Genomic DNA, 57,671 nt, shown 5'->3' with positions numbered 1-57,671 from the left:
CTCTCCCAATCCGCTTAAAAGCCAATTGATATTGACTTCAGGGTAACGAATCACTATTTTGTGTAAAAAATCTAGCCCAGGTTTGTTTCTACCAGCAATAATATGCGACATATTGGGGCGTTGAACACCAATTTCATCGGCAAATTTGGACGGTTGTAGCTCTTTTAAATCTATAATAATTTTAATACGCTCAGAAAGCTCATTCTCTTTGTTTTCTTCTACAGATGATTCAATTTTCAATTCTTCTTGTTCCATGTTTTAACTTGTTTTTATACTATTTACAAATGTAAACTATTTTAACCTTTTTTCAAAATATAACTTTTCCACTATTTACAAATGTAAACTAGTGTTTTACTAAATAATAAAGTATTTACAATCAATAATTTAACAAAATATTTAGTTTTAGTACGCAAATGTAAATTTTGTATTAATTTTAATACTAATTTAATTAGTAAAACATAATACTTTCAAAGGCTCAAAATAATGCAATTCTTACACCTCCAATTTTGAGTCGTTTTTATGAGTTTTTTTGTATTTTTACAAATATAAACCTTTCTAAAGATTTGAACTTTTTAAACATCTGCTTATTTTTGAAAAATTAAAAAATATAAACATTTTCTACTCTTATATGAAAAACATCGCTGTTATTGGTTCTGGTACTATGGGTAATGGAATTGCCCACGTTTTTGCTCAATATGGTTACGAAGTATCTCTGATTGATATTTCTCAGGCTGCTCTTGATAAAGGTTTACAAACTATCTCTGGAAACTTAGACCGACAAGTGAAGAAAGGAACACTTACTGAAGCACAGAAAGCTGAAACTCTTGCTCGCCTCCACCCTTTTACTTCTCTTGCTGATGGCGTGAAAAATGCTGATTTGGTGGTAGAGGCTGCTACAGAGAACATAGATTTAAAACTCAAGATATTTGCTGATATGGATGCAAATACTCGTCCTGATACGATTTTAGCGACCAATACATCTTCTATCTCTATCACTAAAATTGCCTCTGTTACCAAACGTCCTGAAAAAGTAATTGGTATGCACTTTATGAATCCTGTGCCTGTGATGAAACTGGTAGAGATGATTCGTGGATATTTAACATCTGACGAAACGACACAGGCAATTACAGAATTAACTAAGAAAATAGATAAAGTACCCGTAGAAGTAAACGATTACCCTGGCTTTGTGGCAAACAGAATTTTAATGCCTATGATTAATGAAGCTATTTATACGCTTTACGAAGGTGTGGCTGGGGTATCTGAAATTGATGAAGTCATGAAACTAGGAATGGCTCATCCGATGGGACCACTCCAACTGGCAGACTTCATTGGGTTGGATGTATGCCTTGCAATTTTGAACGTTTTATATATTGGTTTTGGAAATCCTAAGTACGCCCCTTGCCCACTCCTTGTGAATATGGTACAAGCTGGACACAAAGGAGCCAAATCAGGACAAGGCTTTTACGATTGGGCAAATCCTAAAGAGTTAAAAGTAGCTAAACAATTTACCAAATAATTGTGAACCTGTATAATTAACAAAGTTCTTTCACGTGAAACAATTTTCTTATGTGGAATTAGGAGTATTTGCTAAAGGCATTGCTAAACCTAATTCCACTATATGTTACTAATAAACTATGAAAATATCCTCTTTCTTACTTTATAATTTCTTTCTGTGTTGGGGATGCTCAGAACCTTCACCCATATCTTCCTCTATCCAAAAGGAAGAGAAAATAGAAATACAAATTGATTATGCCCTACCTTCCTCTTCTAAGTGGCATGGAATTATCACTTCAGATAGTGGGCTGGTAATACAAAAGGGAGAGAAAGAAACATTTCTCAGGCTTTCTAAAAAACAATTAGATTCTATTGCTACACTGACAGAACAGTTTTATCAATCTTCCTATCATGAAAACCCTTCTGTTTCTTTACAGGAATATTACTATATTCATAATGATTCTGTTCGAAATATATTATCAGTTCCTTTGAAAGAAGAAATTATATATATTCCTAAAAGACTTTTGGATAGAATTTCTATTTCAAGACAATACAATAGCTTTCAATGGACGGTATCCTACCTTTATACACCCAAATTAAGAATACAGTATCAATATATACGAAATTTGTTATGGTATATCGATTTTCTTGTAAAATAGCTTGTTACTTCACGATATTTATCTTGGGATATTGTAAGAAATTAGATATTCCTTCAGGGTACTCTTCCAATGTTGATATTTCGGATTTTCAAAGGCTTATCATTCGCATACCAGAGAATTATATATTTGAAATAATGCGACAAAATCCTATAAATACCTTTAAGCAACATCATTTTTTTTATAGAGATAGATATACAGAAATTTATATTTCTCTTAACGACCTCAAGGAAATCCTGCAGTTAGTTATGAGCCTTGGAAAGCATATAGATATGACTCATTTGAATCAGATGACAAAACACTGTGAAGAAAAAGAAGCTCGTTATACTTGTTCAGCTTTTAGAGGTTATGCTTTTATTCGTTTATATACCAAAAACTTTTATATCAATTATGATTGGAATTGTTTGGATATAAATTCCCTACAACCCAATGAGAAAGTGTATTTCGAGAAGCTTCTTCGGGTTATACATAAGATACAGGCAGAAAATGAGGTGATGCGTCAAAATTTATCAGAAATAAATCATCCAATACATAAAAATTGAAACATATCATCCTTTAAATACCTTCGGCATCATCATATCTGCTGGGCTGATGGTGTATGTGAGGTGTGGATACACAAAATCGGTAGAATTATTTTCTTGTCCACGAAGCAGAAAAAAGGCTTTTCTTTCTTCTTCTTGAGCCAGTGTCAATAATTCTCCATTTTCAAAATAAGGCAGATTTTCCTTAAACTCAATAAACGTTTTGGAGAGTCTGAACGTAACGCCCAGCCATCTGTTTTCAATTGTGCCACCTTTTATGCTTTGAGAAGGATTTGATGTGATTTTATGTTGAAACTGTGTATTGGTGGCTAACGAGAATAAAACAACAGAATTGTTTTCTAAAACTAATTCAAATTCTTCTTGTGTTGTTTTATGGATGACTTGGAGTTTTCTTACCACATTCTTTGTAATATCATTTGGCTTTTCATAACACGAAAAAAGGGCAATATAAGAGTTTTCAGCCAAATCTAATGCTTGGTCTGAATGGTATTTCATCTTAAAATAACTACTTTCATAAATTTCTATCAGGGCATTGTTGAAATGCAGGGATATATCCCCTATTTCCTCCATAGCTTTGTTTCGGATACTCTCTACAAGGCTATGGTGTATTTCTGAAAATTTACAGGCTGGTGTATTATACAAAGTGGTTGTTCGGACAATGGGAATACCCCGTTCTCCGCAATCAACCAGATGATTGCCCTTTCTGCCTTTTCCTACATCTTCCAATTCCACAGAATCAGAAAGCCTTTGGAATAAGTCCGTTTCTAAAGGCAATATCCACTGATAAAAACCCTGATGTTCCATATTAGTAAATGGGTTTCTGATAATCCCCAGAATTCATGCTAAAATCAATTTTACCATATTCAACAGCATCTTCCGATATGTTTTCTATTCTGTAGGTTTCTTTCAGATGAGCCATTCCTTCCTGTTGCATGGCTTGCAGTTTGATAAGCTCTCCATTCTCCTTGATATACACTTCATTATTCATAAATACAGCCTCTTTATTGGAACACCGAGCCACATATCCCATTCGGGTGGGGATTTTGTCTATATTCAAAATAGAAGGCTTTATTTCGTGGGTGTATAATCTGTTGGTAGAAAGTGGAATAAAAAAAACAGAATTAGGATAGAGTGTTACTGTAAACTCTTTAGCTAACGTTTCATCTTTTACCGAATTCTTCAGTTTGAAATGAAGTGTTGTAAGCCCACTAATCTTTCCCAAAACCCAGTCGTATCTGTCAGTTTCTGAAGGTTTGAGGTGCTGAAAGCCTGTTTTTTCATAAAATGTACAAAAAGCTATCAACCCTTCTGAAGGCATGTCCTTTGTTTTGTCAGAATGTGCCTTAATTTTAGCCTTTTTCTCTTTTGAGTTGTCTTCCTTCTTGTTTTCATAAATCTGAGCTAATACGTGGTTTAAATGCGTTTTTTTCTCAAAAACATATTGAATAGCTTCATTCATAGAATTCATGATTCGCAGGTCTGTATCACGAAAGTTTTCTGTAGGTCCTGAAAAATTACTGGAGCATCTCAAAAGTCTGTAATGCAACAACTCATTTTGTTCGCTTGTGATTTCTTTCAATACTTCTGTTAGATAGATACCCTTTCTAAAAGCCATTCCAGGTTTGGTAGATTCAGTTAAATTCTGAAATTGATGTTCCAGTCTGATTTTATTAAAATGATCGTTCTCATCCTCAAAAAAACGTCTAAAAAAGACACCTGCATTACAGACCACAACAGGAACATTACCAATACTCACAAAATTTATATCCATCAAATCTTCAAAATGATAAGATATTTCCCTGATAATATAAAAAGGGACAGAAAGTTTAAAATCCTTGATTTTGGATATATCTCCGCAGGCATATATTTTCTTTTGTACCAAATCCCCCTGCATTTGCGAAGGGGATTCGATAACAGCTCCACAGAAATTTTCTATTAAATCAAGAAGTTCATGGCTCTTCTTTTCATTTCCTGATAAAACAATAAGAAGGTTTTTGTCTTTTGAAATAGCATTTTCTGTATTCATACTTTTTAGGATTATATTAAAACCTTATAGGTTCATTTTTTCTGGTTAAAAACCTATAAGGTTTCTAAATATTTAAATCTAACATCTAAAAAATCTATACAGCTACATTATTTTCCCTCAAAGCGTCATTGAGGGAGGTTTTCAAATCTGTACTTTCTTTTCGTTTTCCGATAATCAAAGCACAAGGTACTTGATACTCTCCTGCTGCAAATTTCTTGGTATAACTGCCAGGGATAACCACGCTACGAGGAGGTACAATGCCTTTGTACTCTACTGGGCTGTCTCCTGTTACATCTATAATTTTAGAGCTTGCTGTAAGAGTTACACCAGCCCCCAAAACGGCTTCTTTACCCACTCTAACACCTTCAACCAAAATACAACGAGAACCCACAAATGCACCATCTTCTATAATCACAGGAGCAGCCTGAACTGGTTCTAAAACGCCTCCCACGCCTACTCCACCACTCAAATGTACATGTTTACCAATTTGAGCACAACTACCTACAGTAGCCCATGTATCTACCATGGTTCCTTCATCTACATACGCCCCAATATTTACATAAGAGGGCATTAAGATAACACCTTTAGAAATATAACTTCCATATCGGGCTATAGCATGTGGCACAACTCTCACACCTTTAGCAGCATAATCTTTTTTGAGAGGAATTTTATCATGAAACTCAAAAATACCCACCTCCATGGTTTTCATTTCCTTGATAGGAAAATAAAGAATAACAGCTTTTTTTATCCACTCGTTTACTTGCCAATCTCCATTTGCTAAAATTTGTGCCACTCGAATTTTTCCAGCATCCAGTTCAGCAATGATGTGTTCAATGGTATCTATGCTTTCTGGCTTATTCAAAAGGCTTCTGTCTGTCCAAATCTGCTCTATTTTTTCTTGTAATTCTTGCATGTTTTTTACGTGGTTAAAGTATTGAAAATCAGTTTTTATTTTGGTTTTACTTCTTGTATTACTTTAAATGATTTTATTGAAAAAATTTAAACGAGATATTTTCAATAAACAGTGTTCATAATTTAGATTTACACCTTTAGTATTGTTTAGCAAATATAATTTTACTAATATTTTTAGCTAAATTATTTAGTAATTAAATTATAATTTAGATTTGTCTAAAAAAATATTTTGTTTACTCCTTTATTATGTATATATTTGTCAAATGATATTCAAGATATACTTTATAGATTCAAGATGCTAAGTTATACAGAAGAAAATTATTTGAAAATTATTTTTTCTCTCTCCTACCCTCATTCTTTGGAAATCACAACCAATGACATTGCTAAGAAACTGGAAATCAATCCTGCTTCGGTAAGTGATATGCTTAAAAAGCTCAACCAAAAAAAACTAATTGATTATGCCAAGTATCAAGGTGTAAAACTTACAAATGAGGGAAAAAAAATCGCTATTGAAATTGTTAGAAAACATAGGCTTTGGGAAACCTTTTTAGTTGATAAACTTAACTTTTCTTGGGATGAAGTTCACGATGTCGCTGAACAACTTGAACATATTCAATCTGGTTTGCTTATAGAACGATTATATAAATTTTTAGATTGTCCAACATTTGATCCACATGGAGAACCTATTCCTAATGAACATGGAGAGTTTCCAGTAACTGAAAATCTAGTATGTCTCAATAGTTGTACAAATCAACAAAAAATACAAGTAAAAAGTATTACAGATGATTCTTCAACTCTACTTCAATATTTGAGTAAAATATCTGTAAGCATTGGAGCTTTGATTGAAATATGTGATAAAAATACTTATGATAATTCGATAGATGTAATTATCAACGAAAATAGGAATACAACTCTATCTAAAGAAATTTCAGAAAAGATATATGGAGTTTTATTATAAAATAAAAAAGAAATTAAAATGGTTGCTGCTTTTCTGTAGCGTATTACAAATGCTTTCTTGCAGAGATATTCAAGAAAATAAAAACTATGTTCTTGCTACAACAGGAATGTTGTATGATATAACTAAAAATATTGCACCTCCCTCTCTTGAAGTAAATTACCTAATGGGTGAAGGAGTTGATCCTCATTTATACAAGTTTTCTCAAACAGATTTACAAAAGTTAAATAAATCAACTTTAATTATTTGTAATGGATTGCATCTTGAAGGAAAAATGAATTATATATTAGAGAAAATCTCAAAAAAGAAAATGGTCATCAGTGCTGGAGATTCTTTAAAAGAAAATAAACTAATACCTATCAATGAAAAACTACATGACCCTCATATTTGGTTTGATATTAATTTATGGATAGAGGTTTCGGAAGTTGTAACAAACAACTTAAAATTGAAATATCCATCTCAAAAAAATATGATTGAGGAGAATTCAAGAAAATATATTGAAGAATTAAAGAAGTTGCAAGTATATACTAAAAAGCGAATAGAAGAAATTCCTGTATCACAAAGAGTACTCATCACCTCTCACGATGCTTTTAGATATTTTGAAAAAGCTTATAATTTTAAAGTAAAAGCTTTGCAAGGAATTTCAACAACCACAGATTATGGTTTAAGAGATATTCAAGATTTAGTTGATTTTATCACCAATCAAAATATCAAAGCAGTTTTTGTAGAAACGTCTATCTCTCCCAAAGGTATTGAAGCTGTTGTAAAAGGTGTAGAAAGTAAAGGGAAAAAAATCAAAATTATTGAAGGTTTGTACTCCGATGCAATGGGAACATTCGGTACTCCCGAAGGGACTTATATTGGAATGTACAAAGCCAATGTAGATAAAATTGTAGAGGCATTGAAGTAAAAAGCTATGAATAAACAAAACGCCATTGTATTAAAAAATATTCATGTAGGATATTTTGAACATAAAATATTTCAGGATTTTTCGTGTGAAATCCCTTCCTCACAGATGATAGGAATTGTAGGAGCAAATGGTTCAGGAAAATCTACATTACTCAAAGCCATCATGGGATTGATACCAAACTCATCTGGTATTATTCAAATATTTGGAAAAAGTTTGAAAGAAGTTAGAAATCAAATTGCATACCTTCCACAAAAAGACAGCATTGATTGGGACTTCCCTGCTTCTGTATTGGAGGTGGCTCTTATGGGACTTTACAAAGAATTTGGTTTGTTTGGGAGAATCACTAAACAACACAAACAAAAAGCCATGAGTTATCTTGAAAAAGTAGGAATGGCTGATAAGGCTGATAAACAAATTTCTGAACTTTCTGGAGGGCAACAACAAAGAGTATTTTTAGCAAGAGCTTTTGCACAAGAAGCAGATTTATATTTATTCGATGAGCCTTTTGTGGGTGTAGATGTTGCAACTGAAAAACTCCTGATTGATTTACTCAAAACATCAGTAGTCAATGAAGGAAAAACTATCGTGATGGTACATCACCAACTTTCAACAGTTCCTAAATATTTCGACTTCCTCCTGCTTCTCAAAGAAGGAAAGCTAGTAGATATAGGAAGTGTCGAGGAGGTTTTCACAGAAGTCAATATCCAAGAAACATATCAGTTTATAAAATAAAATTTTATGATAAATTTTTGGTATGTATTGATAGGTGGTATTCTTTTGGCTATTGCTTCTGCAATTGTAGGAGTTTGGCTGGTATTGCGTAAAGAGGCATTGACTGGTGATGTAGTAGCCCATGGTGTTTTACCTGGTGTAGGTATGGCATTTATGTTGTATGGTGCAAAAGACATGTTGGTGTTGAGCATTGGTGCTGCTGTCAGTGGTTTTTTATCTATTTATAGTATTTATGCTTTAGAACGTCATACCAAACTCAAAAAAGATACAATTATGGCAATCGTTTTGTCATTTTTCTTTGCTTTAGGTCTTTGGATTTTGGTAAAAATTCAAGCATCTGGAAATTCAGGGGTTTCAGGCTTGGAAAGCTTTTTATTTGGAAAGGCAGCTTCTATGTTACCACAAGATATTCTGTTTTCTTTAATCGTTGTTTTTTTAGTTGCGTGTATTAACTTTTTTTCAAAAAGATGGTTATCCTATACAACATTTGACACTCTCTACTCTAAAAGTGTAGGTATCCGAACAAATTTTGCAAATCATGTACTTACTTTTATGAGTATTCTTACAATTGTTGCAGGGCTTCAATCTGTAGGTGTAGTCCTAATGTCTGCAATGTTACTTACTCCTGCAGGAATAGCTCTTTTTCTGAGTAAAAAAATGAAAAGGCAAAATCTCAATATACTTTTCATTTTGAGTATTGCTATTAATATGTTGGTGGTAATTGTAGGAACATCTCTCTCCTATATATATCCCAAAACTCCTACAGGACCTTGGATTGTAGTTGTATGCTCTTTACTTGCATTGGTATTATTCAAAATAAACAAAAGAGGAAATATTTCTATATAAAATTATGCAAGATATTTGGATTATTATCTGTGTAGGGCTTATCAGTATCAGTTGTAGTATTTTAGGTTGCTTCCTGATTCTTAGAAAAATGGGTATGCTCACAGATGCCATAGCACATAGTATTCTTCCAGGTATTGTAATAGCATATTTGATATCTGAAACTAAGAATAATTTTATAATTTTATTTGTGGCAACAATATTTGGTGTATTCACAGCTTTTCTAACAACATGGATCAATCGAAGGTTACCCAATCGTGGAGATACAGCTACAGGAATTACATTTACATTTCTATTTGCAGTAGGGATTATTTTGGTTACGTTATTTGCTGAACAAGCAGATGTTGATCAAGAGTGTGTACTTTTTGGTGAGATGTTGTATATACCTTTTGACACATTAGATATTTTTCCCACTTATGATATTCCAAGAGCTTTCCCTTTGGGAGGATTTGTATTTATATGTGTTGTGATTTTTGTGAAGAAGGCATATAGACCATTATGGATGATCACATTTGACGAAAGTTATGCTTTATCCATTGGTATATCAGTATCTTTATGGCACTATCTACTTATTTCATTGGTTTCTATGGTAACCGTAGCATCTTTTGAACTCGTAGGTTCGGTATTGGTAGTAGCTTTGTTTGTCATCCCTCCTGCTACATCGTACATCATATCTAAGAATTTGGAAAAGATGATAAAATGGAGTATTCTATTTGGATTATTATCTGTGGTATTAGGCTATTATATATCTGTAATTTTTGGAGGTTCTTCGGCTGCAAGTATTGTAATCATAGAAACCATTATATTTTTAATAGTTTTGGTATACTCTAAGATCTTTACAAATAATTTTTATTATGTTAAATAAGGTAATAACTCAAGCATCCTTGTAGGTATTAAATGTAAATAGTAGATTTGTTAATAAAATAGCAATTTTTTATATTTTAGAAAATATTTTAGTTACAAATATCAACTAGATAAAAGTTATCATTTGTAACTAAAATATAACACACTATTTTTTACTCTCTTTTTTCAAACACAAGTCCTTTCTTAGAAATTTTATAAGTAGTTTTATTTTGCATTTCAGCATCTGTCGCTTTTTGGTCAATTATTAGTTTTTTGTCTTTAAAATTAAAAATCAACTCAAAACTATAACTAAATCTATTGGGGACTTCCCCATTGGTAGCTAAATAGTTGTGTATTCCACCTGGTATAATTTCACCTTTTTTATTATATGTTCTGGCATGTAAATGAAGTTGAGTATCATAGTTTTTCTGATATCCATTAGAATGTTCAGCATAAAAAATTATTACAGCCCCTCCTACTTCTAACTTCCCTGCTGGAAAACGGTATTCATTAACTAAACCCGTATTATCAATAAATTTCCCAAATTTTGGTGGTATATTTTTACCTGCTACTCTTAACTTTTCCAAGTCTGCTCCTGTCCAAGTAAAGTCTTGAGACATATCAGGAAATAAAGCCAAGTACTCCTGAAAATTCTGGGCATTTATACAAAGACTAAGCCCCATCAGATACATAAATAATACAATTTTTTTCATAAAAATGTTTTTAGTAAAATACTATTGTAATATAAATCTTTATTATCCCAAACTCCCACCCTACTTTACGAGTCTCTCATTTTTATTTACGAACTCTATACTTTTATATATGCTATAATTTTTTTATTTATTTTACTTTGATTATTAAAGTAATTTAATAAAAATCAAAAAATATTTGTTTTTTTATGGATTAATCAAGTTTTCTTAGTATATTAGCAGTCTGAATATGTACAAAAAATAAATTTTTAGCAATGCTCAACGAAGATAAGAACTCAATCCCCTCAAACATTTTACCTATCAACATTGAAGAAGAAATGCGTACAGCTTACATAGATTATTCTATGTCTGTAATTGTTTCAAGGGCTTTACCTGATGTACGTGATGGTTTAAAACCTGTTCATAGACGTGTACTTTATGGTATGTTAGATTTGGGTGTTTTGCATAATAAAGCTTATAAGAAGTCAGCCCGTATTGTAGGAGAAATTTTGGGTAAATACCATCCACATGGTGATGCCTCTGTATATGACACGATGGTTCGTATGGCACAAGAGTGGTCTTTGCGTTATCCATTGGTAGATGGTCAGGGAAACTTTGGTTCTATTGATGGGGACTCTCCTGCTGCAATGCGTTATACAGAAGCTCGTTTGCAAAGAATCGCAGAAGAGCTTTTAGGTGAAATCAACAAAGATACTGTTAATTTCCAGCCAAATTTTGATGATTCACTTACTGAACCAACTGTATTACCTGCCAAAATACCTAATTTATTAATGAATGGAACATCTGGTATTGCTGTTGGTATGGCTACCAATATGGCTCCTCATAATCTAACTGAACTTGTAGAAGGTATTTTAATGTATATTGACAATCCACAAGTAGAAATAACAGATTTGATGAAGCACATTCTCGCTCCTGATTTCCCAACTGGTGGTATTATTTATGGTTATGAAGGTGTAAGAAATGCTTTCCGTACTGGACGTGGCAGAATAGTAATGCGTGCAAAGGCTAATTTTGAAACCTCCAAAACAGGTAAAGAACAAATCGTGGTAACTGAAATTCCATACATGGTCAATAAAGCCAACATGATTGAAAAGACAGCACAACTTGTAAATGATAAAAAAATTGAAGGAATTTCTGACATCAGAGATGAGTCAGATAGAGAAGGTTTGCGTATTGTTTATGATTTAAAAAAAGATGCCATTCCTGCTGTTGTTCTTAATAATCTTTTCAAATACACACAATTACAATCTACTTTTAGTGTCAATAATGTTGCTCTTGTAAAAGGAAGACCTCTTACATTAAATCTCAAAGAGCTTATCAAATACTATGTTGAGCATAGACACGAAGTTATTGTAAGAAGAACCAAGTATGATTTAAATGAAGCTGAGAAAAGATTTCATATTTTAGCTGGTTTACTGATCGCTTTAGATAACTTGGATGCTGTTATCAAGTTAATTCGTGCTTCTAAAGATCCTGACATAGCCAAAACTGATTTAGTAACAAACTTCTCTCTTTCTGAAATTCAGGCAAAAGCAATTCTTGAAATGCGTTTGCAAAGATTAACAGGCCTTGAAAGAGATAAAATCATTGAAGAAAACAAGCAAATTACAACCCTTATTGCAGATTTAAAAGATATTTTAGCTGACGAACCAAGAAGGATGTCTATTATCAAACAAGAATTGAATGATATTAAAGATCGTTATGGTGATAAACGTAGAACAGAAATCGTATATGCTGCTGAAGAGTTCCAAGATGAAGACATGATTGCCAACGAACAAGTGGTTATTACAATTTCTCATCAAGGTTATATCAAACGTACAGTTCTTACAGAATATAGAGTACAAGGACGTGGAGGTGTAGGTTCTAAAGGTGTAACAACTAAACAAGATGATTTTACAGAACACATGTTTGTTGCTACCAATCATAATTATTTACTGATTTTCACAGAAAGTGGAAAAGTATTTTGGAAAAAAGTATATGAAATTCCTGAAGGTAGCAAAACAGCACAAGGAAGAGCTATTCAAAACTTGATTCAAATAGAACAAGGTGATAAAGTAAGAGCAGTTATCAATGTAGAAACTTTGAGTGATGATGATTATATCAATAATCATTTCTTAATCATGTGTACAGAAAAAGGTACTATCAAAAAAACTACTTTGGAAGCCTACTCTCGCCCAAGAGCCAATGGTATCAATGCCATCAATATCAATGAAGGTGATAAACTCATCGAGGTACGCATGACAACAGGAAGCGACCATATTATTTTAGCTACAAAGTCTGGTAGAGCTATTCATTTCCATGAAGAAAAAGTAAGACCTATGGGCAGAACAGCTACTGGGGTTCGTGGTATTTGGTTGGATGAGCAAAACCCTGATGATGTTGTGATTGGAATGGTTTGTGTGGGCAGTGAAGATACCAATTTATTGGTAGTTTCGGAACGTGGTTATGGAAAACGCTCTGATACAACGGAATATCGTATTACTTCTCGTGGTGGAAAAGGTGTAAAAGCCATGAGCGTTACAGAAAAAACAGGTAAATTGGTAGCTATCAAGGATGTTTCAGATACAGATGATTTAATGATTATCAATAAGTCGGGTATCACCATTCGTATGAAGGTCGAAACGCTTCGTGTACAAGGCAGAGCTACACAGGGTGTTAGACTGATTACTCTCAATAAAGAAGATGAAATTTCTTCTATTGCAAAAATAGAAAAAATAGAGGGAGAAGAAATTGAAGAAATCTCTACTCCTGAATCAGAAAACACCCCTAGTTAAAAACAAAATGCTACCAACTAAAAATGGTAGCATTTTTGTTAAATATCTCTACAACTAAAAAGACTCTAATCTCGTAGAATACATATAATTTTGAGACTTAAAATAATCCATCTCAATTCAAATTATTTTGTAAATTTGCAAAAACTATTAAAAATTAAAATCGTTCAAATGAAAAAGACTATCTTAATTCTGTTGCCTATGCTATTTGTAGGCTTTTTGGCAAAAGCTCAAGTAGGTTTGGCTAATGTAAGTTTACAAGAAGGTAAAATCAATAAAGCCAAAGAAGCTATTGATAAAGCCTTACAAAATGAAAAAGATGCTCAAAAATCGAAAACGTGGTTCACAAAAGGAGAAGTATATAGTGCTATCGCAGGAAGCCCACTTGAAATGTTTCATAATTTAGATAAACAAGCTTCTAAAACAGCTTTGGATGCTTACAAAAAAGCGATGGAATTAGAGCCCCAAAAGAAAGGTTATTACAAAGATGCTGAAACTGCTATCAAAAGCAAATTATTTAATTCTGCTGTTAATCAGGGCATTAATTTATATAAAAAACAAGATTATAAAAACTCTATGACTGCTTTGGATGTAGCCATAGAAGTAAATCCAAATGATACAACAGGTTTTTATATTGGTTCTATTGCATCTTTGGCTGATAAAGATTATGATAAATTTATCAAATACACGGAGAAACTTGTTGAGATGAAAATTGATAATTTGACTTATAGAGATTTTACATATCAATTGGCTAAAATTTATGCTGGAGAAAAGAAAGAGTATGCAAAAGCTATCAGTTTATTAGAAAATGGTTTAAAGAAAATGCCAAAAGAGCCTATGTTTTGGGCAACACTAACAGAACTTTATGACCAGCAAGGCGACCAAGATAAAAGTATTGAATTTTATAAAAGAGCAGCTGTACAATTTCCAAATGAAGCTGGTTACCCAAGAGCCATTGGATATTCTTATTATAACAAAGCAGTAGCTGTAAACAAAGAAGTTATTAAGAAAAAAGAAGCTGAAGGTTTAACAGGAACATTAAAAGATCCTAAAAAACAACAGAAAGCAAAGGAATACAATGATATGGTAGATGCTGAATTAAAAAAAGCTCTCCCTTACTTGGAAAAAGCTGATCAAGTGAAACCTAACGACTTTGACACAATGGATATTCTTCGTGTAATTTATGAGTCTTTGGGTATGAAAGAGAAAAAAGCTGAAATGGATAAGAAAATAAAAGCGATTGGAAAAGAATAATTATTCTTTCATCATAAAAAAGAGCCGATAGGAATATCGGCTCTTTTTTATATCCAGTGAGTATTTTTATTTTATTCTATCTATACCAACCCTCAATCAACAAAAAATAAAATTCTGATGAAAAAAGGAATTACTCAAAACTTAACATTTCAAGTGCTTGTTGCTGTTGTTTTAGGTATTTTATTAGGAATCGTATTCCCTGATATTGCAAAAAAAACAGAATTTTTGGGTACTCTTTTTATCAAAATGATAAAAATGATTATTGCTCCTATTATTTTCCTGACTATTGTTTTAGGCATTGGAAAAGTGGGTGATATGAAAAAATTTGGCAGAATTGGAGGGAAAGCTTTAGGCTATTTTATTGTGATGACCACTTTTGCCCTGATTATTGGTTTGGTTGTGGGCAATTTGATAGAACCTGGTGCTGGTGTCAATCCTGAAAAGCTCAAAGTTGAAGATGTTTCAAAGTTTTTAAACAAAAGTAAAGAGAAAACTGGTTTTGACCATATTACCTCTATTGTACCAGAAAATGTCGTGGGTGCTTTTGCCAGTGGAGATATTTTACAAGTATTATTTTTTTCTATTCTATTTGGCATTGGTATTGCAAAATTAGGCGGACAAGGCAGTCAGCAATTACTACACACTTTTGAGAATATTTCTCATGTGCTTTTTAAAATCATGGGAATAGTCATGAGATTTGCTCCTTTAGGAGCTTTTGGAGCAATGGCAGCAGCTATCGGAAAATATGGGCTTGAAATACTTATTCCACTGGGTAAACTCATGATAACCATGTACACCACCATGGCTTGTTTTATTTTCATTATACTCAATTTGGTTTGCCTAAAATTCGGGTTTAGTCTTTGGAAACTACTCGTTTATATCAAAGAAGAAATTTTTATTGTTTTGGGAACGTCTTCTTCTGAATCTGTTTTACCTCGTATGATTGAAAAAATGGAGCATTATGGTTGTTCCAAACAAGTCGCTGGGCTTGTAATTCCTACAGGTTATTCATTCAATTTGGATGGAACAGCTATTTACCTTTCTATGTCTGTCATTTTTCTAGCACAAGTGTTTCAAATTCAGTTATCTTTACAAGAGCAACTTACAATAGTTGGAATATTGATACTTACCTCCAAAGGAGCGGCAGGCGTTGCAGGAAGTGGATTTATTGTCTTGGCTTCTACACTTGCTTCTTTTCCTAAAATTCCGTTAGAGGGTTTGGGTATTTTACTTGCTGTGGATAAATTTATGTCTGAGGCTCGTTCTATCACGAATTTGATAGGTAATGCGGTAGCAACCTTAATCATTGCCAAACATGAAGGAGAATTCTCAGAGATCAAACAATCTTTGGCAGAAAAACAACTGAATACAAAAGAATAAATACTCATGTATGAAAAATATCGTTTTAGTAGCTCATGATAGTAAAAAAGCTGAAATGCTCGAATGGGCATCTACTCATATAGAAACTTTGAAAAAATTTAAAATATTTGCTACTGGCACAACAGGCACTATTTTAGAGCAAGAACTCCAAATACCAATAGAAAAACTGATGAGTGGACCTTTGGGTGGCGACCAGCAAATTGGAGCTAAAATTTCAGAAGGCATCATTGATATTTTAATATTTTTTTGGGACCCACTCTCTCCTCAACCCCATGACTCTGATGTAAAAGCCCTTCTGAGAATTGCAAATGTTTGGAATATCCCCATTGCTTGCAATGAGGCATCAGCCAATTTACTCATTACCTCTCCTTTGCTTACAGATGTACAATATACTCGCAGAATACCAGATTTTAGTGATTATCAACAAAGAAATATCAAAATTTGACATCCCATATTTATTTTAAAAAATGGGATGTTTTTCACTCCATTCTAAAGGCGTTGGCAATATTTGATTACTGAATTCTATATGAATAACCCTTCTTCTTGCTTGATTGGTTGTTTTATTAGAAGCATGTAAGATAAGAGGTTTCATAAACATTACACCTCCACTTTTTACTGTGCAAACTGTTTCTTTTTCAGATTTGAAGTTGAAATTTTCTGGTCTTAATATGCCTTTTTGATGAGAAAGTGGAATAACTTTTAAAGCACCATTCTCAGATGTAGTATCATCTAAATGAATTCGGATTGTAAAATTATTTTCTAAAATATTTACTGGTGGCTGTACCGAATACTGATTTTGTTTTTGTATCCAACCTTGATAATCAGGCAAATCTACCTTTTGATTTACAGAAATGGTTAAATCCTGATGGTAAGCCACAAACCAGTTTGAATCAGCAGGTTTATCAAAATATATAGATTTAGTGATGAAATAACCTTCATCAAACCAATTTAACAAGATATTTTTTAAGGAATCATTAAAAATATGAGGTAATGTTTCTGGAACTTCTTTATGAAACTGACGTATTGCAAACAAGTCTTTACTCTTTCTAAATGTTGTGTTATTACTTTCAGTTTGATCAATGATGTCAATTATATTTTTGATTTCTTGTTCTGTATAAATACCCTCTACAATACAAAAACCTTCGTTTTCAAGCTGTGATTTCAGTTTTTTCATATTTGTTTTCACAAAAACACGAGTAAAGTATATTTTTACTCGTGTTGATTTACCAAATGTATTTTGATTCTAAAAACTAATAATATTGAGAGAATATCTATTTCCTACTATAATTAGGAGCTTCTCTTGTAATGGTAACATCATGAGGATGACTTTCTCTGATACCAGACGTTGTTATTTTTACAAATTGAGCATTTTCTTGTAAATCTTTAATGGTTTTTGCTCCACAATAACCCATACCAGCTTTTAAGCCTCCAGCCATCTGATACATCACTTCGGCAACTGTACCTTTATAAGGCACTTGTCCTACAATTCCTTCAGGAACAAGCTTTTTGATGTCATCTTCTGCATCTTGAAAATATCTATCCTTAGAACCTGCTTCCATTGCCTCCAATGAACCCATTCCTCTGTATGTTTTAAACTTACGTCCTTCAAAAATAACCACTTCACCTGGTGATTCGTCTGTACCAGCCAACAATGAACCTATCATAATGCTACTTGCTCCGCCTGCAATGGCTTTTACCAAATCACCAGAATAGCGAATACCACCATCTGCAATAATGGGAACACCCATTTCTTTTAAAATTTTGTATGCTTCCCAAACAGCTGAGAGTTGAGCCATTCCAACGCCTGCTACCACACGAGTGGTACAAATACTGCCTGGTCCTACACCTACTTTTACTGCGTCTGCTCCTGCATCTGCTAAGGCTTTTGCCCCTGCTCCTGTAGCTACATTCCCTACAATTACCTGTAATTCAGGGTATTTAGACTTCACAAATTTAAGTGAATCTATAACTCCTTTAGAGTGTCCATGAGCTGTATCAATGGTTACTACATCTACACCTGCTGTTTTTAAAAGTTCTATTCTCTCTAAAATATCAGCTGTAACACCCAATGCAGCCCCTACTCGCAATCTTCCAAATTCATCTTTACAAGCATTTGGAAAATCTTTTCTTCGAATAATATCTTTATAGGTAACCAAACCTATTAGTTTTCCTTCCTGATTGATAACAGGCAGTTTTTCAATTTTGTATTCTTGTAAAACTTCTTCAGCTTGGTCTAATGTAATACCTTCTTGAGCAGTAATGAGATTGTCCTTGGTCATAATATCCAAAACAGATTTGGATAAATCTTTTTGGAAACGTAAATCACGATTGGTAATGATCCCTTTGAGTTTCATAGAAGCATCCACAACAGGGATTCCACCAATTTTAAACTCACTCATAATACGCAGTGCATCAGCGAGAATGGCTGTTTCAGGGAGTGTGATAGGGTCAATTATCATTCCACTTTCAGAACGTTTTACTTTCCTAACCTGCTCTGCTTGAGCCTCAATAGTCATATTTTTATGAATAAACCCAATTCCACCTTCACGAGCCATTGCAATAGCAAGTTTATACTCTGTTACGGTGTCCATAGCAGCCGAAACAATAGGCAAATTTAGGGTTATTTTCTTTGTAAGATATGTTTGGAGTTTGGTGTCACGAGGTAGAACCTCAGAATAAGCAGGAAGCAACAATACATCATCGTAAGTAAGTGCTTCAAAGAGAAATTTGTGGCTGTCGCCAAAAGCTGGAGTGTACATAAAGGCAAATAAAAGGGTCTCTATTTGCCGAACAAAATTATAGAATAATAATTAGAAACCCAAACAATGCTGTATTAATTTATTGTGAATATTATTTTGTAGTCAAATTTTGACAATAATTTTGATACTTTTCTTCTGAAATTTTTAATCTTAAAAGCCAGTTTTTGAAGTACTTATCTAACTCTATTGCTCTTGGATGGCTTTTTTTGTGATATATCTCAAAATCTTTTCTGTTTTGAATTTTATCGGCTACAAGTATTTGATTTACTTCTACTAAAGAGCTTAGTTGAATTTCTTCAATATTTTCAATGATTCTTTTAGACAAATACTGATTGGCAATATTTCGATACTCCATTACAAGCAAAATAATATTTGGAGTAACCTTTTCTGATATTTTTAATTGATAATTTTCTACCAAAGCCTCATCTGCTTGAAACATAGGATGCAGACAATAAGCCTTCATTGCATTTATGGAAGCTTTTTCCCATTTTAAAATTTGTAAACCTTCATCAATATGATTTATAAGAAGCACACCACTTCTTTCAGCTTTTTTATCAGCATAATAATTTTTGATAAGTCCATATTCTATGGTGCTTCTTATTGTTTCTAAATTACATCCAGTCTCCATCTTCAGTATTTGAATAATTATTTCTGTGGGATTCAAGGCTTTGAGCTATAAAATCTAAAAATTTCAATCTTTTTCTAGTAGCTACTGAAAAACAACATCCTGATTCTACTCCATACTGTAAAGCATCAGACCATATTTCTCCTTCAAATTCTCCATTCATAATTAAATACAAGCTATTTTGTCCCATAGAATATCCTAAAAGCATACAACCATCAAAAATATCTGCGTTTTCTGGCAATCCAAACATTTCTTGGGCATTAGCACTTTCAGAAATCAGCCCCTGTTCTTGTAAATATACAAAACCTGAATCATCATCAGGGTAAATCCAGCCTTTTTGATCTAAATATGAACCAATATTATGTATTTTGGCAGACGTAATTGGAAAATTTTTCTTTAGCTTTTCTATTTCTTTATTTTCAGAAGGCATTATAATTCCCTCTCCCCAACTGAAATATCCATGTCCCATTTCTCCAATCTCCATCAAATAAACTTTTAGTTCTTCAGGCAACTGTATTTCATGCCTTTTTTCATATTGGTCTATTTTTTCTTCCGACCATAGTAAAAGTCCAAAATCATCATGGTAATGGTCATCCATTCTTTCTCTCAATAATTCCCAACCATTTTTATAATATAATTTTCGTAGTCTGAGGGATATTTGTATTTTTTTTATTTTATTAAGTATATTTTTATGCTTTTTTACTAAAGTGTGTTTGCTATTCACAAACTGGTTTTGAGACTCTTTTTGTTTTTCTTTAAGTAATTTTGCAAATGCTTCATCAGCTTTTTGTTTATCCAGTTTTTGTTGTTCTTCGAAATCCTTTTGCTTTTCTAACCATTTTAAATAATCTGCATGTTTTTTTAAATCATCAAAATCGTTGAAATATGTATGTTCTTTGAGTGTTTGATAAACTATTGGAAAAGCCTCTTCATGTCTATTGAGTTTTAGAAGTAATCTTACTTTTGTATCATGAATGTAACTTCTATCATTCCATTCTGAATATCGAAATCCGGCAAACTGATAACCTTTCTCTAAAACTTGAAGAGCTTTTTCTAATTTTTTAATGTCGTTTTCTTCTGCTTGTGTGTACCAAGCTATCTGATTGGCATAAAGACTAATCATATTCTTTTGCCATTCTTGTAAATTGTCTTTTTCGTAGTTTTCAACCAATGGAATACACTTTTTCGCTTGAGAAAAAACCTTCTTGATGTATTTATAGTATAAATTACTCTTTGATGTTCTTTCTAAAGAAACCAGCCAAGTATTCAAAAACCTAAATTTCCAATCTTCTAATACAATTTTAATAGTTGATTCATATAACATATTTGTGTTTGGAGGCAGGCTATACTCCTCCCAACCGTTGTGATTAGTGTATATCTCTTCTGGTTCGTCTTCTGGACTTTCTAAGTTGATAAGAAGAATGAAAATATCTTTCGTTTTCCATTGAATAGATTTTTGTGTAAACCTCAATGGCAACATGGCTATCATTTCATCTAAGATTTTGATAGCAGGTTTGATAATTTTCTTCTCAATATATTGTTCATTTATCTGTTGAGGCTGTTTAAGTGAATCATCCAACATCATCCCAAACTGATTTGCTTTTATATATTTTTTCTTGAATTCTAAGGTTTCAGGAAACTGTTTCATAAAATATACCTTACCTTGATGTAATATTTTTTATTATGTTAAGTTAATCTTCATTTTCGGCTTTGTATTTAAGTTGGCTCACTGTACAAGCCTCTCTATCTATATCATCACGTTTTCCCAAATATACAGGCTGATACACAGAACCCGATTCTTTGAACGCATACAAATAACGTACTTCTACAATATCTCCTACTTGAGGAATATCAAAATTAATAGAAATGGTCACATTCCCAGCTCCTATTTGTTTGCCTGTTTCATCAAGAAGCCCTAGAGCCACACTCCTTTTATCATTAATAGCCACTACGATGAATGAAGCCGTTGCATAAAATTTGTGTTTGAGTTGATTTCCTTTGGAATTGGGTCTTCCTGCTGTATAAGGAGCCGATTTATGTTTGAAAACTATCCCCTCTTTCTTTTGTTTATGAAGTTTTTCATACAATTCTCTCTTCGAATCTGCATCGTGGTAAGAAGCTGTTTCTACTAAAAAATCTGTTTTGATGATACTCAAAAGCTCTGAAAGTTTGTTTAAACGAACAATTAAAGGTAGATTACGAGTATCTTCTTGGTGTAAATGCAATAAATCAAATACATGAAATTTTTCCCCTATTAATTCACCATCCAATACAAAATCTGTTTGATTCTCTTTTAAAACATCAAATAGGCTTGGATAACCCACGGAAAGCCCTTTTCTATTGATAGCAATGAGTTCATTTCCTTTCTTAGAAATCAAAAAACGTTTACCATCATGTTTTTCTTGAGCTAAAAATCTATCATCTTGTAGGTATTTCTCTACATCTATCAATTCAATTGGGTTAAGTAACTGACAATAAATGCCTGTATCTATTTTTTCTTTTTCTACAGGTTGATAAGTTGTTTGTTCTTCAGATACTAAAGTTTTATATCCTTTAGCTGTTTTTTCTTTTAATAATTTTTCAAAAATAGCCTCTGCTTTTTCTAAAGCTACTGGTGTAGGTGTTTTTGAGCCTGTTTGTAAAGAACTGCCACGTCTTCCAAATGCAAAATGAACAATGTAGCCCTCTTCTTTTGCCTCTAAATGAAGTTGGTAAACTTTATCCGAACCCCCTTCTTGATAATATAAAAAAACTGATTTTTCCATGATAATAAAATATAATTTCAATATAGCTATTTTACTCCGTAAAATTATTATGTAGTATTTTTATATATTATTTCTTTCATTTAGTACACTAATTAGAAATTTAATTTTTGAAAAGCAATGATTTTATTTTGTATTTTTGTGCCTGTATTTAGGAATTAAATTTAATTATTTATGCTTGGGTTACAATTACCAACTGACCCTCGTTGGGCGAATTTAGCAGAAAAAACCATTGCCGAAATCTTAATTGACCACGCCTATTGCGAGCAAAAAGCTGCATCTTCATGTATATCACTCATTATCCATTATCCCGAAAGAAAAAAACTTGTAGAAGTCCTCACGCCTGTAGTAGCTGAGGAATGGGGACATTTTGAGCGTGTAATGGAAAAAATGAAAGAGAGAAATATTGAGTTTGGGAGAAAAAGAAAAGATGAATATGTAGAAAAATTGCTTACTCTTACAAAAAAGGGAGGCTCAAAAGACCAACAATTGGTAGAACAGTTGCTTATCAATGCCATTATTGAAGCTCGTAGTTGCGAGAGATTTAAAATACTCTCTCAGAATATAGCTGATGAGGATTTGAAAAAATTTTATTATGAACTCATGATTTCAGAGGCTGGGCATTATGTCAATTTTGTGGATTTGGCAAAAGAATACATGCCCGAAGATTATGTAAAAACAAGATTGAATGAACTTTTGGAACAAGAAGCCGAAATTATTAAAAATTTAGATATTAGAGGAGATAGAGTACATTAAAAAAGGGTTGAATATTCAACCCTTTTTATTTTATTCAATATCAATACCTAAACGAGCTTCATATTTTTCTTTGGCAAGTTTCTTTTTGAGAATCTTTTCTAACATTCTATGAATAGGCATAAATGCAAGTGCCACAGCCACATTTGCCAGTAATGTGAAAACAGGAAAACCATTTGTATAAACTGAGATGAATGGGTCTAGGAATACCAAGATAAACTCAAAGAAAATGAGTAAAATGAAGAAAACAATATTTTCAACAGTAGATGTACGCATTGTTTTACGAGCAAAACCTATTACAATTAAAAATATACTCACCAAAGCAATAAAAATCGCTGAATATTGAAGATTGTTTTTTCTTTGTAATTCTTTGGCTTCTTTGTCTGCTTGTACTTCTTTGTCTCTTTGTTCTTTAGCTTGTTTACGTTCTAAATCTAACTTCCCTTCTACTCTTAAAAATTCTTTTTGTTTTTCTTCATCAAATATTTCTTTTTTATGTTCAGTAAATTTTATTCCCCATTCATTTGAGGCTTTTTTATCTTTTATTTCTAAATAATTTTCTTTCAAATCTTTGGCTGCATCCAACATTACATGCTTTGCTCCAATTTCTTTAGCTAAAGCATACCCTTTTAGGTGATAGTCAATGGCAGTTTTAAATTCTTTTTTCTCTTTGTATAAATCTCCCATACTACTGTAAGCAACAGATTCTGTTAATCTGTCTTCTATTTCTTTGGACATTTTGAGAGCATCATCCAAGTATTTTTGAGCTTTGGTATAGTCTTTCAAGGCTGTATATACTTCTCCCAAAGCTCTATAACTTTCTGGTATTTTTACATCGTCCTGTATTTCCACTCGAATATCCAATGCTTTTTGATTATACTCTAAGCTTTTTTGAATATCTCCCTCTTCTCCATAAATAACAGCTAAATTAAATAAAGCTGCTGCTTTTTGTTCTGCATATTCTTCATTTTTTTCAGACATTTTTAAAGCTTTCTCATAATATTCTTTTGCTTTTTTTGTATCTTTTTGTTGGTCATACACTAATCCAATATTGATATTAGAACCTATAATCCCTCCATCATCCCCCATTTTTTCTTTAATTACTACAGATTCTGAATGGCATTTAAGAGCTTCTGTGTAATCTCCTATTTTAAAGTAATATGTTCCCAAATTATTTAAACATGCTGATATTCCCTTATTACTTTTTTCTTGTCTATTGATTTCTAAAGACTTTGACATATAAGCAATTGCATCTTTATAATTAGCTTTTTGGTCTGCTAAAACGCCTAATATTTGCAATGCACTTGCTTCTCCTTTTTTATGTTTGAGTTCTTTAGCCAATGTTTCTGCCTGTTTTGCATAACTTTCTGAAATCTTATTATCCTGACTTGCAAAAACTCTACCCAAAGTAATCAATGTATTCATTTGGTTGGTGTCTTTGGTTGTTTGTTTGCTCAATTGAGCTTTCAAACTATCTATTTTTTTATTTTGAGCAAAAGAATTATTGTGAATACATAAAATAAACACAATAAAAAAAGAATACATATATTTCATAAGTTCTTATAGAAGTTTAATTTTTGATAAATTTAGTAGAATAATTTTTGTACGGATTTGATAATTTTAAAATATACAATCCTTTGGGTAAATTTTGTATCTGCTTGTTTAAATCTTGTTCTATGGAAGATTTTGTACCTTTTAGAGTCAATGTTTTTTCTCCATAAACATTTTGAATATTCAATTCAAACTCTTCATTTTCTGATACTTTTACATTCAAATACATTTCTGTACTCACAGGATTGGGATAAACTTTCAACAATGAGCTATTTGAATCCCATGAGGTAATATGAATCACTTTGCTGTAACTAAATTTTCCACTTTTATCTTTTTGTTTGAGTCTGTAATAAGATGATTCTAAAGCATATTTATCCTCAAACTTGTAGTGAGTATTGTTTGTGGTCTTTTCTTGTCCTTCCAAAGCTCCTATTTTGAAGAAATTTTTAGCATCATAACTCTTTTCTATTTCAAAAGATTCATTATCAAATTCAAAACTGGTTTTCCATTCCAATATATTTGTTTCTTGGTTTATTTTTTTTCCTTCAAAGCTTATCAAACGAACAGGAAGTGTGGTTGGGTCTACTCCCACAACCAATTCTCTACCAAACTCTGATACTGTACTAGCTGGGCGTCTAGCTCGTACACTACCAAATCCTGTACCTTCGCCTACCTGAACCCAATCTGCTGCATTGGTAGAACCTATGGGACGCATAAATAATTTGAAAGCACTTGCTGCTGGGTTGGGGTCTGAAGGTGTATTCAGAATCGGGTACAAGCCACTGATAAATTGGTCATCCTCAATGTCAATAATGAGTTCATCTAAATCTGCAAATGTGGCACTACCTCCATATTGCTGAAAAGTCCAAAATACCTTGCTAAATATCAAGCTTGGATTGTTAGGATAAAAAGTAGGTTCTTTTTCCTCAAACATTCTGGAAATCACTAAATTTCCTCCAGATGGAGTCTGAAAATCAATTTCAATACCTGTCTTTATTCTTGAGTTAATATTTGCTGATGCATTCTCGACCTCTCCTGAACCATTATCACCTATGGGGGCACTATCTGTATTATCCCAGCCTGCAGGATTGACAATTGTTCCAGTTTTATACAAAGATATAGTATTGATAGTGTAAGCAATATCTCTAACTGTTGTGCCTGTATTTTCAGTTAATGGGAAATAACTATTGAGCGTAAAATAAAAAGGGTGAGTATTATCTATTTGAATATGCATCCATTCTCTAATAGTTTTAATATCCAAGGCCGTATTCCAAAAACGAAATTCTTGCAAATTACCATTATCAATTCCTAAATTTGCTGGTGGAACAGTTAAATTTCTTGCACCAATTAGTGTATTATTTGTTGGTTGCATAATTACTGTAGAAGAAATACTTAAACGAGGTACACCATTGAGATAAAAATTCCAATTTCCACTTTTATCTACCTGAACAACAAAATGTTGCCATTCAGTGGCGGATGTCACATTCATCCCTGTTGAAAAATCAAAAGGATTTCCTACATTATCCACTCCTTCAATAAATAACTCGCCAGAGCCTGTATCATCTATATAAAGTCCAAAACCATCCATTCCTGTAAATCCATTATAAAAAAGATATTGCCTGTGCCCTGTAAAAGCAGGGTCTGCAATAAAATAGCCTTCTATGGTAAAATTTACAGTTTTAGAAAGTAGCAAAGATGCATTGATAAAACCCGCTCCGCCAGTGCTTATGCTTGCATCGGGTAATGGAGATGCTTCAGCAACAGGTGATGTATTTAAAAATCTATCTACATCATCCCCTCCTATAATGGGGACTGCAATATCTAATAACCCGTCCACATTAAAATCTGCAACAACCACCTGAGTAGGTTGGCTATTAGTAGGTATTACAACTGGAATTCCCAAATTAAAACTAGCAGACGGGAAAGTATCTATGATTAAATTTTCAAAAACAAGTATTTTTCTAGTAGGGTCGCCAATATTGCCCTTTTTACTAACCAAAACATCTAAATCAGTATCGTTATCAATATCTTGTACTGTAATATTTTCTAAATCTGTATCCGCTCCGAAACCCAATTGATAGTAGTCAGATATATTACCAAAACCATCTCCCGAAGAAACTTTTAAGTAATTATTTGCTAGACCATTACCTCTACTTGTAAATGCAATATCGGTGTTTCCATCCAAATTAAAATCTCCCGTTTTTACATCTCCAAATAAATCGCCTGCTACACCAGAATATAAAGCGGATGCATTAGGAGTACTCGTAATATCAAATATTCTGTATAAATTTTGTCCATTCATCACCAAAAATATTTCTACTTTTCCTGAGGTATTGTCCAAAATTCCAAAAGAAAGTTTGTGTTTATTGTCATAAGTAACACCAAAAAGTCCTGGTATAATACTTCGAGAGGTTATAAATCCACCTGAAGTATTGTTTTCAAACATAGCCAAAGCGTAATTGCCATCTGCTCTTCTTACCAAAGAAATTAAATCTAAAAAACCGTCTTGGTTATAATCATAAGATATTAGTGCTCTTGCACCATTTGAATTGATAGGTGGCGTATTGGGAATATTGAAAGCAGTCGGTGGTGTAAAAGTGCCATTGCCATTGTTTTTAAATAATTGTAGTGCATATGCTCCTCCATCAATACCTGCAACATCGATATCTCCATCTAAATCAAAATCAGCAGTAACAACTTCATACATTAAAGACCCTGCAGCATTTAAAGGGCTTGAAGAAAGGAAAAGCCCATCTTCATTCAGAAGTATTACTCTCAATACATTCGTTTCATTACTGACAACCAAGTCCGAAACGCCATCTCCGTTGAAATCTGCTGTTGCCATATAATTTTTTTGCCCTGCAAAACCTCCTACACCAACATTATTATGTGCCCCAAAAGAGAGTTGTCCAAATGTATTATTTGGCAAAATCTCAAAAATGAGAAAAAGCAAGATTATTTTTATAATTTTCATAGGTAGTATAGTTAAGATATTAAGCGTCTTGTTCTTGAATATAATAAATATCTTCTAATTTTTGATAAATTTAGTAGAATAATTTTTGTAAGGATTTGATAATTTTAGAATGTACAATCCTTTGGGTAAATTTTGTATCTGTTTGTTTAAATCCTGTTCTATGGAAGATTTTATACCTTTTAGAGTCAAAGTTTTTTCTCCATAAACATTTTGAATATTCAATTCAAACTCTTCATCTTCAACTACTTTTACATCTAAATACATTTCTGTACTCACAGGATTGGGGTAAACTTTTAACAATGAGCTATTACTATCCCATGAAGCAATATGAATCACTTTACTGTAACTAAGTTTTCCACTTTTATCTTTTTGTTTGAGCCTGTAATAAGCTGATTCCAAAGCATATTTATCCTCAAACTTGTAGTGAGTATTGTTTGTGGTCTTTTCCTGTCCTTCCAAAGCTCCTATTTTGAAGAAGTTTTTAGCATCATAACTCTTTTCTACCTCAAAAACTTCATTATCAAATTCAAAACTGGTTTTCCACTCCAATAAATTTATTTCTTGGTTCATTTTTTTTCCTTCAAAGCTTATCAAACGAACAGGAAGTGTGGTTGGGTCTACTCCTACCACCAATTCTCTACCAAACTCTGAAACCGTACTAGCTGGGCGTCTAGCTCGTACACTACCAAACCCTGTACCTATACCTACTTGCACCCAATCTGTTGGTGATGATGATGTTGTTGGACGCATAAATAATTTGAAAGCATTGGCTGCTGGATTAGGATTAGAAGGTGTGTTTAGGACTGGGTACAAACCACTGATAAATTGGTCATCTTTGATATCTATGATAAGTTCATCCAATGCCGAAAAAGTTGTAAGAGTTGGATTATAACTTCTAAATACCCAAAAAACTTTACTATATACCAAACTTGGATTAATTGGGTAAAAGTTTACAGGTTGCTCATCAAAAACCCTGGATATCAATAATTCACCATTAGGTAAAGGTTGAGCATTATTAAAATCTATTTCAATCCCTGTTTTTATTCTTGAATTAATATCTGCTGAAGCATTTTCTATTTGACCAGAACCATTATCACCAACAGGAGCTACTTCGCTGGTTGCAAATATAATAAATCCCACAGGGATTATTTCTATTTCTTTGTATAAAGCAGTCGGATTGATTTGATAACCTATATCGTATGCATTGAAATTGCCACCATCACGTCTGTCCATAGGTATATAACTATTTAAAGCATAAGCTTTTGGATGATTTTTTTTAAGTTGTACATGCATCCATTGTCTGATAATTTTTGTATCTAGAGCCACATCCCAAAAGCGAAACTCATAGATACTCCCTATACGCATAGAACTTGCATCAGACAGATTATCATCATCTTTACAGAAAATTGTCCGATTTTTGGGTAATGTAACAGGATCCGAACCTAAATAACCAGCATTTTTAACTCCATCTAAATAAAAATGCCATGCTCCACTTTTATCGTTAACCACAGCAAAATGATGCCAAACCTTATTTGAAGCAAATAAACCCGTAGGCACAGGACTACCTGTTGCATCTATCACTAGCTCTCCAGCAGATGCTTTTAGAAATAAACCAAAACCATCTGAACCTACTGTTCCATTATAGAATATATATTGACTATCTGCAAAAGCTGCATCATCTATTCTAAACCAACCCTCTACGGAAAAATTAGTTGTTTTAGTAATAAATGCTCCATTGGTATAGCGTAAAAAATCGCCATTGGAACTTGTTTTTACATAAGTTTCTTGAATTGGGTTGGAAATACCTCCCAATGATGTGTTCAAAAATATATAATTTGCATCACCTGTACTTGAACTTACAACAACATCAGGTCTACCATCTATATTGAAATCTCCTAATGCAATAGCTCCAGGGTTATTTACATCTACTTGTGTTGCTGATGAAAAGTTACCTACTCCATCATTTGTATAAAAAACCAAACTTTGTGTTATAGCTCCTCTTTTGGCTATTGTCAAGTCTAAATCACTATCATTATCCAAATCCATAGCCAGAATGTCATAAGTATTATTATTGAAAACAAACGTAAAATTTCCTCCTATGGTAAAACTACCATTTCCTTGTCCATCAATAATTCTTACAAAATTTCCAAGTGTTGGCGTTCCACTACAAATAGCAATATCAGTATTACCATCTAGGTTAAAATCTCCTACTGCTATTCTCCTAAAAGATGGGCTTGCTAAAATTGTTTCTTGGTAAATATCAGAAGGTGTTGGAGTAGTATCTAAGTCCACTAACATTTTAACGGTATCACTTGCATCTACATAAATTAGAGCTGGTTTTCCTATTGTATTATCAAATATGCCTACTGCTATCCCATGTTCAGGGCTATAAGCAGAAAATATTCCTTGGGTAAATTCTGTCAATGCAAACAATCCATCGTTTTTAAATATAGAAAGGGCTGCACTTCCTCCATCATCATAAACTGTTATCAAGTCTAAATCACCATCTCCTTCTATATCTAGAGATATTAACTCTTTAAAACCAGCACCATGAATAGTAGTAATATTACCCATATTAGCAAATACACCATTGCCATCATTTTTAAAACGACTAATACTCATGGTTGAGGAATTGGCAACAGCTATATCTATATCTCCATCACCATCAAAGTCGCCCGTAGCTATGCCCGCAGCACCTGCTCCTACTCCACAAGAATAAAGAGCTGTTGCTACTTGTGTGGGATCACCATCTTCATTGACTATACGCACAGCAATATTATCTGAAATACTAGACATAGCAATATCAGATATTCCATCACCATTAAAATCCGCTGCCTGCATGTACAATCGTTGTCCTGAAAGTGGAGATGTTCCAAAGGGGCTATTTGGACCTGAAGAAAAGAGTAGTTGTCCAAAACTTTGAAAATGAATAAAAAGTAATAAAAAAATGCTAAGGTAAAGAGGCTTCATAAGTGTTCTTGTAATTTTATACTTTATTCTAAATTTAATAGCAAAGGTAATCATTTACAAGCGAATATTACACTCTCAATTTTATGAAAGGTCTATTTTTTTATACCAAAACATTAATAAAATACACAAACAAAAAAGACCTATTTTATCAATAGGTCTTTTTATATTATATTTTGGATTAAAACTTACTTTTTACCTTCTCCTTTCATTCCTTGTTCTATCATACCATAAAACTCATCAATTTTAGGCATCACTACAATACGGGTACGACGATTTTTAGCTCTTCCTTCAGCAGTAGCATTATCAGCAAGAGGAATATGAGCTCCACGCCCAGCAGGAATAAGCCTTTTAGGGTCAATTTGAAATTGTTGTACCAATGTGCGAGAAAGTGAGGTTGCTCTTTTTACACTCAAATCCCAGTTATCAATTAAATCCCCTTTCTTGAAAGGAACATTATCAGTATGTCCTTCTACTAATACATCAAAAGTAGGTCTATCTTTCAAAACAGTAGCTACGTCTTTTAGAACTGCATAAGCACTTTTATTTACCTCATAGCTTCCCGTAGTAAACAAAAACTTATCTGAAATACTTACCATAATTACTCCTTTCTCTACATTTACCTCAATATTTTCATTTTCTGTACCTACAGCTCTCTTTAGTTGTGTTACAAGAGCAATAGTCATGGAATCCCTTTTATTAATAGCTTCATTAAGGTTTCTGATTTGTAAATCTTTTTCTTTCATTTTTTCAAGAGAGTTCTGTAAGTTTTCAGCTCCTTGTTTAGAAAGCATAGCCATTTCCGTTGATTGCGAGATGAGCTTCATATTCATGGCTTTGGTATCGCTCAATTCTTTTTCCAAACGAGCTTTTTCATCACTACAACCTTTCAGAGCTACTTCTGCTCTTTCCAAACTTTTAAGGTTTGTTCTGTTATTTACTTCTAAAGCTGTGTGTTGAGCTTGTAATACTTTAAATTTCTTTTTAGAAACACATCCAACCAAGCTGGAGCAAGCTATTAATACAATAAGATAACTTTTCATAATAATTTATTATTTATGTTAAATACAAAGTAATACTTCCAAAAAAATAGTTTAATAATTTATTTCTATACTCGTTTATGCTTATGCATTGTTTTTTTGGTAGTTTCGAAAGAAACTGTTGATTTTCATAGAAATTACTCCAAAGAAGGCTTCTTTAAATATTTTGAAACTCATTTTTGATTTTCCTCTTTCTCTTTCAGTAAAAATAATAGGTACTTCTACCACTTTAAACCCAAATTTCCAAGCTTTAAACTTCATTTCTATTTGAAACGCATATCCGATAAATTTAATTTTATCCAATTCAATAGTTTTTAGAACTTGTACTCGATAACATTTAAAACCTGCCGTAGGATCAGCTACTGGCATTCCTGTAATAAAACGAACATATTTTCCCGCAAAGTATGACATCAAAACTCGTTTCATAGGCCAATTCACTACATTTACACCTGTGGCATAACGAGAACCAACAGCTACATCAGCACCTTGTTCTTTACAAGCTTGATACAAACGAATTAAATCTTCAGGATTATGTGAAAAGTCTGCATCCATCTCAAAAACATATTCGTAGCCTTTGGCCATAGCATACTTAAATCCATGAATATAAGCAGTCCCTAAACCCAATTTCCCTTTTCTTTGTTCTAAAAAAAGCTGATTTGAGTAAATAATTTGTAATTCTTGTACTTTTTGTGCTGTACCATCTGGCGAACCATCATCTACTATGAGTATATCAAAATTTGTAGGTAATGAAAATACTTTTTTGATGATAGCTTCTATATTTTCTATTTCGTTGTATGTAGGAATAATAACAAGTGCGTCAGACACAATTATTGGATAGTTTTTGGTTGAATGATGAACAATGAGCAATTAATGTTTTAATTAATAATTGAACAATGTTCTATTTATTATGATTTCCGTTATTATTGTTGTTACGGTTTTGATTTGGGTTTCTATTCTTATTCTTATTCTTATTAAACTGATTTTTCTTCGATTTATTGTTTTTAAAATTAGGATTATTACTATAAAATTGCTGATTGGGTTTTAATTTCATTTTATTCTCCACACTTCCCTTATCACCTGCCACATCTTCCAAAGCAATTCGAATGGTATTATCAGAAATTTCTTTGATATGCTCTATCAATACTACATCTTCTATATTTTCTTTTTGCCAAGCCTGATAGAACGATTTGAGCATTTTAAACAAATAAACTTCTAATTCTTTTCTTTTTTCATCCAAGGGCATTTTTCCTATGGTTTGTACCAAAAGCTGAATATTTTTACCATAATGTTTGAATTTAATATGATTGGTACTATACTCTACTTTTTGTGGAGATTTGCCAAGTGCATCTTTTTCAGGCATGGGAAAAGGAGCATCTACATCCAGCTGAAACTTAGAAATGATAAATAAATCATCCCAAAATTTACTTGGAATATCTTGCACTTCTTTGTAGTTTGGATGGATTTGCTTCATCAATTCCACAATTAAATTGGCCTTTTGCGTACGTTCTTCTCTATTTTCGATAGTCAAGATATACTCTACTAACTTCTGAACATTTCTTCCGTATTCTTTTAAAAGCAGTGTATCGTTGGTTGTATATTCGTACATAATTTTTTTTTGTATATATTTGCCAAAATTAAAGCAAAGAATTGAAAAAGCAAAAAAACAAAACGTTTAATCCAAAAATATAATATGGCTACGCTTACTGAACCCTCACCCTCCTTTCCTGTTAGTTTTGAAGATACAGCAACAGCTTTTGCCTCAAAGTCAGATGCAGAGCTAAACAAAGCCTATTATTTGTTTTGGGCTATGAATAATAACTTTTTGGTTCGTTATGGAACAGCCTTCCTAAAATTTGCTTTCAAGTATAAAATACCTTTTACAAAAGTAATCGTTAAAAATACAGTATTTGAACATTTTTGTGGTGGTGAAACCATTGAGGAGTGTGAAAAAACAATCCAAAACCTTGCCAAATTTCATATTGGAGCTATTTTAGATTATTCGGTAGAAGGAGAAAAAAGTGAAAAAAGTTTTGATGAAACTACTGAAGAACTTTTACACACCATAGAAAAGGCAGATCACAATCCTAATATTCCTTTTTCTGTATTTAAAGTCACAGGAATTGCTCGTTTTGGTTTATTAGAGAAAATACAAGCCAAGCAAACACTAACAGATACTGAACAAGCAGAATGGCAAAGAGCCCAACGCCGTTTTGATAGCATTTGTAAAAAAGCTTTTGAATTAGATGTCAATTTGCTTGTAGATGGTGAGGAAACATGGATTCAGGATGTCATTGATGAAATGGCGTATGAAGCTATGTCTAAATACAACCAGAAAAGAGCTGTGATTTACAATACCTACCAACTTTATAGAGCTGATATGCTTGGTAATTTGAAAAAAGCTTTTGCAGATGCTCAAACCCAAAATTATTATTTGGGGGCTAAACTCGTAAGAGGAGCTTATATGGAAAAAGAAAGCCAGAGAGCCAAAGATATGGGATATCCTGACCCTATTCAGCCTAATAAAGAAAGTTGTGATAAAGATTTTAATGAAGCTTTAACATTTTGTATAGAAAATATTGAAAAAATAGGCTTGTGTTCAGGTACACATAACGAATACAGCAATCAGTTACTTGCAAAACTAATGCAGGAGAAAAACATTGTTAAAAATGATCCTCGTATTCATTTTGCACAACTTTTTGGAATGAGTGACCAAATTTCGTATAGTTTAGCAAAATCAGGCTATAATACTGTAAAATATGTTCCTTATGGACCTGTGGATGCTGTGATGCCTTATTTGTTTCGTAGAGCTTCCGAAAATACGTCCATTGCAGGACAAAGTAGCCGAGAATTTAATTTGATACGTTCTGAAAAAGTAAGACGAAAAAAGAAATAAATAAAAAAGCTCTGAGTCTTCAGAGCTTTTTTATTTATAAGAAAAGAATTTTATTTTTTGACAATTCTTTGTCTAATAACCTGCTCTCCTACAGTTACTTCTACTACATATACCCCATTTGCTAAATCTTGCATTTTGAGTGTACAATTTTTCTCATCTAATATAAAACTACTTATTTTTTGACCCAAAATCGAATACAATTGCACTTTTTTGATATTTTGAGGGCTATTTTCCAAACTAATACTTAATAAATCGTTAGTTGGGTTGGGAAATAATTGCAATTGACCTTGTTTTAGTTCTACTAAAGCAGTAGCAGTAGCTTGAGTTTTAAAATTCCAAGTTGAGTTGCCTGTAATGCTAGCAAAGTCATTTCCTGCAAAATCCTCAAATGTTCCTGCTGTAGGAATTTCTACATAATATTCTGTATCAAACTCCAATGCTACTATTGTTATTTCTGCTACATTATTACTTACAGTTACTGTAGACGAGTTAATACCTACACTTTGTTTAAGTGAGTTATTACTAAGCCTTTTAATAAGTATATTTCCTGAAGAACCTTTTGTAATGGGCTCTGAAAATGTAATTCTTAGTTTTGTATCTATTGGAACATCTGTTGCATTGTCTAATGGACTAAAAGTTGTTACTATTGGAGCAATATTATCAGAACTTGAGAAATTCCAAGTATCTTTATTAGCTGTTCCTGCATAAAACTGATTAGAAGCGTTTCTAAATGCTGTATTAGGTATTTCTACATAATACGCTACTCCCACTTCCAAATCACTTGTAGGGTCTATGGTTACTACATTGTTTGCAACTGTAATTCTACTGGAGCTTGCCACATCAAAAGATTCAACTACAGCATCATTAGCATAACGTTTTAAAACCACATTCCCTGTTCCTTTTAAAATATCTTGATTAAAATAGATTTTAAGATTTGTAGTAAGCGTTATACCTGTTGCATTATCTAAAGGAGAAAATGCATTTGCAAGTGGGTTTCCACCAGGTGTTACATTATTAATTGTGAAATTCACATTTGAAATATCAAAAAAGATATTGTCTGCTGCTTCTACACGAATACGAGCTTGTGTAGTTGTAACAACAGGCACAGTAATTTCTGCAGAACCATTATTAGGTACATTTGTAGCTAGTGTAGTAGGATATGTCAATCCTCCATCTGTTGAAAGTTTGATATTTACCAATTGACAATTCACTGGTGATAAATTGGTATTAGCTACACTCCAAGAAACAACTTGTGTACTACCTTGTCTCCAAGTAGCAGCTGTATTTGGATAATTCACAACGAAAGGCCCTGCTGCTGCATTGGCTGTAAAAGCTACTTGAGCATAATCATACCCTCCTAAATTATCTCTCACAGACATTCTAAATGTAAGGTTTCTTGTATATGTGGGTAAAAGCTCACCAATAGTAGTTGTATTATTTACTAAGTCCTGTATTCTTGGAAAAGTTCTAGTTGGTGAACTTGTAGGCATAAAAGACCTAAAAATAGGTGCGTTTCCTGATGGGCTTCCAGGGGCTCCTGTTGCACCTAAATCCACTTGTTCCCAACAATAAGTAAGAGCATCACTATTAGGATCTGTTGCTGAGCCTGTTAGTTGAAATGGAGTACCAATAGGTATTACAAAACCTCCCGTGGGTACAGTGGGCAAAGGTGGCTGATTTGTACCATTGGCTGTACTTACAGGACAACCATTTCCAGCACCATTACGAGTATAAGCGAATATCTCATCATAACTTCCTACATGAAATATTGCTATACTGTTACTTGCTAAATTATCAGAACCACAAATACCCGCATAGGCCATAATAGTTACACCACTACCTGGCTCGAAAGCTGTTGAAGAATTTCTATTACCAGCACATGAACCTTGCCCTCCATTAAAAGTATGATTTCCAGCAAACTGATGCCCCATTTCATGGGCTACATAGTCAATATCAAAAGGATCATTGATAGGAGAACCACTTCCTGTTACACCTCTTGCTTTTTGTCCTGTTCTACACACTACACCTAAACCAGCGATACCACCACCACCTGTACTGAAAACATGCCCAATATCGTAGTTGGCATTTCCAATTAGATTATCTACATTGGTTTGATTTTCACCAAGCATAGTACTACCACTATTATTGGTGTAGGGGTCTGTTGTTGCGTTGGTATAGATAATGGTATTGTTATTGGCAATTAATTGAAATCTAATGGATAGCTCTACTTGATACACTCCAGAAACACGATTCATAGTGGTAGTGATGGCACTTAAAGCACCTGATACAGTTCCTCCGTGAAAAGTAGTATATTCTCCTGTAGTAGCTACAGCAGCTCTATAAGTAAGCAGTGTTGCTCCTGAAGGTCTTTCATTATTTCTTCTTAAATTTTCTACCAAATGCTTAATTTCTTCTGCATGATTGTCCTCATCTACCACTTGACAACTCATTGTTTTTGTGGATTGAAAATCGTGTTTGTAGTAACTGATATAATTTTCTGTATCATTTTGCTGGTAAGGGTCTATATACACCATCCCTTTTTCTGTGAAAATCAAAGCATGAAAACCTTGCAGAGTATAATCGAAACGAATATATTCTGTGGGGTTTGTAACACCATATCCTTCATAAGTTTTAATTTGAGGAAACTTTTTAGCAAGTTCAGGGTGCATTACAAATGTTTCCGCTATACGAAAAAGATGAGTTTCACCATCAGGCATAGGAATTGCCATCACAGCACTTGAGTTTTTTGCAGAAAATCTTAAATCTGAACTTTCTTGAGGAAAGCTTGCAGTGATATTCTTGAAAAAGGCTTCATTTAAACGCAAGGCTCTGTATTTATTGGGAATTATCCAACGTTTTTTAGAAGCACTTCTTTGAACTTGACTTTCAGCAATATCTTGCCATAAAGATTGAGCCTGTAAATCCCAAGAAACTATTAAAAAAGCAAAGAATAGAATTTTTTTTAACATAAGCGTATATTTTAAGGATGTATAAAACAAATATACGCATTATGTTCATTTTTTTTATCTACCACACTAATTTTAACTAACATCGAAAAAAAACTACAAAATTATTATATTTAGGCATAAAATTTGTTATTAGCTGACCTATTTCCTATTATACTAAATCCTATACTTTAATGAAAAAAGCACCTTTTTTGTTAACACTTGGCATCATTCTCTCCATTACATTTGTATCTTGTAAGAAAAAAACGGTATCCATAGAAGCAGAGAGAGCAATGTCTCTGCCTGATAATGTAATAAATAATCAATTTTCTGGACTATTTGTACATTCTAATAGAATTATAGCAACGCCAGAGCGTAATTTCAATACAATTGGGATAGCTACTATCAGGGCAACTGGTACAACTTATTCTTTGGATATTACTCTAAATCCACCTTCTAGTTACAATAATTATTCTGTTAAAAACCTTGAATTTGAAAGTACCGACAATGGTATTTATATTGCTGATTATGAAGGAATAGGAAAAATAACAGTACGAACTATGCCTTTTGTTAGTATTCCTTTGATAGAGCTTTTCTATTATAATGGTGAAGATAAGCTTACTTTTGATGGTACAATAAAGTAACATAGATTTCTAAACAAAATTACTTGCCTTCGCAAGTTCAACAAGGTGTCACTTGTGAGGGCAAGTATCTTCATTTTTATTAACAGTTTCTGATTAAACACATCAATCAACCACACTAATTTTTATAGCATTGGTTCTCTGTTTTTCTTCGATAGGCATACTGGCTAATTGTATGACTACATCTCCTTGTTTTACAGAACCTCTTTCTTTCAAGATTTCAATAATATCATTAAAAGTATTATCTGTAGATACAAATTTATCGTAATATAATGTCCTTACCCCCCAAACAAGATTCAGAGTGTTCATGAGGGGCTTATTACTTGTAAAAATATAAATATCGGCTTCAGGTCTATGGCTTGCAAGCCTATAAGCAGTATAACCAGAGTTTGTCATGCCCACAATTACTTTGGCATTGGTTTGTCTTGCTAAATTGCAGGCTGTAGCAATGAGGCTATCACTATAAAAAGTTTTAGATTCTTTATCAGGCTCTAAATTTTTATGGTAAACATCATTTACGTTTTCTTCTATATATTGAATAGTCTTTGCCATACTCTTGATAACGAGCAGAGGATGATTTCCTGAAGCCGTTTCTGCTGAAAGCATCAGTGTATCAGCACCATCTACTACAGCATTGGCTATGTCGTTGGTTTCAGCTCTTGTAGGTCTTGGGCTTGTAATCATGCTTTCCATCATTTGGGTAGCGATGATAACTGGTTTGGCAGCTTTTTTGCATTTTTCAACCATCATTTTTTGTAAAATAGGTACTACTTCTGCATCCATTTCTACGCCCAAATCGCCACGAGCCACCATAATACCATCAGAAACTTTGATAATTTCATCAATATTTGTAATTGCCTCAGGGCGTTCTACTTTGGCTATGATTTTTGGATTTTTACCTTTTTGCTGAACGATATGGCGAAGCAAAAGAATATCAGTAGCTGTACGCACAAAGGAAAGGGCTATCCATTCTAAATTATTTTCCAACCCAAACATTAAATCTTCTGTATCTTTTTCTGTGAGTGATGGAGAAGAAACATCTGTTTGGGGCAAATTCATCCCTTTTTTGGATTTTAGTGTACCACCATACACTACTTTTGTAAAAACTGTTTTATCATTCTTATTTACTACTTTCAACTCTATTTTACCATCATCCAATAAAATTGTTTCCCCAATTTTCACATCTTTAGGAAGATACTGATATACAGTGCTTACCATTTGGCTTGTACCTGTCATTTCTTCAGTAGTGATGGCAAAATCTTGTCCATTTTGGAGTTCAACACCATTGTTTTCAACCATACCAATCCGAATTTTTGGACCTTGTAAATCTTGCAAACAAGCCAAATTCATTTGATGTTCTTGATTAATTTGTCTGATGAAATCTATTACTTGTTGGTGTTGCTCATGTGTTCCATGCGAAAAATTGAGTCTGAATATATCTACACCTGCTCTGGCTAATTCTAAAATTTTATCTTTGGTGTTGGAAGAGGGCCCAATAGTTGCTATAATCTTTGTTTTGTTAAATACAATACTCATAAATTTTTACAGATAACGATGTGAATGTGATTTTTGAACAATATTTTAAAATATTTAGAGAAAAGAAAAAAGTCTTTTTTTCTACTTCCTTTATTCTATTATTTTTATAAAAATATCATAAATTTAACTATTTGCATTTCAATTTCTATGTTTTCTTTCAAAAACCCAAATGATTTTTAGCAAAAAATGATTTTACATTAAATTCATATAAAAGTCGTAAATAAACTTTATCTTGCAGATTTATAATAAGACGTAACAGCCTTAAAAGACCCTTATTGATACCATTTGAGTTCCATGAAAGTCGCCACTACACAACCGTTTGCTATTATTTATTCTTTGTTAAAACATGAATATTTAGGTTATTTGATAGCCCCTTTTGCTGTGCAAGTAAATAGCAAGGGAAATTTAACACTTCAATATCAAGGACTTACCTCTAAAACTGCTAAAGACTTTCAGAAAGGTTTGGATGAAATAGATTTACAGATTTTAAAACTCACAGATGCTCTCCAAACAGAAACCATTATCAAAAAATTTTATCCTAAGAAAATTTTTCAGAATGAGTTTTTCTTGAAGATTTATGATAAAAATAAAGGCGATAAGGCATTGCAAGAAGCCATAGAAAACTATTTAGATGAGAAAATAGCCTGTATCCTTGCCTTGGTTCATGCTAAACAAAAAAAGTTTTTTATCATGGGTACAGATGGAAACCCCATTTGGAAGTCTATTCAACTGATAGAACAACCCGTTTCAGTGTTGTTTCATTTTAGAAGAGATGAAAAAGAAACTCATTATTTTCCTACACTTAAATGTGATGGAAAAAAATTAGATTTTCAATTTAAAAATGCTCTTATTTTATGTAATGAGCCTGCTTGGATGCTCATTGATGATAAACTCTACCATTTCAGCAAAAATATTGATGGAAACAAGTTTAAGCCTTTTTTAAATAAATGGTACATTAATATTGCCAGAAACATTGAAGAAAAATACTTTAAAACCTTCGTAACACCTCTTGTAGCTGCATTTGATGTCTATGCACAAGGTTTTGAAATTAGAAGTCAGGCACACCTACCACAAGCTGTTTTACAAATTAGCCAATTCACAAAAACAGTTTCAATGTCATTATTTGATGAAACCGAAGAAGATATTGAAACTGAAGAAGAATCAGAGTTTGTTTTTGAACTTTATTTTAAATATGGTGAATACACCTTCAAAGCCACTGATGATAAACCTGCTTTTGTACATTTGGAGCAAACTTCTAATAGTTACATTTTTCATAGAATTACTAAAAATGTTGTTTTTGAGAAAAATATTATTCAAACACTTAAAAACAAGAACTTAGAATTTAAACTGGGTAAAAAAGTACTTGCCCAAAAAGATGCTCTTGCATGGCTCGAAAAACACGCTTTATCTTTACAAAATGAAGAGATTTTACTTAAACAACATTTTGATGATAAACGTTATTTTGTTGGAAACAGCCAAATTGAGTTTAAAATTAATGAAAATAAAGATTGGTTCGATTTGGAGGCTCTTATTTGTTTTGGAGATTTTAAAATTCCGTTTATCAAACTTCGCCCCTACATTTTAGCAGGCAAAAAAGAATATAAACTACCAAATGGCGAAACAGCTCTGATTCCTGAAGAATGGTTTAGCAGATATAATGATTTATTTTATTTCACAGAAGAAAAAGATAGCTTACAAATCCAAAAGCATCATTTGTATCTCATTCAAAAATTGGAGCAAGAGAATTGGGCTGAAATCAATATGCAGAAAAAACTTGCCCAATTACAAAATTTTGAAGAAATACAAGACTATCCATTGCCTAAAGACTTAAAAGCAACTTTAAGAAATTATCAAAAAGCAGGCTATAATTGGCTGAGATTCTTGGGAGATTATGGATTTGGGGGATGTTTAGCTGATGATATGGGTCTAGGGAAAACCATTCAGACACTTGCTGTTCTACAAGCTGAAAAAGAAAAAGAAGATGTAGAGAAAAAACCTTCTCTCATTATTGTTCCTACCTCACTGATTTACAATTGGGAAGTAGAAGCTAAAAAGTTTGCTCCACGTCTGCAAATTGTCACTTATACAGGCTCCCAAAGAGAAAAGGCATTGCCATATTTACATAAATTTGATGTAGTCATTACTTCGTATGGCATCACAAGAATAGATATAGAAGCTCTTTCTAAAATTTTGTTTAATTATATCATTTTGGATGAGTCGCAAGCAATTAAAAACCCACAATCCAATGTTTCGCAAGCTGTCATTAAACTGAGAAGTTTGAAAAAACTATTGCTTACAGGTACGCCTATCGAAAATAGTTTGCTTGATTTATGGTCACAGATGAATTTTGCAAATGTAGGCTTACTGGGTGGACAAAATTTCTTTAAAAAAGAATATTTAAACCCCATTGAAAAGAATCAGGACATTAAAAAAACTGAAAAACTGCATCAAGTTACAAAACCTTTTATATTACGTAGAACCAAAAGTCAAGTAGCTCAGGACCTACCCGCCAAAATTGAGAATATCAACTACTCTACTATGAGTGTGGAACAAGAAAAATATTATGAAGAAATTAAATCCCAGTACAGAAACAAAATTTTAGAGCAAATCGAGCAACATGGCATTGCCAAAAATCAGTTTTTAATTTTAAAAGGACTTACACAGCTCCGTCAAATTGCCAATCATCCTGTTTTGGTAGATAATGAATATACAGGTGGTTCAGGGAAAATGGAAGATGTAATTTATAAACTTGAAACACTTGTAGAAGAAAAGAAAAAAGTATTAGTATTTAGTCAGTTTGTGAAACATTTGAGCATTTTTAAAAAGTATTTAGATTCAAAAGGCTGGAAATATGCTTATTTGGATGGAGCCACCATAGATAGGCAAGCACAAGTTGAACGTTTTCAGAAAGATGAAAATACGCTTATTTTCCTGATTTCGATAAAAGCTGGAGGTGTAGGTCTTAATTTAACGGCTGCTGAATATGTGTTTCTGCTTGACCCTTGGTGGAATCCTGCTGTAGAAGCACAAGCTGTAGACAGAGCACACCGAATTGGACAACAACATACAGTTATTACGTATAAGTTTATTTCTAAAAATAGTATAGAAGAAAAAATAGTAGCTCTCCAAGAAACTAAAAAGCAATTAGCTAGTAGTATTATTAGTGTAGAAGATGGTTTCTTTAAGAGTTTGAGTAAAGATGATATTTCTAATTTGTTGAGTTAGTATTTGACTAAAGTTATAAACTATAAATTAAATATCTATACAATAAAAATTTATGCCTATATTTTGAAATATAAATACTACAACTATGCTTATAAAAATAATAATAGCTCCATTTTTAATAAATGTTTTTTTTGTATTAAATATTAACAGTACTTATCTAAAAAAACCATCATCACAAACATTCGATCATAAAATGGAATTAAATAATTATCCTCGTATAGAAATTTATTCAGAGGTAAATAAAAGTGAACAGAATGCAGGAAATGATAAATGGGTAAGTTCTGATAATAAAGTTATACATGGAGGAAAAAGAGATTACAATCTATATATTAAACGTCAAACGTATTTAATGAATGAAAAACAAAAAGCCATGCTTTTAAATACTTCATTAAATTGGTTACCATACTTTGGTATAAAAAAAGACAACATAACACTCAAGCAATATTTTGATGCTATCACAAATACAAATCGCAGTATTTTATATAAGTTATTACCAGAAAATTTAAACTTTTTATTACTCCAAAAAGAAATTGATAAAAACTATTTATATTATAATACTATGCATGTTTATGAAAATGCTAGTGTTCATAATATGGTCGTTGTTTGGTTAGATGAAAATACATGGTTTATAGATAATCTGTATTATAGCTCAAACGATGCTTTGAAAGAATATACAAAAGAAGGAAAAGAAGATATTATTGCAAAAGGTAGCTTTAAAGACTTTTTAAATCTCTCCTCTATTTTTCAGTATAAACTTACTGAAGGCTTTTCTAATTTAAAATATCGACGTCAGACTCCTACCATTCCACTGGAAGAAATTGTATTAGGAATTTCGTTGAGCCCAGGTATGCCTAATACAATTTCTTATGATATAAAAGTTATGGGTGATAGAACTGTGATAAGCTCTAATATAAAATTGAAAAATAAAATTGATACCCATAAATTAACAACTCTTTTACTCAAGGCCAAAAGCTTTGATTGGCAAAGTAAATATGCAAATGATTTAACTCCTTTTGCACATGATAAACAGATTCTTACCATTTCAGTATGGGTCAATGGTATATTGTATAGAGTTTCAAATCCATACCAAGATAAAGATTCATCTTTTATAGAATTTGTAAAAATGGTAGAACAAGAGCTTTTCTCTATTAAATGATATATAATTTTATGGATAATACCATTAACAATAAATCATTAACCACTTTTTATGGTGGAAAACATGGAATTTGGCAAGTAATATCTATGGAGTCTATTATAGGTAAACCCTTAGATATTGTTGAAAAAATTTCTATTGAAAGTATAGAAGGTTCTACAAATGCAAATGAACATCTTTGGAAATTAAAAGGGATATCAAGTAATATGAGATATACCAACAGAGAAGAAAAAAATGCTTTAGATCAGACTCCCTCTGTTCTTGGAAAACCTGAATACAAATATGCTACACTTATTCCAATAAAAAAAAGTGAGCAATGGTGGTTGCTTACACAAGATGAAAGAAGAAATATATTTGAAGAACAATCCAAACACATTCATTTTAGTTTAAAATATCTGACTGAAATTTCGAGAAAGCTATATCACTCTCGTGATATTGGAGAAGAATATGATTTTTTAACTTGGTTTGAATTTAAACCAGAAAGCAAAAATCTGTTTGATGAATTAGTAAGTTATTTAAGAGAAACAGAAGAATGGAAATATATTACAAGAGAGACTGATATAAGGTTAGAACGAAGTTCAGAAGTATAATACTTTGCTTGAATATTCATCAATATTTAGTTTTATGTTGTTATAAACAAAGACTTATTTTTCGCATCTATTTTTTATCACCCCTATTAGTCTTTCTTGAAAGTCTGTTAGCAATTGTTTTCCCCAAAATTCGCCATAAAAATTTATATTTGTGTCAAGTTGATATTCAGTAATTAACAATAGTTCTGTTTGCTCATTGTTGATTTCATTCAGCTTGTATGTTGCACTTAAAAATTTGAAATGTTGCTCATTGAGAATATGTCTTTCAAATATTGTTCTGTTTGTTGTTGAGGGTATAATTTGAATATCAAATGTTATGAAATTGTTCTTATCCCATTTTATAATATTTTCTTGAAACTTCAATCCACCCTCAAAATGCCCAATCCTTGTTCCTTGCAATGTATCTTTGTCTAATTCTGCAAAAAGGGGTCTTGGAATGCCCAAATAGTTAAAAAATCCTTTCTTATATTCTGTTTCTTGAATTGTATCAACTCTGATGATATTTTTCCAAATTTTAGCTTTATTGGCTTTGATGATGATTGAGGAAGTTGTTTGAAAAGTTTCTTTCGGTGTTGAAAAATTAGGCTCAATGAGTCCTGAAATAAAGGGAAATAGAAGCACTGAATACATAATTCCATTTTTTTTCCTATAACGCATAATCATGCTACCCAAAATAAAACCCGAAAATCCTGCCATAATCAAGAACGGAATAGATATAATGATAATACAAATAATGTCCTCACGTCCAGTCCAATAACACAATACAAAAAATACCAACACAGATAGTACTGGCTTATAAACTCTCTTTTCCCAATCGTTTAATTCTTCTTTTGGAGAAAATATTAGAGGTATTAAGCCTATAACTATTGGAAGCAACCAAACAAAAGTTATTGAAAATAAATCAGCAAAATGTCCCGTAAAGTTTAATTCAAAAACAATACGCATCAACAAACCATAGAGTCCACCTACTAAAATTCCTCCATATTTTGAGTAATATTTTTTCAACATTTTCTTTTCTTGAATATAATTCGTTTTGAGAATTGATTATGCAAAATTACAAAAATCTTGATTGATTGAGAGTTTTTCATTTTAAAATATGTTAAGTTAAAAAAAACACCCCTGTAAAGTTTTTAAACCTTATAGAGGTGATAACTCAATTATTTGCAACAAGTACAACCACAACTGCAATCGGTAGAGCAATTTCCCCCACAGTTACATTGTGAGCAATTACAAACATTTTGAGATTTTCGGTTTTTTTGAATGAAGTTTGACATAATAGTATTTGTTTAAATGAACAATACAAAGGTACTTCTTATCCTTTTGAGATGTGTTATACAACTTTTGGAATGAATTATATAATTTTTAGATTCAGATTTTATCAAGAGCTTTTCGTTTCATAGACCCTATTTCTTTAAAATGGGATGGCGTAAGCCCTGTAACCTTTTTAAACTGGCTTGATAAGTGGGCAGCACTACTGTAATCTAATTCAAAGGCAATTTGGGAAAGGTTGTATTCGTTATAAACTAACAGCTCTTTTGCTTTCTCGATACGTTGCTCTATAAAAAAATTTTCAATGGTTCTCCCTTCTATTTCTGAAAACTGACTACTGACATAAGAATACTCCTGATGGATATGGTCTATTAAATAAACTGACAAATTTTTCTTTTTATCTTCTTCTTTTACTTCATTTCTGGCTTTTAAAATAACAAGTTGTTTTATTTTTTCGATAAAAGCTGTTTGTTTATTATCAATGATTTCAAGACCAATTTTAGAAAGTTCCTGAGTTAATATATGCTTCTGATTATCTTCTAAAGGCGTTGAAGTCTGTATTTCTCCAATTTTTACCTGTAAAAAAGGTATTTGAAGACTTTGCAGAGTCTGCTCCACTGCCAATATACATCGATTACATACCATATTTTTTACAAGAACAGTTTTGTCATTCATGATTGTAATTTTTATTTTGAATTTATTGTATAAACACGCTAATTAGTAGAATAATTGCTTTTTAAAGATAGAACACATTTTATAAGAATAAAGACAATGATAGAGAGTATTAGATAAATTATTTCGGGCAATTTAGTTATGAATAAAACCTGACAGGGCTTGAAGGTACAAAACATCAAACTGTCAAAAATATATAAATTGAATCAAAAAATGTGAATAAAGAAAAATATTAGTGGTAATTTAACAGATATTCTTATGAAAGAAACTTTTCAAGAAAAATTCAAGATAAAATATATACTCAAGGCAACACTATTTTGCATTGTATTCACTGGAATTTTCATATTTTTTTCATTTTTTAAATCTTTAACCCCTGAAAAATTTGAAAGGTTAGCTCATGGTACTTTAGGAACAATTGCAGCATTTTTAACAACATTATTATTTATAAAATTTGACGAGAAATCATTCACTGACATAGGTTTAACATTTGAAAAAAGTACCCTGATAAAATTCTTTATAGGATTTTTATTAGGAATTGGAATAATGGGGTTATCAGTATTGTATGTGATTTATTTTTCTGATTTTAAAATTGACTCAAACACAAATAGTAATATTTTCAATTTTCTTTTTTGGACACTCCCATTAATTCCACTGGCTTTTATGGAAGAAGTTGGCTTTCGGGCATATCCTTTATCAATTCTAAAAAACAAAATTGGTATAAGAAACTCCATCGTTATTACATCCATCCTATTTGCACTGTATCATATAGCCAATGGTTGGACAATTCAAAATTCGTTTTTGGGAGCAGGTGTTTGGGGTATTTTATATGGTTTAGTTGCTATTTATTCAGAAGGTATTTCAATGCCTACAGGCTTGCATTATGCAGCCAATTTAACAACATCAGCTTTTGGAATTTCTAATAATTCATTTAACATTTGGACTTTAAGACAGAAAAATGGAGATTCACTTGAAAATTATCAAAGTAGCGAACTGATGACATTGATTCCTCAATTAGCTCTATTAATTTTTGCTATTATTTGTATGGAATGGTATTTGAGAAAAAAAAATTATAACTAACACTGGTTTTATAGTAATTAAGCAATAAACAGACAAGTGAAACTATGAAAGCTTGCCAAAGACAAACACTGAAACCGTTATCTCTTATTTTAAAAGACACCCAAAATGAAAACAAGCCACATCAGCCAACAAGAAATTCAAAAGGGTGAAGACATTAAAGGTCAGGACATCAGAGAAGGCATTTTTAATTTAATTAAATCTGACTTCCCAGACTTTACCACAGATGACTTTATTTCAATTACCGAACTTAACCAGTACAGACGTCTTTATCTGACTTCTTTAATCACCCAAGAAAAAGGAGAAGTAGCAGCTATTGACAGAGATGTTATGGACGCAATTAAAAACAATTCTATTCTGTCTGAAAATATACAAGATGAAATAGAATCCGAACTTACTCTCGGACAACGCATTGCTGACAAGGTGGCAACATTTGGTGGTAGTTGGACTTTTATCATCACATTTTTTTCATTTATTCTGGTTTGGATGATTATTAATATCTGGTTTCTATCCGCAAAACCTTTTGACCCATTCCCTTTTATATTGCTTAACCTTATCCTCTCTTGTTTGGCTGCTATTCAAGCACCAATTATTATGATGAGCCAAAACAGACAAGAACAAAAAGACCGACAACGAGGCGAACACGACTATAAAATCAACCTGAAAGCTGAACTTGAAATCAAGTTATTAAGTGAAAAAATAGACCACTTGCTTGTTCATCAAAACAAAAAACTATTAGAAATTCAGGAAATCCAAACAGATTACTTAGAAGACTTAATGAAAGAACTAAAAAAGAAATGAAATTAGGATAAAACTGAACAATTTGAGAAGATAAAAGCTTAATGATAGTTTTTAATCACTGTTTTGGATAATAAAGATAAAAAGTAGTAATATAACAAAAACCTATAAGGTTTTTAAACTGAAAGAAGGCATAAGCCAAACCTTATAGGTTCAGATATCAATTATGGAAAAACCATACAATGGACGAGCTATAATCCATGAAAACTCTTATGAACTTGAAATAATTATTCCAATTAAAAAAAATTGGTTTTTAATCATCTTTTTTGGTGCATGGCTTTGTAGTGGCTGGGTAATAGGAGAAATGATAGGTATTATTTTTTTTATATTAACAGTTTTTATAAAAGAACTCTATTTCAATTTATTTATACTTTTTTGGCTTTGTTTTTGGACTGTTTCAGGATTCTTTATATTCAAAATATTTTTGTGGAATGCCTTTGGTAAAGAAGTCTTTACATTTAAAAAAGGAACACTTACAATAAGAAAAAAAGGTTTATTGTTATCCCAACCAAAAATTTATAACATACAGGAAGTAAAAAAAATAAGAGTAGAACAAGAAGAAAGTACATCGGATAAACTTTTGTATCGTAAAAATTTAATCTTCTCTCATACAAACGGAACTATTAGATTTAGTTATGGTTTACAGGATGTTAAATTTGGAGATGGAATTGATGAAGCAGAAGCATACTTTATTTTAGAAAAATTAAAATCTAAGAAAATCTTAACAGATGAAAATTTTTAAAACTGCGTTTATACATGCAAACCCCATCGCTAATGCAAGTTTGTAGCTCATACCAAATACTTAAACCAAAAACAATTATGTATAATGCTCTTTTACTAAGCCCAATGATACCTTCGTTTGATATCAAAGAAACGGTACAGTTTTTCAAGGATGTATTAAGTTTCTCGCTTGTTATGGATACAGAATCTTATGCAATTTGTCAGAAAGATAATCTGACTATCCATATTTTACGAGCTGGGCAGGACATTGGACAAATGGAGTTTTATTTGCAAGTAGATAGCATTGATAATCTTTGGGCTTCGATTAAGAATAAATTGGATGGATTAAAAGTGAAAGAACCGTTTAATCAGGAATATGGAATGCGTGAAATACATATTGGCATACCACATACAAATGCACTTATGTTCATTGGGCAAGAAATAAAATTAATTGGAGAAGATGAATAAAGAAATGATAGCCACCTTTTTAAGTATCATGAACAATTATTCCTTGCAAGAATAAACGTCATTACGAGCAGAATAAAATGAGGCGAAGTAATCAAAGATTATTGCAATGACAAGATAGCTTCACTTTGTTTGCTATGACGTTTGAGATTGCTTCGTTACACTCACAATGACGAAAGTAAACGTCATTATAATACCTAACATCACTTAAAAGCAGACACAAATAAATAATTGAAAAAATATGGGTTGGTTTGATGTAACTCTTGTATTACTAAAAGAAGGGCAAATACCGAAACCTTTTTTGTTAAATCTGCATAAAAAGTTTGAAGGAATTAACTTCAATCTAATTATTGAAGATGACGAATTTATTATCTTTAATGATACTCAAGATGGAAAGGAAAATGAAATTTTCTATTTGAATAACTTAATGTATTTGGAACAAGTGTTGAATCACTTGTGTAATTGGAAAAGTTTAGGTTTGCTTAGTTATAGACATTCAAATTTTCGTTTTCCTGTAACTATTGACTTTAGAACATGGAATGATAACTTACTTCATGGTTTTACTATTGGATTCAATGGAAAAGAAGCTGTACTAAACGAAAAAACAAAAGAACAACTAATATTAGACATTATTAATTTAGTTGACTTTAAATATGTGGTTGGAGATATTGCCAATACATCAAATACATATATAAATTTAGAACAAAGCCTTCCTGACATTATTGCATATATAGAAAAATGCAAATTCGATTTGGATATACGGAAATAGTTATCACTAAACCGTTATACAACTCATTAATTTTCTACTGGTGCGAGTTTGTAGCTCGTATTAATTCCAAACTTATCTCAAAATTTTAAAACAACTTAAAAATTTCTTGAAAAACATTTATTTCACGTTTAATTTTCATGAGTCCAGCGAAAACCAAAGCTACAATCACTAAAAAACCAACAGTCATTTCAATATATTGAGTAGTTTTTTTTCTACCATCTGCTTTAATTACCATTTTTGAAACTTTTTCTACTATAGTATGGATAAAACCATATACTGGATAAAAAACAATGATGGTTAGTCCCATTCCAATCAACACATCATAATAAGGATTTTTAGTAGATTGAATCACAGGTAATACATACATCAAAAAATCATAAACCAATTTTGTTATTAAAACTGTAAGAATATACTCTAAAATGGTGGAAAACTTTAATTTTTTGGATGACATAGTAGTTATTACATTTGGTTTAAACTAATACAACCAAACATACATTTTTTTTATTAAATTCATACCAAAAAAATGTTATCACATTATGTATTATAATTACCCTACATGCAAACCCTTGAAGAATCATTAAAATATCATCAATGGCTAAAAGCCTTAGAAAACAATAATATTTCTGTTTCGGAAGTACGCCCATTGCATTTGGTACATAAACAAAATGGTGAACTTTTGTTCGGTTTTGTTCATGCAGAGGCTCAAGCCCCCAATGGTGAAAAGTTATTGCCTATTGCTCTGATTCGTGGGCATTTTGTAAGTATCGTAACTGTACTGATTGAAAAAGAAACAAAGAAACGTTATTTACTTTTGGTTCGTCAGTACCGAATTGCCAATGGCGAATACTCCTACGAACACCCCGCAGGCATGTGTGATAACCAAACAGACCCTTTTGCCGTAGCCGTCAAAGAAATAGCTGAAGAAACAGGTCTTGAAGTCCAAAAAGAACAATTATGCTTATTAAATGATACACTATTGTATAGCTCCCCAGGGTTGTTGGATGAAGGTGGTTATCTGTTTTCCTGTGAAGTAGAACTCTCAGCATCAGAAATTGATTCTTTCAGAGGAAAACAAACAGGTGCAGAAGGTGAAAGAGAGTTTATCAGTACAGTTGTTTGCCCTATCGAGGATGCTATGCCCCTGATGAGTAGCATTACTGCAAGACTGAATCTGATGATGTATTTGTATCCATAAAGTTCTCTTTTTATGAATGATACAATATACAATGCCTTGCGATACAGTCTTGTTCAGCAAATTCAGAAGGTTAAGTCTCTTTATATATCAGGATATTATCCTTTGAATGTGTTTCATCATCATACTTGTTTAAATCTGTTTATAGCAAGTATTGAAGCATTTGATTCCGAAGATTTTATATTAGAGACTCCAAGAACAGAAATTTTAAATATTATTACACAATCCATTCAAACAGATTTTGAAAAAAAGAAAGATGTTTCTGAAATATTGCTCAAAATTCACAAGCAATTAAAAATTGACCTCAAAAAAGCTCATACATTTCCCGAAGTCCCCTACCGAAAACCCATCAATGAAGAAACATGGGAATATATTTGGAAAAAATTTGATGAGGAATTAAAGTTTTCCAAATGGTTTGAATATGCCAACGAGTATCCTGAAAAGTTTATTCGACTATCTGATGCCATTGAAGCAGAAGAAGAACACATTTATTATGTTCATAAACTCTCTTACAGAGGAGCTACTGAGCTTTCAGGAAAATGGTTTTCTGAGATGTATGCTTATGATAATCATTATTGGATAAGCAAAGATTTTTCTTGGGCTTTGTATGCAGAACCCAATGGCTACCCTGAATTTTATGGGAATATCTAATCTTTTTTCTTTCTCGTATAAATCATTTAGGATTCATAACTACTGTATAATCTGGCTAATCAGTGCTACACTGAAAATAGAAAGTAAAAACCAGCCTACAAAACCCTCTATGACTGTCAGATAACGAATCACCCCTTTGACTGGTACTTCCCCAAAACCAAGTGTAGAAAATACATTGAGGCTTAAGGTAAGAGAGTCCACAGCCCGAACAACTGTAAAATAGAGAAAATCGAGAATGATAAGCGTTCCAAAAACAAAAAAGGCTTTTACTTTTTGTTTCTTTGTAAAATTGTACCAATGTGTAGGATATTGGTCTATCCAATCATAAAATTTCAATATAAATCTATGTTTCATATTTTTCCACCATGCTAACGGAAAAGCTACCCAACGAAAAAATGCCGGTAAACTTTCTTTTTTGACTTCTATCAAATCAGCATATTTTTTTGCATCGTTATCAGGTACTCCAGAGGGCACATGTTCAGAATAAATATTTTTGAGGCTATTTTCTTCCGAAAAATAACGAGCATACATGGCAAGTTTTCCGTAAATAGTTGTAGGTGTATTGTTCTCGTTTTTATTATAGTTTACTCTGAAAGGGCTTACAAAATATACCAATCCAAAGGAAATAAGCACCCAAACTGAAATATAAATAGATTTGAGAGGGTTTGTTCCATAATCGCAGAATTCTCGAAGAAACAAATTCATCAAATAATTAAAATAAACATTTACCTCTTTGTTTTTGTAAGTATTTCTGAGATATTCAGTTTCAATATTCTTCCATTCTACATAACAGCTATTGGCAAACATCCGATTGCCTTGTGTTTTAAATACTGTATAGAAATTGGCATAACAACTAATCAGATTATTAAAAACTACTTCATCTTTAATTTGGCTACGCATAACCCCATTAATCAGTTTGTTATTTTTATCATACACTGAAATTTTATTATCTGCCACACTCGACCATTGTATACGGGTATTGGTTGGATTTAGGTTAAAAGCGTCAATAATAATTTTACCACTGATGTAACTATCATTCAGTAAAAATTGGTTTTGGATAGCCGTTTTGGTCAAATTGATATTACACTCAAATTTATTGCCTACCAAAGCCATATTATTGAAATTGGAAGTAGAAATATCTATGACTCCTTTGGCTGTATTTTGGAATTGAAAAGGAACTTTGAATTCTGTATTTTCAATAGTTAAATCTGCTTCGCCTTTTTGATGAATTTCAAGCAAACGAGGCTCTATTACATACATATCAAATCCTGAGAAGCGAGTATCATCTTTAATGAGTGGATTGATGCTAAACTTGCAATTACTAAACTTTAAATGGTCTTGGATAACATTAAAATGATAACGAAACCCATGTTTAAAATCTACTTGGTCAAAATCTAAAAAACCAATATCATTTCTTTCAAACCTTATCGTTTTTTCAAAAGTGCTATTTTTTAATATAATTTTTAAATCAACACAACTAGATATACCGAAAAAACCTTCAAAGACCATTTTATTCATGACCCACCACATAGCTTTATCGAAAGTACATTTCACAATGGTAACATCATGTTTTACTCTCCAAACGGGCGAGTTGGGTTCATTGAAACGTTTGTCCATGCCCTCTCTATCCTCCTTTTCATCAAAAATAACATTCACATCTCTATATTCTACAATAAAACCTTCATTAGCTCTTGTTGTAGGAACATAGTTAACAATTGTATGAATAAACTTTGTAAAAGAAACCGTTTTTCCATTAATGGGTGAGGGTATTACTTTAGATATGGGAACTTTCACAATACTTTGTGAGAAAGCAACAACGCTATTTAAGAAAAGTAAAATATAGATACATCGAATAAGCATATAGCAAAAATCTGTAAAAAAACGAGCATAAAAAATACGCCTTTTAGCGTATTTTAGTGGTAATATAATACTATATCTTGTTTATATTGTTTGGCTTCATTTATCCAACTTTGTATTTCTCTGAGTTGCCCTCCTGAAAGCTTTTGCTGAAGTTTTAAATCTAAGTCTGGTGTCATATTTTCACTTTTCAATACAAAAACAGTAGGAAAATCGTCTGGTGTAGGAATTTTCATAGGAGCATCAATGTTGTACAAGCCAAATTCTGACAAATCGAAAAAAACATCAGCAGAAGCAGGATACCACTCTCTATTAGACATAAAACGTCCCAAATCTTCCATAAAACCTTTAAGAGCATACCAATATTTATAGCCTAGATTGGCATGTGTAGCTTTGCCATCCAAAAGCTCTTCTACAATTTCCATCATCGTAGGAGTATTTTCATCCCATTCATCTATTTGCTTGGCATAACGAGCACACGCTTTTTTTATTTTAGACCTTTTAGAACTTACTGTACAACCAAAACGGCTTTTTACCCTATCCAAATTTACTCTGTAGGGCATAATTCCATAACTCATACAATTTATGTTTTAATAGAGATGATTTTTCTACTCAAGATAAAAGATTTTATGGAATTCCATAAAATCTTTTCAAGAAAAAATTTATACTCTTTAATCTTTCTTGGTTTGTAGATTGGCAAATGCTTTTTCGGCAGCAGCTTGTTCAGCTTTTTTCTTGTTTTGTCCCATACCAACTCCCACCGATTCGCCATCAAGCTGCACTTCCACAGTGAAAACGGTTGTACCTTTGTTGTTTTTTTCGTCTATGAGTACAAATTCTATTTCTTTGTTTTCTCTTTGAGCATACTCAATAAGCAAACTTTTGAAGTTAAGATTAGTCTGTACAATTTTTTCAATATCTAAATGTGGTTGGATGAGCCTTTTAAGAACAAATTTCTTACAGAAATAGAAACCTTTATCCAAAAAAACAGCCCCTATGAATGCCTCAAGGGCATCTCCTGCCATAGACTGATAAGTTCGGGCGTAGCGTTGCCCTTCAAACTCTACCAAATCGGCAAGACCAATTTTTCTAGAAAGATTGTTGAGGCTTTCTCTGTTTACAATTCTGGAACGAATTTCAGTTAGGAAACCTTCATCTTTATAAGGGTATTTTTTATAAAGATATTCTGCTATAATAGCCCCCAAAATAGCATCTCCAAGATATTCGAGTCGTTCATTGGAGAGTTTAAAACTCTGATTGGGTGTTTTTTCTGCAACAGAAGAATGCTTAAGAGCGAGTTTATAGATATTTAAATTCAAAGGCTTAGCTCCTGTCATCAAATTGATGAAAGAGATAAGCCTTTTGTCATCTTCAGTTTTTTTCTTGAAGAAATTAAAAAAAGATTTGATGCTCACAACTAGCCTTCAAATTTTTTGAATATTAAAGATGTATTATGTCCTCCAAAACCAAAATCGTTACTGAGAACATAATCTATTTTACGAGCTTGAGCTTGATTCGCAGTAAAATTTAATTTACTATCTAACTGATCATCTAGTTCAACCAAGTTAATAGTTGGCGGTGCAATTTGATTTTGAATAGCCAACACACAAGCCAAAGCTTCTACAGCACCAGCAGCACCCAATAGATGTCCTGTCATGGATTTTGTAGAACTCATATTGAGTTTGTAGGCATGGTCTCCAAAAACTTTTTGTATAGCTATTACTTCTTGCGGATCTCCAATAGGCGTAGAAGTACCATGTGTATTGATGTAATCAATTTTATCTGGTGTAATGCCTGCATCTTCTAAAGCATCCTCCATACAATAGATTACACCTATTCCTTCTGGATGTGGTGCTGTAATATGGTGAGCATCAGAAGAAAAACCTCCTCCTACCATCTCAGCATAAATTTTAGCTCCACGCTTTATAGCATGCTCATATTCTTCTAAAACAAGACAAGCTCCACCCTCTCCTAACACAAAACCATCTCTGGTTTTGTCATAGGGTCTTGAGGCAGTTTCGTAGGCATCATTTCTTTCAGAAAGAGCTTTGTTAGCATTAAAGCCTCCCACACCAGCCTCTGTAACAGCTGCTTCAGAACCTCCAGTAAGAATTACATTGGCTTTCCCCCAACGAATATAGTTGAAAGCATCAATAATTGCATTATTAGCTGATGCACAAGCAGATACAGTTGTATAATTGGGTCCTAAAAATCCATATTTAATAGAAATATGTCCTGGAGCCAAGTCTGCTATCATCTTGGGAATAAAGAATGGATTGAATCGAGGTGTACCATCCCCTTTTGCAAAATCTACAACTTCCATTTGCAAAGAGCGTAAACCTCCAATTCCTGAACCCCAAATAACACCTACACGGCGTTTATTAAGGGTTTCCATATTGAAACCTGCGTCTAAAATAGCTTGTTCAGCAACTGCCATAGCATAATGCTGAAAGATATCCATTTTACGGGCTTCTTTATGTTCTATATATTGCTTTGCATCAAAATCTTTGACTTCACAGGCAAAGCGTGTTTTGAATTTAGATGCATCAAAACGAGTAATAGGAACAGCTCCACTTACTCCCTTAGAAAGCCCCTGCCAGTATTGCTCTACAGAGTTTCCAAGAGGTGTAACTGCCCCTAATCCCGTTATTACCACTCTTCTTGGGTTCATTAAGTTGAATTTTTGGATAAAATACTACTTTACATTTGCTTCAAGGTAGGAAATCGCTTGACCTACAGTAGTAATGGTTTCTGCTTGATCATCAGGAATTGAAACATTAAACTCCTTCTCAAACTCCATGATTAATTCTACTTGGTCTAAGGAGTCCGCCCCTAAGTCGTTGGTAAAACTTGCATCAGTGGTTACTTCAGAAGGCTCTACGCCTAATTTTTCCACAATAATACCTTTTACTTTTTCTGCAATTGTTGACATTTGTTGTTGAGTTTTGGTTTAACAGAACGCAAATAAATACAATTTACAATCATTTGCCAAAAAAAAAGGTAAAAAAGTTACAATTAATCAACCAACAATGAGTAACAAAACAATGAGTAATGTAAATATTTTCGTGTTTTCATTTTAAAGCGTTATTTTTACAACGTTTTTCACTAAAAATTTAATGATTGTGCATTCAGCTATTTCTTCTAAAGATAAACAATATATTTGGCATCCTTTCACTCCTCTTGTTGGCTCTGAACCAGCTTTGCCTATTACAAAAGCCCAAGGGGTATATCTTTACACAGAAGATGGTCAAAAAATTTTAGATGGAATTGCTTCGTGGTGGGTAAATTTACATGGACATAGTCATCCAAAAATTGCTGAAGCCATTTATGAACAGGCTCAAACCTTAGAGCATATTATTTTTGCAGGTTTTACTCATAAGCCAGCTACAGAACTCGCTGAAAGGCTTTTAGCTATTTTACCTCAAAATCAGAAAAAAGTTTTTTACTCAGATGATGGTAGTACAGCTTGTGAAGTAGCTCTTAAAATGGCTTTACAATATTGGTATAATCAAGGTATTAAAAAGAATAAAATTATTGCTTTGGAAGGTGCTTATCATGGAGATACCTTTGGGGCAATGTCAGTGGGTAGTCGAAATCCTTTCAATGCTCCATTTCAAGAAAAATTATTTGATGTGGAGTTCCTGCCCTTCCCTACTTGCTATCAGGGTGGTTGTTGTGGAGGTACACGAAGTACAGAGAAGTGTATTTCAGTTGGTCAAACCCTTAAAAAAATGGAAGAATTGGCTGCTTCTGGGGAGGTCG

The 57,671-nt window shown here is 32.5% G+C and carries 50 protein-coding genes and 2 pseudogenes (2 of these 52 cut by a window edge); 26 read left to right on the top strand and 26 right to left on the bottom strand.

Annotated features, from left to right (window positions below; genetic code table 11):
- On the bottom strand, positions 1–255 hold the 5' portion of the coding sequence (locus tag AD998_11780) for a hypothetical protein (protein KOY86734.1). The gene continues 171 nt to the left of window position 1, outside the view; the window shows 255 of its 426 coding nt (coding positions 1–255); the start codon lies at positions 253–255; the stop codon falls past the left edge of the window.
- A 373-nt stretch (positions 256–628) separates the two neighbouring features.
- On the opposite strand from AD998_11780, the gene AD998_11775 reads away from it, so the two are divergent.
- The 3 genes from AD998_11775 (at position 629) to AD998_11765 (ending at position 2,692) form a co-directional block, all read left to right on the top strand.
- Positions 629–1,516 carry a 3-hydroxybutyryl-CoA dehydrogenase gene (locus AD998_11775; protein KOY86733.1) on the top strand — a complete coding sequence of 296 codons (888 nt, stop codon included), beginning with the start codon at positions 629–631 and terminating at the stop codon, positions 1,514–1,516.
- A 118-nt stretch (positions 1,517–1,634) separates the two neighbouring features.
- Positions 1,635–2,153: a hypothetical protein gene (locus AD998_11770; GenBank protein ID KOY86732.1), complete on the top strand. Its 519-nt coding sequence runs from the start codon at positions 1,635–1,637 to the stop codon at positions 2,151–2,153.
- Positions 2,126–2,692, top strand: a complete 567-nt coding sequence (locus tag AD998_11765) for a hypothetical protein (GenBank protein KOY86731.1) — start codon at positions 2,126–2,128, stop codon at positions 2,690–2,692. The genes AD998_11770 and AD998_11765 overlap by 28 nt, the downstream gene beginning before the upstream one ends.
- 6 nt (positions 2,693–2,698) lie before the next feature.
- Here the strand turns inward: AD998_11765 and AD998_11760 are convergent, their stop codons facing one another.
- From AD998_11760 to AD998_11750, 3 genes are all read right to left on the bottom strand, one after another.
- On the bottom strand, positions 2,699–3,496 hold the full coding sequence (locus AD998_11760; protein KOY86730.1) for a hypothetical protein: 798 nt from the start codon (positions 3,494–3,496) through the stop codon (positions 2,699–2,701).
- 1 nt (position 3,497) lies between these two features.
- Complete coding sequence (locus tag AD998_11755) at positions 3,498–4,676, bottom strand: hypothetical protein (protein KOY88172.1); 1,179 nt, start codon at positions 4,674–4,676, stop codon at positions 3,498–3,500.
- Positions 4,677–4,812: 136 nt separating this feature from the next.
- On the bottom strand, positions 4,813–5,631 hold the full coding sequence (locus tag AD998_11750; GenBank protein ID KOY86729.1) for a 2,3,4,5-tetrahydropyridine-2,6-dicarboxylate N-succinyltransferase: 819 nt from the start codon (positions 5,629–5,631) through the stop codon (positions 4,813–4,815).
- Between the two features lie 294 nt (positions 5,632–5,925).
- Here AD998_11750 and AD998_11745 point away from each other — a divergent pair, with 294 nt between their 5' ends.
- From AD998_11745 to AD998_11725, 5 genes are read left to right on the top strand one after another with little or no spacing between them, the layout of a single operon-like run.
- A complete protein-coding gene (locus tag AD998_11745) occupies positions 5,926–6,588 on the top strand; it encodes an iron-dependent repressor (protein ID KOY88171.1) in 663 nt (220 codons plus the stop codon).
- 49 nt (positions 6,589–6,637) lie between these two features.
- The gene (locus AD998_11740) at positions 6,638–7,495 is read left to right on the top strand and encodes a hypothetical protein (protein KOY88170.1); all 858 of its coding nucleotides are present in this window, start codon (positions 6,638–6,640) and stop codon (positions 7,493–7,495) included.
- A gap of 6 nt (positions 7,496–7,501) precedes the next feature.
- Positions 7,502–8,227 (top strand): manganese ABC transporter ATP-binding protein, encoded by a 726-nt coding sequence (locus tag AD998_11735; GenBank protein ID KOY86728.1) that lies wholly within the window; start codon positions 7,502–7,504, stop codon positions 8,225–8,227.
- 6 nt (positions 8,228–8,233) lie between these two features.
- Positions 8,234–9,073 carry a hypothetical protein gene (locus tag AD998_11730; protein KOY86727.1) on the top strand — a complete coding sequence of 280 codons (840 nt, stop codon included), beginning with the start codon at positions 8,234–8,236 and terminating at the stop codon, positions 9,071–9,073.
- A gap of 4 nt (positions 9,074–9,077) precedes the next feature.
- Positions 9,078–9,935: a hypothetical protein gene (locus AD998_11725; protein KOY86726.1), complete on the top strand. Its 858-nt coding sequence runs from the start codon at positions 9,078–9,080 to the stop codon at positions 9,933–9,935.
- Positions 9,936–10,086: 151 nt separating this feature from the next.
- Here the strand turns inward: AD998_11725 and AD998_11720 are convergent, their stop codons facing one another.
- The gene (locus tag AD998_11720; GenBank protein ID KOY86725.1) at positions 10,087–10,626 is read right to left on the bottom strand and encodes a hypothetical protein; all 540 of its coding nucleotides are present in this window, start codon (positions 10,624–10,626) and stop codon (positions 10,087–10,089) included.
- Positions 10,627–10,877: 251 nt separating this feature from the next.
- Here AD998_11720 and AD998_11715 point away from each other — a divergent pair, with 251 nt between their 5' ends.
- From AD998_11715 to AD998_11700, 4 genes are all read left to right on the top strand, one after another.
- Positions 10,878–13,397 carry a DNA gyrase subunit A gene (locus AD998_11715; protein ID KOY86724.1) on the top strand — a complete coding sequence of 840 codons (2,520 nt, stop codon included), beginning with the start codon at positions 10,878–10,880 and terminating at the stop codon, positions 13,395–13,397.
- A gap of 198 nt (positions 13,398–13,595) precedes the next feature.
- Entirely contained in the window at positions 13,596–14,648 is a 1,053-nt protein-coding gene (locus AD998_11710) for a hypothetical protein (protein ID KOY86723.1), read from the top strand.
- A 117-nt stretch (positions 14,649–14,765) separates the two neighbouring features.
- The gene (locus tag AD998_11705; protein ID KOY86722.1) at positions 14,766–16,028 is read left to right on the top strand and encodes a glutamate:protein symporter; all 1,263 of its coding nucleotides are present in this window, start codon (positions 14,766–14,768) and stop codon (positions 16,026–16,028) included.
- Between the two features lie 10 nt (positions 16,029–16,038).
- Positions 16,039–16,473 (top strand): methylglyoxal synthase, encoded by a 435-nt coding sequence (locus tag AD998_11700; protein KOY86721.1) that lies wholly within the window; start codon positions 16,039–16,041, stop codon positions 16,471–16,473.
- A gap of 15 nt (positions 16,474–16,488) precedes the next feature.
- Here the strand turns inward: AD998_11700 and AD998_11695 are convergent, their stop codons facing one another.
- The 5 genes and pseudogenes from AD998_11695 to AD998_11675 all read right to left on the bottom strand — a co-directional run bounded on the left by AD998_11695 (position 16,489) and on the right by AD998_11675 (position 22,165).
- Positions 16,489–17,202 (bottom strand): phytanoyl-CoA dioxygenase, encoded by a 714-nt coding sequence (locus AD998_11695; GenBank protein ID KOY86720.1) that lies wholly within the window; start codon positions 17,200–17,202, stop codon positions 16,489–16,491.
- A gap of 97 nt (positions 17,203–17,299) precedes the next feature.
- Positions 17,300–18,787, bottom strand: a complete 1,488-nt coding sequence (locus AD998_11690; GenBank protein ID KOY86719.1) for an inosine-5'-monophosphate dehydrogenase — start codon at positions 18,785–18,787, stop codon at positions 17,300–17,302.
- A gap of 91 nt (positions 18,788–18,878) precedes the next feature.
- Positions 18,879–19,415: a hypothetical protein gene (locus AD998_11685; GenBank protein ID KOY86718.1), complete on the bottom strand. Its 537-nt coding sequence runs from the start codon at positions 19,413–19,415 to the stop codon at positions 18,879–18,881.
- Positions 19,399–21,060 carry a hypothetical protein gene (locus AD998_11680; protein KOY86717.1) on the bottom strand — a complete coding sequence of 554 codons (1,662 nt, stop codon included), beginning with the start codon at positions 21,058–21,060 and terminating at the stop codon, positions 19,399–19,401. The genes AD998_11685 and AD998_11680 overlap by 17 nt, the downstream gene beginning before the upstream one ends.
- A gap of 43 nt (positions 21,061–21,103) precedes the next feature.
- Positions 21,104–22,165 (bottom strand): annotated as a pseudogene (locus AD998_11675) (hypothetical protein).
- Between the two features lie 183 nt (positions 22,166–22,348).
- Between AD998_11675 and AD998_11670 the strand changes: the two are divergent.
- Entirely contained in the window at positions 22,349–22,930 is a 582-nt protein-coding gene (locus tag AD998_11670; GenBank protein KOY86716.1) for a tRNA hydroxylase, read from the top strand.
- A gap of 30 nt (positions 22,931–22,960) precedes the next feature.
- Here the strand turns inward: AD998_11670 and AD998_11665 are convergent, their stop codons facing one another.
- The 6 genes from AD998_11665 to AD998_11640 form a co-directional block, all read right to left on the bottom strand.
- On the bottom strand, positions 22,961–24,472 hold the full coding sequence (locus AD998_11665) for a hypothetical protein (GenBank protein ID KOY86715.1): 1,512 nt from the start codon (positions 24,470–24,472) through the stop codon (positions 22,961–22,963).
- Between the two features lie 25 nt (positions 24,473–24,497).
- Entirely contained in the window at positions 24,498–27,452 is a 2,955-nt protein-coding gene (locus AD998_11660) for a hypothetical protein (protein ID KOY86714.1), read from the bottom strand.
- A gap of 54 nt (positions 27,453–27,506) precedes the next feature.
- Entirely contained in the window at positions 27,507–30,476 is a 2,970-nt protein-coding gene (locus AD998_11655; GenBank protein KOY86713.1) for a hypothetical protein, read from the bottom strand.
- Positions 30,477–30,607: 131 nt separating this feature from the next.
- Positions 30,608–31,462 carry a hypothetical protein gene (locus tag AD998_11650; protein KOY86712.1) on the bottom strand — a complete coding sequence of 285 codons (855 nt, stop codon included), beginning with the start codon at positions 31,460–31,462 and terminating at the stop codon, positions 30,608–30,610.
- Positions 31,463–31,543: 81 nt separating this feature from the next.
- Positions 31,544–32,284 (bottom strand): dolichyl-phosphate beta-D-mannosyltransferase, encoded by a 741-nt coding sequence (locus tag AD998_11645; GenBank protein ID KOY86711.1) that lies wholly within the window; start codon positions 32,282–32,284, stop codon positions 31,544–31,546.
- A 73-nt stretch (positions 32,285–32,357) separates the two neighbouring features.
- Complete coding sequence (locus AD998_11640) at positions 32,358–33,065, bottom strand: hypothetical protein (GenBank protein ID KOY86710.1); 708 nt, start codon at positions 33,063–33,065, stop codon at positions 32,358–32,360.
- Between the two features lie 84 nt (positions 33,066–33,149).
- Here AD998_11640 and AD998_11635 point away from each other — a divergent pair, with 84 nt between their 5' ends.
- Positions 33,150–34,352 (top strand): proline dehydrogenase, encoded by a 1,203-nt coding sequence (locus tag AD998_11635; protein ID KOY86709.1) that lies wholly within the window; start codon positions 33,150–33,152, stop codon positions 34,350–34,352.
- A 1,016-nt stretch (positions 34,353–35,368) separates the two neighbouring features.
- Here the strand turns inward: AD998_11635 and AD998_11630 are convergent.
- A pseudogene (locus tag AD998_11630) lies at positions 35,369–37,321 on the bottom strand (hypothetical protein).
- Positions 37,322–37,491: 170 nt separating this feature from the next.
- Here AD998_11630 and AD998_11625 point away from each other — a divergent pair.
- A complete protein-coding gene (locus AD998_11625) occupies positions 37,492–37,941 on the top strand; it encodes a hypothetical protein (GenBank protein KOY86708.1) in 450 nt (149 codons plus the stop codon).
- A gap of 102 nt (positions 37,942–38,043) precedes the next feature.
- Here AD998_11625 and AD998_11620 read toward each other — a convergent pair whose 3' ends face one another.
- Positions 38,044–39,474, bottom strand: coding sequence for a pyruvate kinase (locus AD998_11620; GenBank protein ID KOY86707.1), 1,431 nt, complete (start codon positions 39,472–39,474; stop codon positions 38,044–38,046).
- Positions 39,475–39,768: 294 nt separating this feature from the next.
- Here AD998_11620 and AD998_11615 point away from each other — a divergent pair, with 294 nt between their 5' ends.
- The 3 genes from AD998_11615 (at position 39,769) to AD998_11605 (ending at position 44,442) form a co-directional block, all read left to right on the top strand.
- Complete coding sequence (locus tag AD998_11615) at positions 39,769–42,699, top strand: helicase SNF2 (GenBank protein ID KOY86706.1); 2,931 nt, start codon at positions 39,769–39,771, stop codon at positions 42,697–42,699.
- 193 nt (positions 42,700–42,892) lie between these two features.
- A complete protein-coding gene (locus tag AD998_11610) occupies positions 42,893–43,855 on the top strand; it encodes a hypothetical protein (GenBank protein KOY86705.1) in 963 nt (320 codons plus the stop codon).
- An 11-nt stretch (positions 43,856–43,866) separates the two neighbouring features.
- Positions 43,867–44,442 carry a hypothetical protein gene (locus AD998_11605; protein ID KOY88169.1) on the top strand — a complete coding sequence of 192 codons (576 nt, stop codon included), beginning with the start codon at positions 43,867–43,869 and terminating at the stop codon, positions 44,440–44,442.
- A 54-nt stretch (positions 44,443–44,496) separates the two neighbouring features.
- Here AD998_11605 and AD998_11600 read toward each other — a convergent pair whose 3' ends face one another.
- Positions 44,497–45,450: a hypothetical protein gene (locus AD998_11600; protein ID KOY86704.1), complete on the bottom strand. Its 954-nt coding sequence runs from the start codon at positions 45,448–45,450 to the stop codon at positions 44,497–44,499.
- A gap of 360 nt (positions 45,451–45,810) precedes the next feature.
- Positions 45,811–46,386 carry an AraC family transcriptional regulator gene (locus tag AD998_11595; GenBank protein KOY86703.1) on the bottom strand — a complete coding sequence of 192 codons (576 nt, stop codon included), beginning with the start codon at positions 46,384–46,386 and terminating at the stop codon, positions 45,811–45,813.
- Positions 46,387–46,641: 255 nt separating this feature from the next.
- Here AD998_11595 and AD998_11590 point away from each other — a divergent pair, with 255 nt between their 5' ends.
- From AD998_11590 to AD998_11570, 5 genes are all read left to right on the top strand, one after another.
- The gene (locus AD998_11590; protein KOY86702.1) at positions 46,642–47,460 is read left to right on the top strand and encodes a hypothetical protein; all 819 of its coding nucleotides are present in this window, start codon (positions 46,642–46,644) and stop codon (positions 47,458–47,460) included.
- Between the two features lie 105 nt (positions 47,461–47,565).
- Positions 47,566–48,258: a hypothetical protein gene (locus AD998_11585; protein ID KOY86701.1), complete on the top strand. Its 693-nt coding sequence runs from the start codon at positions 47,566–47,568 to the stop codon at positions 48,256–48,258.
- A gap of 163 nt (positions 48,259–48,421) precedes the next feature.
- Positions 48,422–48,997 (top strand): hypothetical protein, encoded by a 576-nt coding sequence (locus AD998_11580; GenBank protein KOY86700.1) that lies wholly within the window; start codon positions 48,422–48,424, stop codon positions 48,995–48,997.
- Between the two features lie 32 nt (positions 48,998–49,029).
- Positions 49,030–49,443, top strand: coding sequence for a hypothetical protein (locus AD998_11575; GenBank protein KOY86699.1), 414 nt, complete (start codon positions 49,030–49,032; stop codon positions 49,441–49,443).
- A gap of 238 nt (positions 49,444–49,681) precedes the next feature.
- Entirely contained in the window at positions 49,682–50,209 is a 528-nt protein-coding gene (locus AD998_11570) for a hypothetical protein (protein KOY86698.1), read from the top strand.
- Between the two features lie 85 nt (positions 50,210–50,294).
- On the opposite strand, the gene AD998_11565 is transcribed toward AD998_11570, so the two are convergent.
- On the bottom strand, positions 50,295–50,660 hold the full coding sequence (locus tag AD998_11565; GenBank protein ID KOY86697.1) for a hypothetical protein: 366 nt from the start codon (positions 50,658–50,660) through the stop codon (positions 50,295–50,297).
- A 105-nt stretch (positions 50,661–50,765) separates the two neighbouring features.
- Here AD998_11565 and AD998_11560 point away from each other — a divergent pair, with 105 nt between their 5' ends.
- Entirely contained in the window at positions 50,766–51,404 is a 639-nt protein-coding gene (locus tag AD998_11560; protein ID KOY86696.1) for a hypothetical protein, read from the top strand.
- A gap of 12 nt (positions 51,405–51,416) precedes the next feature.
- Entirely contained in the window at positions 51,417–52,052 is a 636-nt protein-coding gene (locus AD998_11555; GenBank protein KOY86695.1) for a hypothetical protein, read from the top strand.
- A gap of 39 nt (positions 52,053–52,091) precedes the next feature.
- On the opposite strand, the gene AD998_11550 is transcribed toward AD998_11555, so the two are convergent.
- The 5 genes from AD998_11550 to AD998_11530 all read right to left on the bottom strand — a co-directional run bounded on the left by AD998_11550 (position 52,092) and on the right by AD998_11530 (position 56,841).
- Positions 52,092–53,846: a hypothetical protein gene (locus tag AD998_11550; protein ID KOY86694.1), complete on the bottom strand. Its 1,755-nt coding sequence runs from the start codon at positions 53,844–53,846 to the stop codon at positions 52,092–52,094.
- Positions 53,847–53,965: 119 nt separating this feature from the next.
- On the bottom strand, positions 53,966–54,487 hold the full coding sequence (locus tag AD998_11545) for a hypothetical protein (protein KOY86693.1): 522 nt from the start codon (positions 54,485–54,487) through the stop codon (positions 53,966–53,968).
- Between the two features lie 93 nt (positions 54,488–54,580).
- Positions 54,581–55,324: a ribonuclease III gene (locus tag AD998_11540; GenBank protein ID KOY86692.1), complete on the bottom strand. Its 744-nt coding sequence runs from the start codon at positions 55,322–55,324 to the stop codon at positions 54,581–54,583.
- Between the two features lie 2 nt (positions 55,325–55,326).
- Positions 55,327–56,580, bottom strand: a complete 1,254-nt coding sequence (locus AD998_11535; GenBank protein ID KOY86691.1) for a 3-oxoacyl-ACP synthase — start codon at positions 56,578–56,580, stop codon at positions 55,327–55,329.
- 24 nt (positions 56,581–56,604) lie between these two features.
- The gene (locus tag AD998_11530) at positions 56,605–56,841 is read right to left on the bottom strand and encodes an acyl carrier protein (protein KOY86690.1); all 237 of its coding nucleotides are present in this window, start codon (positions 56,839–56,841) and stop codon (positions 56,605–56,607) included.
- A 184-nt stretch (positions 56,842–57,025) separates the two neighbouring features.
- Here AD998_11530 and AD998_11525 point away from each other — a divergent pair, with 184 nt between their 5' ends.
- Positions 57,026–57,671: the beginning of an adenosylmethionine-8-amino-7-oxononanoate aminotransferase gene (locus AD998_11525; protein ID KOY86689.1), read on the top strand. The gene runs 686 nt beyond the window's last position; the window shows 646 of its 1,332 coding nt (coding positions 1–646); its start codon is at positions 57,026–57,028; the stop codon falls past the right edge of the window.

Source organism: bacterium 336/3, from assembly GCA_001281695.1.
Lineage (GTDB): Bacteria > Bacteroidota > Bacteroidia > Cytophagales > Thermonemataceae > Raineya.
This window is presented reverse-complemented; position numbering and strand designations above follow the sequence as displayed.

Bases quoted from the DNA above. Each gene is read 5' to 3' on its own strand.
- AD998_11775 (KOY86733.1), top strand. From the start codon at position 629: ATGAAAAACATCGCTGTTATTGGTTCTGGTACTATGGGTAATGGAATT.
- AD998_11770 (KOY86732.1), top strand. From the start codon at position 1,635: ATGAAAATATCCTCTTTCTTACTTTATAATTTCTTTCTGTGTTGGGGA.
- AD998_11765 (KOY86731.1), top strand. From the start codon at position 2,126: ATGGTATATCGATTTTCTTGTAAAATAGCTTGTTACTTCACGATATTT.
- AD998_11760 (KOY86730.1), bottom strand. From the start codon at position 3,496: ATGGAACATCAGGGTTTTTATCAGTGGATATTGCCTTTAGAAACGGAC.
- AD998_11750 (KOY86729.1), bottom strand. From the start codon at position 5,631: ATGCAAGAATTACAAGAAAAAATAGAGCAGATTTGGACAGACAGAAGC.
- AD998_11745 (KOY88171.1), top strand. From the start codon at position 5,926: ATGCTAAGTTATACAGAAGAAAATTATTTGAAAATTATTTTTTCTCTC.
- AD998_11740 (KOY88170.1), top strand. From the start codon at position 6,638: ATGCTTTCTTGCAGAGATATTCAAGAAAATAAAAACTATGTTCTTGCT.
- AD998_11735 (KOY86728.1), top strand. From the start codon at position 7,502: ATGAATAAACAAAACGCCATTGTATTAAAAAATATTCATGTAGGATAT.
- AD998_11730 (KOY86727.1), top strand. From the start codon at position 8,234: ATGATAAATTTTTGGTATGTATTGATAGGTGGTATTCTTTTGGCTATT.
- AD998_11725 (KOY86726.1), top strand. From the start codon at position 9,078: ATGCAAGATATTTGGATTATTATCTGTGTAGGGCTTATCAGTATCAGT.
- AD998_11720 (KOY86725.1), bottom strand. From the start codon at position 10,626: ATGAAAAAAATTGTATTATTTATGTATCTGATGGGGCTTAGTCTTTGT.
- AD998_11715 (KOY86724.1), top strand. From the start codon at position 10,878: ATGCTCAACGAAGATAAGAACTCAATCCCCTCAAACATTTTACCTATC.
- AD998_11710 (KOY86723.1), top strand. From the start codon at position 13,596: ATGCTATTTGTAGGCTTTTTGGCAAAAGCTCAAGTAGGTTTGGCTAAT.
- AD998_11705 (KOY86722.1), top strand. From the start codon at position 14,766: ATGAAAAAAGGAATTACTCAAAACTTAACATTTCAAGTGCTTGTTGCT.
- AD998_11700 (KOY86721.1), top strand. From the start codon at position 16,039: ATGAAAAATATCGTTTTAGTAGCTCATGATAGTAAAAAAGCTGAAATG.
- AD998_11695 (KOY86720.1), bottom strand. From the start codon at position 17,202: ATGAAAAAACTGAAATCACAGCTTGAAAACGAAGGTTTTTGTATTGTA.
- AD998_11690 (KOY86719.1), bottom strand. From the start codon at position 18,787: ATGTACACTCCAGCTTTTGGCGACAGCCACAAATTTCTCTTTGAAGCA.
- AD998_11685 (KOY86718.1), bottom strand. From the start codon at position 19,415: ATGGAGACTGGATGTAATTTAGAAACAATAAGAAGCACCATAGAATAT.
- AD998_11680 (KOY86717.1), bottom strand. From the start codon at position 21,060: ATGAAACAGTTTCCTGAAACCTTAGAATTCAAGAAAAAATATATAAAA.
- AD998_11670 (KOY86716.1), top strand. From the start codon at position 22,349: ATGCTTGGGTTACAATTACCAACTGACCCTCGTTGGGCGAATTTAGCA.
- AD998_11665 (KOY86715.1), bottom strand. From the start codon at position 24,472: ATGTATTCTTTTTTTATTGTGTTTATTTTATGTATTCACAATAATTCT.
- AD998_11660 (KOY86714.1), bottom strand. From the start codon at position 27,452: ATGAAAATTATAAAAATAATCTTGCTTTTTCTCATTTTTGAGATTTTG.
- AD998_11655 (KOY86713.1), bottom strand. From the start codon at position 30,476: ATGATTACCTTTGCTATTAAATTTAGAATAAAGTATAAAATTACAAGA.
- AD998_11650 (KOY86712.1), bottom strand. From the start codon at position 31,462: ATGAAAAGTTATCTTATTGTATTAATAGCTTGCTCCAGCTTGGTTGGA.
- AD998_11640 (KOY86710.1), bottom strand. From the start codon at position 33,065: ATGTACGAATATACAACCAACGATACACTGCTTTTAAAAGAATACGGA.
- AD998_11635 (KOY86709.1), top strand. From the start codon at position 33,150: ATGGCTACGCTTACTGAACCCTCACCCTCCTTTCCTGTTAGTTTTGAA.
- AD998_11625 (KOY86708.1), top strand. From the start codon at position 37,492: ATGAAAAAAGCACCTTTTTTGTTAACACTTGGCATCATTCTCTCCATT.
- AD998_11620 (KOY86707.1), bottom strand. From the start codon at position 39,474: ATGAGTATTGTATTTAACAAAACAAAGATTATAGCAACTATTGGGCCC.
- AD998_11615 (KOY86706.1), top strand. From the start codon at position 39,769: ATGAAAGTCGCCACTACACAACCGTTTGCTATTATTTATTCTTTGTTA.
- AD998_11610 (KOY86705.1), top strand. From the start codon at position 42,893: ATGGAATTAAATAATTATCCTCGTATAGAAATTTATTCAGAGGTAAAT.
- AD998_11605 (KOY88169.1), top strand. From the start codon at position 43,867: ATGGATAATACCATTAACAATAAATCATTAACCACTTTTTATGGTGGA.
- AD998_11600 (KOY86704.1), bottom strand. From the start codon at position 45,450: ATGTTGAAAAAATATTACTCAAAATATGGAGGAATTTTAGTAGGTGGA.
- AD998_11595 (KOY86703.1), bottom strand. From the start codon at position 46,386: ATGAATGACAAAACTGTTCTTGTAAAAAATATGGTATGTAATCGATGT.
- AD998_11590 (KOY86702.1), top strand. From the start codon at position 46,642: ATGAAAGAAACTTTTCAAGAAAAATTCAAGATAAAATATATACTCAAG.
- AD998_11585 (KOY86701.1), top strand. From the start codon at position 47,566: ATGAAAACAAGCCACATCAGCCAACAAGAAATTCAAAAGGGTGAAGAC.
- AD998_11580 (KOY86700.1), top strand. From the start codon at position 48,422: ATGGAAAAACCATACAATGGACGAGCTATAATCCATGAAAACTCTTAT.
- AD998_11575 (KOY86699.1), top strand. From the start codon at position 49,030: ATGCAAGTTTGTAGCTCATACCAAATACTTAAACCAAAAACAATTATG.
- AD998_11570 (KOY86698.1), top strand. From the start codon at position 49,682: ATGGGTTGGTTTGATGTAACTCTTGTATTACTAAAAGAAGGGCAAATA.
- AD998_11565 (KOY86697.1), bottom strand. From the start codon at position 50,660: ATGTCATCCAAAAAATTAAAGTTTTCCACCATTTTAGAGTATATTCTT.
- AD998_11560 (KOY86696.1), top strand. From the start codon at position 50,766: ATGCAAACCCTTGAAGAATCATTAAAATATCATCAATGGCTAAAAGCC.
- AD998_11555 (KOY86695.1), top strand. From the start codon at position 51,417: ATGAATGATACAATATACAATGCCTTGCGATACAGTCTTGTTCAGCAA.
- AD998_11545 (KOY86693.1), bottom strand. From the start codon at position 54,487: ATGAGTTATGGAATTATGCCCTACAGAGTAAATTTGGATAGGGTAAAA.
- AD998_11535 (KOY86691.1), bottom strand. From the start codon at position 56,580: ATGAACCCAAGAAGAGTGGTAATAACGGGATTAGGGGCAGTTACACCT.
- AD998_11530 (KOY86690.1), bottom strand. From the start codon at position 56,841: ATGTCAACAATTGCAGAAAAAGTAAAAGGTATTATTGTGGAAAAATTA.